This is a genomic window from Streptomyces sp. NBC_00631, from assembly GCF_045206895.1.
Lineage (GTDB): Bacteria > Actinomycetota > Actinomycetes > Streptomycetales > Streptomycetaceae > Streptomyces.
In genome coordinates this window covers 57672-113158 of record NZ_CP107734.1, presented here as the reverse complement: position 1 = coordinate 113158, position 55487 = coordinate 57672, and the positions used below count along the sequence as shown (strand labels likewise).

54 protein-coding genes, 1 tRNA gene and 7 pseudogenes (2 of these 62 cut by a window edge) are annotated in these 55487 nt (G+C 67.7%); 30 read left to right on the top strand and 32 right to left on the bottom strand.

All coding sequences use genetic code 11. From position 1 onward, the window contains the following. From OHB00_RS00565 to OHB00_RS00550, 4 genes are all read left to right on the top strand, one after another. Positions 1-699, top strand: the 3' portion of a protein-coding gene (locus OHB00_RS00565) for a helix-turn-helix transcriptional regulator (RefSeq protein ID WP_406430141.1). It extends 6 nt beyond the left edge of the window; 699 of the gene's 705 nt are visible here — the last part of the coding sequence; its start codon lies off the left edge, out of view; the stop codon is at positions 697-699. A 407-nt stretch (positions 700-1106) separates the two neighbouring features. Continuing rightward, positions 1107-1373: a hypothetical protein gene (locus OHB00_RS00560; protein WP_406430139.1), complete on the top strand. Its 267-nt coding sequence runs from the start codon at positions 1107-1109 to the stop codon at positions 1371-1373. 250 nt (positions 1374-1623) lie between these two features. After that, positions 1624-1902, top strand: coding sequence for a VOC family protein (locus tag OHB00_RS00555; RefSeq protein WP_406430137.1), 279 nt, complete (start codon positions 1624-1626; stop codon positions 1900-1902). Next, positions 1899-2108, top strand: coding sequence for a hypothetical protein (locus OHB00_RS00550; RefSeq protein ID WP_406430135.1), 210 nt, complete (start codon positions 1899-1901; stop codon positions 2106-2108). The genes OHB00_RS00555 and OHB00_RS00550 overlap by 4 nt, the downstream gene beginning before the upstream one ends. A gap of 57 nt (positions 2109-2165) precedes the next feature. On the opposite strand, the gene OHB00_RS00545 is transcribed toward OHB00_RS00550, so the two are convergent. The 4 genes from OHB00_RS00545 to OHB00_RS00530 form a co-directional block, all read right to left on the bottom strand. Continuing rightward, entirely contained in the window at positions 2166-2615 is a 450-nt protein-coding gene (locus OHB00_RS00545; protein WP_406430133.1) for a universal stress protein, read from the bottom strand. A 417-nt stretch (positions 2616-3032) separates the two neighbouring features. Next, positions 3033-4271: an NAD(P)/FAD-dependent oxidoreductase gene (locus tag OHB00_RS00540; protein ID WP_406430131.1), complete on the bottom strand. Its 1239-nt coding sequence runs from the start codon at positions 4269-4271 to the stop codon at positions 3033-3035. A gap of 101 nt (positions 4272-4372) precedes the next feature. After that, positions 4373-4855 (bottom strand): universal stress protein, encoded by a 483-nt coding sequence (locus OHB00_RS00535; RefSeq protein ID WP_406430129.1) that lies wholly within the window; start codon positions 4853-4855, stop codon positions 4373-4375. Between the two features lie 33 nt (positions 4856-4888). Beyond that, a complete protein-coding gene (locus tag OHB00_RS00530) occupies positions 4889-6004 on the bottom strand; it encodes a PP2C family protein-serine/threonine phosphatase (RefSeq protein WP_406430127.1) in 1116 nt (371 codons plus the stop codon). 440 nt (positions 6005-6444) lie between these two features. On the opposite strand from OHB00_RS00530, the gene OHB00_RS00525 reads away from it, so the two are divergent. Beyond that, positions 6445-6966 carry a DUF488 family protein gene (locus tag OHB00_RS00525; RefSeq protein ID WP_406430125.1) on the top strand — a complete coding sequence of 174 codons (522 nt, stop codon included), beginning with the start codon at positions 6445-6447 and terminating at the stop codon, positions 6964-6966. Between the two features lie 124 nt (positions 6967-7090). Here the strand turns inward: OHB00_RS00525 and OHB00_RS00520 are convergent, their stop codons facing one another. Beyond that, positions 7091-7627 (bottom strand): hypothetical protein, encoded by a 537-nt coding sequence (locus OHB00_RS00520; RefSeq protein ID WP_406430123.1) that lies wholly within the window; start codon positions 7625-7627, stop codon positions 7091-7093. A gap of 96 nt (positions 7628-7723) precedes the next feature. Between OHB00_RS00520 and OHB00_RS00515 the strand changes: the two genes are divergently transcribed. Then, positions 7724-9004, top strand: coding sequence for an IS701 family transposase (locus tag OHB00_RS00515; RefSeq protein ID WP_406430121.1), 1281 nt, complete (start codon positions 7724-7726; stop codon positions 9002-9004). Between the two features lie 248 nt (positions 9005-9252). Here OHB00_RS00515 and OHB00_RS00510 read toward each other — a convergent pair whose 3' ends face one another. Then, positions 9253-9528, bottom strand: coding sequence for a hypothetical protein (locus tag OHB00_RS00510; RefSeq protein WP_406430119.1), 276 nt, complete (start codon positions 9526-9528; stop codon positions 9253-9255). Between the two features lie 226 nt (positions 9529-9754). Then, the gene (locus OHB00_RS00505; protein WP_406430117.1) at positions 9755-10474 is read right to left on the bottom strand and encodes an SDR family NAD(P)-dependent oxidoreductase; all 720 of its coding nucleotides are present in this window, start codon (positions 10472-10474) and stop codon (positions 9755-9757) included. Positions 10475-10562: 88 nt separating this feature from the next. Here OHB00_RS00505 and OHB00_RS00500 point away from each other — a divergent pair, with 88 nt between their 5' ends. After that, complete coding sequence (locus tag OHB00_RS00500; protein WP_406430115.1) at positions 10563-11171, top strand: TetR/AcrR family transcriptional regulator; 609 nt, start codon at positions 10563-10565, stop codon at positions 11169-11171. A gap of 670 nt (positions 11172-11841) precedes the next feature. Here the strand turns inward: OHB00_RS00500 and OHB00_RS00495 are convergent. Then, positions 11842-12315: pseudogene (locus OHB00_RS00495) on the bottom strand (IS5 family transposase); the annotation flags it as partial. 106 nt (positions 12316-12421) lie between these two features. On the opposite strand from OHB00_RS00495, the gene OHB00_RS00490 reads away from it, so the two are divergent. From OHB00_RS00490 to OHB00_RS00470, 5 genes and pseudogenes are all read left to right on the top strand, one after another. Beyond that, the gene (locus tag OHB00_RS00490; RefSeq protein ID WP_406445546.1) at positions 12422-12982 is read left to right on the top strand and encodes a winged helix-turn-helix domain-containing protein; all 561 of its coding nucleotides are present in this window, start codon (positions 12422-12424) and stop codon (positions 12980-12982) included. Then, positions 12868-13173: pseudogene (locus OHB00_RS00485) on the top strand (transposase); the annotation flags it as partial. The gene OHB00_RS00490 and the pseudogene OHB00_RS00485, both read left to right, overlap by 115 nt. 15 nt (positions 13174-13188) lie before the next feature. Next, positions 13189-14069: pseudogene (locus OHB00_RS00480) on the top strand (IS3 family transposase); the annotation flags it as partial. 36 nt (positions 14070-14105) lie between these two features. Beyond that, positions 14106-14300, top strand: a pseudogene (locus tag OHB00_RS00475) (IS110 family transposase); the annotation flags it as partial. Between the two features lie 220 nt (positions 14301-14520). Then, positions 14521-14937: a nuclear transport factor 2 family protein gene (locus OHB00_RS00470; protein WP_406430113.1), complete on the top strand. Its 417-nt coding sequence runs from the start codon at positions 14521-14523 to the stop codon at positions 14935-14937. Positions 14938-14958: 21 nt separating this feature from the next. Here OHB00_RS00470 and OHB00_RS00465 read toward each other — a convergent pair whose 3' ends face one another. The 6 genes from OHB00_RS00465 to OHB00_RS00440 form a co-directional block, all read right to left on the bottom strand. Further along, a complete protein-coding gene (locus OHB00_RS00465; RefSeq protein ID WP_406445544.1) occupies positions 14959-15693 on the bottom strand; it encodes a transposase in 735 nt (244 codons plus the stop codon). Next, positions 15690-16031 (bottom strand): hypothetical protein, encoded by a 342-nt coding sequence (locus OHB00_RS00460; RefSeq protein WP_389112469.1) that lies wholly within the window; start codon positions 16029-16031, stop codon positions 15690-15692. Before OHB00_RS00460 ends, OHB00_RS00465 begins: the two co-directional genes overlap by 4 nt. A gap of 53 nt (positions 16032-16084) precedes the next feature. Then, on the bottom strand, positions 16085-17326 hold the full coding sequence (locus OHB00_RS00455) for an IS110 family transposase (RefSeq protein ID WP_406430111.1): 1242 nt from the start codon (positions 17324-17326) through the stop codon (positions 16085-16087). A 493-nt stretch (positions 17327-17819) separates the two neighbouring features. Next, entirely contained in the window at positions 17820-18206 is a 387-nt protein-coding gene (locus OHB00_RS00450) for a VOC family protein (protein WP_406430109.1), read from the bottom strand. A gap of 118 nt (positions 18207-18324) precedes the next feature. Next, positions 18325-18564: a hypothetical protein gene (locus tag OHB00_RS00445; RefSeq protein WP_406430107.1), complete on the bottom strand. Its 240-nt coding sequence runs from the start codon at positions 18562-18564 to the stop codon at positions 18325-18327. Next, the gene (locus OHB00_RS00440) at positions 18561-19703 is read right to left on the bottom strand and encodes an IS4 family transposase (protein WP_406430105.1); all 1143 of its coding nucleotides are present in this window, start codon (positions 19701-19703) and stop codon (positions 18561-18563) included. The genes OHB00_RS00445 and OHB00_RS00440 overlap by 4 nt, the downstream gene beginning before the upstream one ends. A gap of 238 nt (positions 19704-19941) precedes the next feature. Here OHB00_RS00440 and OHB00_RS00435 point away from each other — a divergent pair, with 238 nt between their 5' ends. Together OHB00_RS00435 and OHB00_RS00430 are read left to right on the top strand one after the other, a co-directional pair. Further along, entirely contained in the window at positions 19942-22071 is a 2130-nt protein-coding gene (locus OHB00_RS00435; protein ID WP_406430103.1) for a HEAT repeat domain-containing protein, read from the top strand. A 19-nt stretch (positions 22072-22090) separates the two neighbouring features. Further along, positions 22091-23023 (top strand): DUF6924 domain-containing protein, encoded by a 933-nt coding sequence (locus tag OHB00_RS00430; RefSeq protein ID WP_406430101.1) that lies wholly within the window; start codon positions 22091-22093, stop codon positions 23021-23023. Positions 23024-23723: 700 nt separating this feature from the next. Here OHB00_RS00430 and OHB00_RS00425 read toward each other — a convergent pair. Continuing rightward, positions 23724-24826 (bottom strand): annotated as a pseudogene (locus OHB00_RS00425) (PHP domain-containing protein); the annotation flags it as partial. A 254-nt stretch (positions 24827-25080) separates the two neighbouring features. Here OHB00_RS00425 and OHB00_RS00420 point away from each other — a divergent pair. From OHB00_RS00420 to OHB00_RS00405, 4 genes are all read left to right on the top strand, one after another. Beyond that, a tRNA-Met gene (locus OHB00_RS00420) sits at positions 25081-25157 on the top strand. A gap of 403 nt (positions 25158-25560) precedes the next feature. Beyond that, positions 25561-26220, top strand: a complete 660-nt coding sequence (locus OHB00_RS00415) for a hypothetical protein (protein WP_406430099.1) — start codon at positions 25561-25563, stop codon at positions 26218-26220. Next, positions 26195-26908, top strand: a complete 714-nt coding sequence (locus OHB00_RS00410) for a hypothetical protein (RefSeq protein WP_406430097.1) — start codon at positions 26195-26197, stop codon at positions 26906-26908. The genes OHB00_RS00415 and OHB00_RS00410 overlap by 26 nt, the downstream gene beginning before the upstream one ends. Positions 26909-26941: 33 nt before the next feature. Then, positions 26942-27943, top strand: a complete 1002-nt coding sequence (locus tag OHB00_RS00405; RefSeq protein ID WP_406430095.1) for a hypothetical protein — start codon at positions 26942-26944, stop codon at positions 27941-27943. Between the two features lie 122 nt (positions 27944-28065). Here OHB00_RS00405 and OHB00_RS00400 read toward each other — a convergent pair whose 3' ends face one another. From OHB00_RS00400 to OHB00_RS00385, 4 genes are all read right to left on the bottom strand, one after another. Beyond that, positions 28066-28752, bottom strand: coding sequence for a TetR/AcrR family transcriptional regulator (locus OHB00_RS00400; RefSeq protein ID WP_406430093.1), 687 nt, complete (start codon positions 28750-28752; stop codon positions 28066-28068). A 40-nt stretch (positions 28753-28792) separates the two neighbouring features. Then, positions 28793-29548, bottom strand: coding sequence for an SDR family oxidoreductase (locus OHB00_RS00395; RefSeq protein WP_406430091.1), 756 nt, complete (start codon positions 29546-29548; stop codon positions 28793-28795). A 156-nt stretch (positions 29549-29704) separates the two neighbouring features. Further along, positions 29705-30073 carry an MmcQ/YjbR family DNA-binding protein gene (locus OHB00_RS00390; protein WP_406430089.1) on the bottom strand — a complete coding sequence of 123 codons (369 nt, stop codon included), beginning with the start codon at positions 30071-30073 and terminating at the stop codon, positions 29705-29707. Further along, entirely contained in the window at positions 30070-30465 is a 396-nt protein-coding gene (locus OHB00_RS00385; protein ID WP_406430087.1) for an MmcQ/YjbR family DNA-binding protein, read from the bottom strand. Before OHB00_RS00385 ends, OHB00_RS00390 begins: the two co-directional genes overlap by 4 nt. A gap of 234 nt (positions 30466-30699) precedes the next feature. On the opposite strand from OHB00_RS00385, the gene OHB00_RS00380 reads away from it, so the two are divergent. Further along, positions 30700-31536, top strand: a complete 837-nt coding sequence (locus tag OHB00_RS00380; protein ID WP_406430085.1) for a helix-turn-helix domain-containing protein — start codon at positions 30700-30702, stop codon at positions 31534-31536. Between the two features lie 254 nt (positions 31537-31790). Here OHB00_RS00380 and OHB00_RS00375 read toward each other — a convergent pair whose 3' ends face one another. Further along, positions 31791-32408 carry a TetR family transcriptional regulator gene (locus OHB00_RS00375; RefSeq protein ID WP_406430083.1) on the bottom strand — a complete coding sequence of 206 codons (618 nt, stop codon included), beginning with the start codon at positions 32406-32408 and terminating at the stop codon, positions 31791-31793. 123 nt (positions 32409-32531) lie between these two features. Here OHB00_RS00375 and OHB00_RS00370 point away from each other — a divergent pair, with 123 nt between their 5' ends. Then, positions 32532-33524, top strand: coding sequence for an aldo/keto reductase (locus tag OHB00_RS00370; RefSeq protein WP_406430081.1), 993 nt, complete (start codon positions 32532-32534; stop codon positions 33522-33524). A 45-nt stretch (positions 33525-33569) separates the two neighbouring features. Here OHB00_RS00370 and OHB00_RS00365 read toward each other — a convergent pair whose 3' ends face one another. The 7 genes and pseudogenes from OHB00_RS00365 to OHB00_RS00335 form a co-directional block, all read right to left on the bottom strand. Beyond that, positions 33570-34946, bottom strand: coding sequence for a replication-associated recombination protein A (locus OHB00_RS00365; protein ID WP_406430079.1), 1377 nt, complete (start codon positions 34944-34946; stop codon positions 33570-33572). Between the two features lie 116 nt (positions 34947-35062). After that, complete coding sequence (locus OHB00_RS00360) at positions 35063-35422, bottom strand: cyclophilin-like fold protein (protein ID WP_406430077.1); 360 nt, start codon at positions 35420-35422, stop codon at positions 35063-35065. A gap of 177 nt (positions 35423-35599) precedes the next feature. After that, positions 35600-36622 carry an alcohol dehydrogenase catalytic domain-containing protein gene (locus OHB00_RS00355; protein ID WP_406430075.1) on the bottom strand — a complete coding sequence of 341 codons (1023 nt, stop codon included), beginning with the start codon at positions 36620-36622 and terminating at the stop codon, positions 35600-35602. Positions 36623-36677: 55 nt separating this feature from the next. Further along, a complete protein-coding gene (locus OHB00_RS00350) occupies positions 36678-38114 on the bottom strand; it encodes a carboxylesterase family protein (RefSeq protein ID WP_406430073.1) in 1437 nt (478 codons plus the stop codon). 819 nt (positions 38115-38933) lie between these two features. Next, positions 38934-39146, bottom strand: a pseudogene (locus OHB00_RS00345) (hypothetical protein); the annotation flags it as partial. Positions 39147-39204: 58 nt separating this feature from the next. Further along, positions 39205-39648, bottom strand: coding sequence for a hypothetical protein (locus OHB00_RS00340; RefSeq protein WP_406430071.1), 444 nt, complete (start codon positions 39646-39648; stop codon positions 39205-39207). 64 nt (positions 39649-39712) lie between these two features. Next, positions 39713-40483, bottom strand: a complete 771-nt coding sequence (locus OHB00_RS00335) for a transposase (RefSeq protein ID WP_406430069.1) — start codon at positions 40481-40483, stop codon at positions 39713-39715. Positions 40484-40590: 107 nt separating this feature from the next. Here OHB00_RS00335 and OHB00_RS00330 point away from each other — a divergent pair. After that, positions 40591-41676 (top strand): annotated as a pseudogene (locus OHB00_RS00330) (serine hydrolase domain-containing protein). 158 nt (positions 41677-41834) lie between these two features. Here the strand turns inward: OHB00_RS00330 and OHB00_RS00325 are convergent. After that, positions 41835-42032: a hypothetical protein gene (locus OHB00_RS00325; protein ID WP_406430067.1), complete on the bottom strand. Its 198-nt coding sequence runs from the start codon at positions 42030-42032 to the stop codon at positions 41835-41837. A gap of 123 nt (positions 42033-42155) precedes the next feature. On the opposite strand from OHB00_RS00325, the gene OHB00_RS00320 reads away from it, so the two are divergent. Next, positions 42156-44891, top strand: coding sequence for a tetratricopeptide repeat protein (locus tag OHB00_RS00320; protein ID WP_406430065.1), 2736 nt, complete (start codon positions 42156-42158; stop codon positions 44889-44891). Between the two features lie 622 nt (positions 44892-45513). Here OHB00_RS00320 and OHB00_RS00315 read toward each other — a convergent pair. Beyond that, the gene (locus OHB00_RS00315; RefSeq protein ID WP_406430063.1) at positions 45514-45762 is read right to left on the bottom strand and encodes a hypothetical protein; all 249 of its coding nucleotides are present in this window, start codon (positions 45760-45762) and stop codon (positions 45514-45516) included. Between the two features lie 55 nt (positions 45763-45817). Between OHB00_RS00315 and OHB00_RS00310 the strand changes: the two genes are divergently transcribed. Beyond that, positions 45818-45985, top strand: coding sequence for a hypothetical protein (locus OHB00_RS00310; protein WP_406430061.1), 168 nt, complete (start codon positions 45818-45820; stop codon positions 45983-45985). Between the two features lie 9 nt (positions 45986-45994). Then, complete coding sequence (locus tag OHB00_RS00305) at positions 45995-46237, top strand: MarR family winged helix-turn-helix transcriptional regulator (RefSeq protein WP_406430059.1); 243 nt, start codon at positions 45995-45997, stop codon at positions 46235-46237. Positions 46238-46452: 215 nt separating this feature from the next. Here OHB00_RS00305 and OHB00_RS00300 read toward each other — a convergent pair whose 3' ends face one another. From OHB00_RS00300 to OHB00_RS00290, 3 genes are all read right to left on the bottom strand, one after another. Further along, complete coding sequence (locus OHB00_RS00300; protein WP_406430057.1) at positions 46453-48186, bottom strand: helix-turn-helix domain-containing protein; 1734 nt, start codon at positions 48184-48186, stop codon at positions 46453-46455. Positions 48187-48287: 101 nt separating this feature from the next. Next, on the bottom strand, positions 48288-48716 hold the full coding sequence (locus OHB00_RS00295; protein WP_406430055.1) for a hypothetical protein: 429 nt from the start codon (positions 48714-48716) through the stop codon (positions 48288-48290). 67 nt (positions 48717-48783) lie between these two features. Then, the gene (locus tag OHB00_RS00290) at positions 48784-50022 is read right to left on the bottom strand and encodes an FAD-dependent monooxygenase (RefSeq protein WP_406430053.1); all 1239 of its coding nucleotides are present in this window, start codon (positions 50020-50022) and stop codon (positions 48784-48786) included. Positions 50023-50345: 323 nt separating this feature from the next. On the opposite strand from OHB00_RS00290, the gene OHB00_RS00285 reads away from it, so the two are divergent. The 6 genes from OHB00_RS00285 to OHB00_RS00260 all read left to right on the top strand — a co-directional run. After that, a complete protein-coding gene (locus OHB00_RS00285) occupies positions 50346-51290 on the top strand; it encodes a CocE/NonD family hydrolase (protein ID WP_406430051.1) in 945 nt (314 codons plus the stop codon). Beyond that, positions 51287-52098, top strand: a protein-coding gene (locus OHB00_RS00280) for an IS5 family transposase (protein WP_406430049.1) whose coding sequence is annotated in 2 segments (ribosomal slippage) — positions 51287-51644 and positions 51644-52098 — 813 coding nt in all. Because the reading frame shifts where the segments join, the coding sequence is not laid out codon by codon here. The genes OHB00_RS00285 and OHB00_RS00280 overlap by 4 nt, the downstream gene beginning before the upstream one ends. Before the next feature lie 14 nt (positions 52099-52112). Continuing rightward, the gene (locus OHB00_RS00275) at positions 52113-52604 is read left to right on the top strand and encodes a DUF6086 family protein (protein ID WP_406430047.1); all 492 of its coding nucleotides are present in this window, start codon (positions 52113-52115) and stop codon (positions 52602-52604) included. A 26-nt stretch (positions 52605-52630) separates the two neighbouring features. Beyond that, complete coding sequence (locus OHB00_RS00270; RefSeq protein WP_406430045.1) at positions 52631-53725, top strand: CocE/NonD family hydrolase C-terminal non-catalytic domain-containing protein; 1095 nt, start codon at positions 52631-52633, stop codon at positions 53723-53725. A gap of 50 nt (positions 53726-53775) precedes the next feature. Continuing rightward, positions 53776-54807, top strand: coding sequence for an NADPH:quinone reductase (locus tag OHB00_RS00265; RefSeq protein WP_406430043.1), 1032 nt, complete (start codon positions 53776-53778; stop codon positions 54805-54807). Positions 54808-54897: 90 nt separating this feature from the next. Next, positions 54898-55487, top strand: the 5' portion of a protein-coding gene (locus OHB00_RS00260; protein ID WP_406430041.1) for an alpha/beta hydrolase. The gene runs 367 nt beyond the window's last position; the window shows 590 of its 957 coding nt (coding positions 1-590); the start codon lies at positions 54898-54900; its stop codon lies off the right edge, out of view.

Genomic DNA, 55487 nt, shown 5'->3' with positions numbered 1-55487 from the left:
GAGCAGACGTTGCATGATCCGGCCGGCCCTCCCGCCGTGGGCGAGAGCCGGGCCCATGTACTCGACGTACTGCGCGCCACGCCCGAAGCAGTGGGCGTACGGGAGATCGCCGCACAGACGGGCCTCCACTCCAACACCGCCCGCTTCCACCTCGACACGCTGGTCAAGGAGGGGCTCGCCGAGAGCAGTACCGAGGGGCTCGGCCGCCCGGGCAGGCCCCGCACCGTCTACCGCGCCGTCGCCTCCCGGGTACCGGCAGGCCGCCGCAGCTACCAGCTGCTCGCCCAGATGCTCACCGGCCTCATCACCGAAGCGCTGCCGCAACCCGCGCAGGCCGCGGTCAACGCCGGGGAGGCATGGGGCCGCTACCTCGCCGACACTCCCTCTCCCACCCAGCGCATCGACGCTGAGGAGGCCATCCGGCGGCTGACCCAAGTACTCACGGGCGTCGGCTTCGCCCCCGGCCCCGCCGAGAACCGGCCGGACCCGGTCATCCCGCTGCACCACTGCCCGTTCCGGGAAATCGCAGAGGAGCACCGCGACGTGGTGTGTTCCCTGCACCTGGGCCTCATGCGCGGCGCCCTCAAGGAAGTACGCGCCTCCCTGGGCGTCGACCGGCTGGAGCCGTTCGTCGAGCACTCGCTGTGCCTGGCCCACCTCGCACCCGCAGAACAGCACGGGGCAGACCGCACTGACTGAGCACGTACGACGGCACTGACGGCTTGCCTCCGTTAACCGCGTGCCTCTCCAGGCAGCGGTCACTGGTGACGGCGGACGGCGGATGGCGCCAACGCGTCAGGACTACGGGTTGAACCCGCTTGGTATGAGATGACCCATGCCTGCCGCACCCCGGAGCCTCGTCCATGCGTCGCAGCACAGAGTCCAGGCCATATGCGAACAACCCAACCTCGGGGCGACCATTGGTCAGTGGGAAACCCCGTCCACGACTCGACGCTGAGGCTGTCCGCGCTGGCCACCAGCACGTACAGCAGAGACTCGCCGTCGCCGAAGAGCGCCCCGGTTCATCGGAACGCTCGTTCTGACCACCGCGCTGCGCGCTGCCAGCGCCCTGGGCCTGACACGATCTGCCGTTTCTGCTCAGCACGGTGGTGACCCCAGACCGCACCCGTGCGAAGGCGTTCGGGTACCTGATGCGCTTCGCCGACGGGCAGGTCTTCGCCTTTGTCTACTATGCCGCCTTCCTTGCCATCCATCGCGCCGGCTGGTGGTTGGGCGCGTTGTTCGGCCTGCTTCACGGACTCTTCGCTGTCACGGCGCAGGTGAACACCCTGCTGCCGCTTGTTCACCCCCGTATGGGCAGCCCCCTGACCAGTGCTCCGGACGTGGCCCTGCTCGAATCCCCGGGTTCCTGATGCTCAACTACGGCCCGAGTCCACCGGCCGTCTCTGTCGTGGCCCACATCGCCTACGGGGCTCTGAGCGGCGGATTCGCCTCGCTTTCCGGTTGAGGCACCACGTGAAACCCCCGCCGTGGGAGAGCGCCGTGGCAGGAGGCTTCCTCCGCCGTCGCCGTATCGAGCGGCAGGCGTGGGCGGCCTGTAGCGTACAGAGAAGGTCTTCCCTGCAAAGCCGAGACGCCAGCGGGCAGAACTTGGGGGCCTCCATGGGATCAGACGCAGCCTCGATACCCGGTGCCGGCGAGCCGGCGGACACCGCACGGGCCGAACCGGGGGTGGACCGCGGACCCCTGCTCGCATCGGTAGTGATGTTCGTATCCGACCTGGACCGGTCCGTGGAGTTCTACCGCGAACTGCTGAAGATGAGGGTCACGGTCCGCACCACTACCGCCGCGCTGCTCGTCGGCTCCGACGACACGCAGGTGTACGTGCGACGCATGGGTAGGGCCCCCACGCTCTGGGCGGCATCGGCGTTCAGTACGTGATCTGGACCGCGGACAGCCTTGATGATCTGCACCGGTGTGAGCGGACCCTTAAAGAGCGCTCTGCCCACACCTCGTCCAGGGAGATGGCCGACGGCTTCACTGTCGTCGAGGGACGCGATCCGGACGATGTCCCTCTGGTCATCGCCTACCCCGGACCGAACAAGGCAGCGCGGCGCGAGATCATGACGCGGATCTACACCTGGTGAGCGTCAACCCGGTCACTCTGCCGCGGGAGACATCAGGTCGCCACCCCAGCTGTTTAATCAGGTGCTTGCACCACGGATCACCAGGACGGGACAGGCGGCGTGGGTCACGCAGTGCTGACTGACCGAGCCGAGCAGGACGCCGGCAAATCCGCCGTGGCCGCGGCTGCCGACCACGAGTAGTTCCGCGCCCCGGGAAAAATCCACCAGGACACCGGCGGGGTGCCCCTTCCGGACGTATGAGCGCACCCCGACGTGCCCACCGTGAGGCAGCGCCAACTCAAGTGTTTCGGCGAGCTTTTCCTTGGCGATCTTCTCGAAGTTCCACTCCTCCGGGGGCGTCGGCACCCAGCCGTACGTGGCGGGGAATTCCCATGCGATCACAGCCTCCACGACTGCATTGAAACCCTTGGCGTGCCCCACTGCCCAGCGCAACGCAGCCATCGACGACTCCGACCCATCCACACCGACCACAATCCGCCGGTCGGGCCCGCCTGGCATCTCGCGCATAAAGACCACCTCTCTTTCAAAGATCGACCGCCTACCTGCCGATTATGGACGCCGTCCCGCGCGGAGACGTGGTCCCGTGCGCGCGTTGGGAAATGAGGTGATTATTGAGGTGAGAAGGCGGCGAGGGCTGGGATCGCCATCTTTTCCACCCTCGGCGATGGCTGTCACTGCATCAATTGACCGCCTTCGGGCGCTGGCCCCGGTTGTGCGGCCTGCGGACTCGGGAGCGAGGTCGCGAGATCATCCTGATCCATCATGCCGACTGCCGGATGCTCACGTATCCCACCTACAGCCTCAGGCCCAGGCCGGAAGAATCGTTCCACGATGTCGACATTCACCATGACGCGATGAGCGGGCATGTCTTTGATGTCGCTATGAGACGGCTCAACCTGGTGCAGTGATCACTGGAGCGATACGTCATTTGCTGGTGAGTTGGTCCAGTGGTAGGTCCGGGTCGGCGAGTTGGGCGCGGTCGATCCGGTCGCCGGAGCGGATCATGTTCTGGATCGTCTCGTTGACGTCCCAGATGTTGACGTTCATTCCTGCCAGCACTCGGCCGTCCGCCAGCCAGAACGCGATGAACTCGCGCAGGGACAGGTCGCCGCGTACGACGACGTCGTCGTATCCGCTGGGCTCGGCATAGCCCGCGTACTCCATGCCCAGGTCGTACTGGTCGGTGAAGAAGTACGGGATGCGGTCGTAGATCGCCCGCTCGCCCATCATGGAGCGGGCGGCTGTCCCGGGCTGGTGGAGGGCATTGGCCCAGTGCTCCACGCGGATATGCCTTTCCAGCATGCGGTGATAGGTATTGGCCACGTCGCCAGCGGCGTAGATGTGCGGGTCGGAGCTTCGCAGGGAGGCGTCGACCACGACTCCGTTGTCGATCTGCAGGCCGGAGTCGGTGGCCAGTTGGGTGTTGGGGGTGGCGCCGATGCCGACCACGACGGCGTCCGCGTCGATGCGAGTGCTGTCGGCGAGCAGTACCCCCGCGGCTTTTCCGCCGGCGCCGATTATCTCGGTGACCTGCACGCCGAGCCGCAGGTCCACGCCGTGCTCACGGTGGAGATCGGCGAAGACGGGTGCGATCTCGGGGCCCAGAACGTGCTGCAGCGGAAATGCGTCTGCCTCCAGGACAGTCACCTTCACTCCGGCGTCGCGGGCCGCAGCAGCCACCTCCAGGCCGATCCATCCGGCTCCGACGAAGATCATGTGCGAGGAGGTTTCGAACGTGCGGTGGATGGCTTCGCATTCCCCGACGCGTCGCAGGTAGAGCACACCGTCGAGGTCGGCGCCGGGAACCCGAAGCCGACGGGGGGAGGCGCCGGTGGTCAGCAGCAGCCTGTCGTATCCGATGCGCTCGCCGCTGGAAAGGGTGGCTGTCCGCTGGTGGCGATCGATCGCGGTCACGGTGGTGTCCAGCAGGAGATCTATGTCCTGTTCGGCGTACCACTGCGGCGGGTGGACGAAGATCGTCTCACGGTCTTGTTTGCCCTGCAGATACCCCTTCGACAGAGGTGGCCGCTCATACGGTGGATCCGGCTCGTCCCCGATGAGTACGATCCGGCCGTCGAAACCGTTCCCGCGGAGGGATTCGGCGGCTTTGGCGCCGGCCAGGCTGGCTCCGACGATCACGAATGTGACCTGTGTCAGTTTCATCAGGGGATGCTCCCTGCTCTCGGCTGCTGCAAGGACCGCTCGCAGGCGGCGTTACCAGGCCATTTCGGGATCCGTAGGAGGCTGCAGGTGATGGTCGTGCATCAGGATGGTGTTACTGGCGTCCTGGATGGCACGACCACGACTGGGAGGTGTGCGTGATGCACGACCTCGGTGCTGGTGGATCCCAGGGTTAGGCGTCCCCACGCTCCCGAGCCTCTGCTGCCCACGACCAAGAGGCAGGCATCTGCGCTCGCGTCGAGCAGGACTTGCGAGGGACGGCCTGGCTCCACCTTGATCTCTACCTCGACAGGGGCACCCCCCAACTCCTGCATGGCTTCTTCCACGGCACGGGCAATGGCCTCATACGTGGCGTCGCGTATCTGTGTGTCCAGGTCGTAGGAATCCGGAACGGTCAGCCATCCGAAACTGCTTGCCCTGGAGGCGGTGAAATCGTACGCACAAATGGCTCGCAGGCTGGTATTGCGCAACTGTGCCTCGTGCAGGGCAAAGCGCAAGGCGAGTCCGGAGACGTCTGAGCCATCGGTTCCCACAACGATTGGTGCATGCCCCGTGAACTGCGTCATGGAATTCTTTCCATTTCGGTCGGCACTGTGGGTTCAGGTGACTCTGCGGACCACCAGTGCGGTGATGTCGTCCCGTTGGCTTCCTCCGGTGTAACGGGCCAAGTCGTCGGCCAAGTCGTGGGCTACGTCCCACGGAGACACATCCGCCCAGGCCCAGAGTCGCTCTTCGAGGGGATAGAACCGGCCTGCGCTGTCGCGTGCCTCGGTGACGCCGTCGCTGCAGAGCAGGAGTGTCGCGCTGGGCGGGAAGGCGAACCAGTCGACGGTCCTGGGTTCCGCAGAGAGCTCCGCCAGACCGAGCGGCACGCCTGGTTCGCCGGTGGGAGCGGTGGTGACGGCTCCCCCGTCCAAGAGGTACAGCGGAAGGTGGCCGCAGCTAAGGGCCTGCGTTGCCTCCGATCCATCGACGCCGAGGATGAGAGCGGTTACGAATCGTTCGGGCTCGCCGGTCTGCGCCGCAAAGGCATTGTGGAGGCCGACTGCCGTCTCCAGGGCGTCCGCGACCGCGGTGAGCGTTGGCTCGCGCTGAGCAGTCTCACGAAACGCGCCGAGCACAGCGAAGGCGGCTGCCACCGCGGGCAAGCCCTTGCCCTGAACATCGCCGATGAGCAGACGCGTCCCGTACGGTGAGGCCACTGCCTCATAAATGTCACCGCCCACCAGAAGGTCTTCCTCTACCGGATGGCATACTCCGTCGACGATCACCCGATCAGTGAGCACAGGCAAGGGGCGCAGCATCTGGCGCTGAAGCGCGGCAGCGCCGGATCGCATCCGCTGGGATTCCTCCTCCCGTCTGATCCGCTTATGGCAGGTCAGCACGCACAGCACGCCGAGAACAAAGGCCAGCGCCATCACGATGACCTGGTCGCCGAGTGAGGGAAACGGCCGGTAGGCCAGTACTGCGGTGATAACCAGGATCACCCACACGGCGGCGTAAAGTGTCTCGCGCAGCGTGCCGATGGCAGCCGTCAGAGCGGGCAAGATGATCATGAGGGGGATCAATCTCACCGTGCTGTCACTGATCGCCAGCTCCAGCAGCACGAGGGGGATGGTCAGCGCCACCACGGAGATCAACGCGACGCCGGGCATGTGCTGAAGACGCCCTCGCGCCTTCTTCCGCCCCCCGCGCGTCATGGAAAGCGCGTCCATGAGGTGAGGCCACACCCGCCAACGGGACACCTTTCCACCGTCCCGCCGACATCCTGTCCATGCAAGTTGCACTGTCGGGGCTGCCCTGCCAGAGGCATGACAGTTCACCGCCCCAGCAGGGGATGCCGGGCGTGCTCCGTGATGGGACCGTGGGAAGGAGGGAAGTCGCCGTCGGCCGTGATCCGTACTAACCCGTTCACTCGCTGTCCACGGTCATATCGTCGCGGAACAGGAGTGCCCGCCATGCCGGAGTACCCCAGGGACTGCTTCCGCCGATCGTTCTCGCCCTGGCCACGGGCGTGTGGGAGCTGGCTGCGTCCGGTAAGCGGTGGCCAGAACATCGCAGCCGAGTCCGGACCGGCCGTGCGGAGCCGGAAGCCAGCGCACGCCGTCGGCCACGCATCGGCGTGCTCTGCGGACAGCGTGCCGTGACGTCTCCCGTGACGCTGCTGTCGTTCGGTCACGGCCTTGCCACACGCGAGCCACTGGCCGCCCTGCTTCACAGCGCTGGTGTAGAGGCAGTCGTCGACGTGCGGACCGCGCCGGGCAGCCGGCGCAACCCGGACGTGGGCAGGGAAGCGCTCCGCGAGTGGCTGCTGGCGCAGGGGATCGACTACCGGTGGGAGAAACGACTGGGCGGCTTTCGCAAAGTGGAGCACGACTCGCCCGATGTCTTCTGGGAGAACGACTCCTTCCGGGGGTACGCGGGTTACACCCGCCATCCGGATTTCCTCTCGGCCATGGATGACGTGCTGCGGCAGGCGGCTGCCGTCCGGACGGCCGTCATGTGCGCAGAGACTCTGTGGTGGCGCTGCCATCGGCGGATCATCGCCGACTTTGCCGTCATGGCATTGCATGCCCGCGTACTACACCTGGGACACGACACGCGGCTCACCGAACACCGTCCACCGACAGGCGCACGTCTGCGTAGTGACGGACTCCTCGTTTACGACCGCATGTGATTGCGATAGGCGCACCGAACGCTGCGCTTGGTCACACGGTCCTGCTCATACTGCCTGGCGGCGGTCCTGGGTAGGCGACGCCACTCGGCCGTACGACGAGTACGCCGCCTCCGGCCGAGGCCACTCATACGCTCGCCGGGGCGGCGAACCTGCCCGTGCAGAGGATGATGGTGCCGCCGCAGGCATCGCCCTTGCTCTGCGCCGGCTGAGGCTCCTGTGACGGTGCCCCGGGCACACGCTTCGCCTGGCCGAGCGGGCGGACATCGACAAGGTCGAACCCGTCCTCGTGACGCACGAGATGCTGGACCGTGCCCACACCGGAGTCACGGACGAATCCGACCCATCCCTGCGTCGTCGCATGCCGAAGAAGCCATCCGACGATGTCCATCGTCACCCCAAAGTCGTCCTCATGGACGCACGACCGGACGGTCAGAGCCCACGGTTCGCTGCCGTCGGGGTTCTCCCTGTCCTCGGTCCGGACGAGCAGGGAAACGTCGGCCCCGTCGAACGAATAGCTCGCCGAGTCACCGGCAAAGGCCTGCCAGGGGCCGCCCCACGACTCCCAGTCGGTCGACTTCAGCTCCAACGGCATCTCCTCCTGCCCCAGGAGCCACCTCAACTCCAGAAGCACCGGCTCGGGCAGATCCGGCGGCAGGTCCACCGCCAGGAACAGGTCGTAGTAATCACTCACTTGGCGGACCCTAATAGGACTCCGTTAGGTCTGCGTGTCGACCTTGTTCAGGGGCATGGTGAGTGTGTGGACGCAGATGAAGTGAACCGTGTGCGGGCGACGTTGGCGTTATACGTGGCCGATGTGTTCGCCTCGGTGCCGCGCAAGGACCAGCGGGCCAAGAGCGACTGCTACCTGCGGGGACTGATGCTGGATGGCCGCCGCAAGTCGATCCAGGCCATGGCCGCTCGGCTGCCGGACGGCAACGAGCAGAACCTCCAGCAGTTCGTGAACCAGTCCACGTGGGATCCGGTGCCGGTGCAGCGGCGGATCTGCGAACGCATGCTCCCGCTCATCGCCCCGACGGCCTGGGTGATCGACGACGTGTCGGTGCCCAAGGACGGAAGAATGTCGGTCGCCGTGGCTCCGCAGTACTGCGGAGCCCTGGGCAAACGCGCCAACTGCCAGGTCGCGGTCAGCGTCCACGCCACGACCGACACCGCCTCCTGCCCGCTGCAGTGGCGGCTGTTCGTGCCTCGGGAATGGGAAGCGGACGACGACCGCAGGGCTGCCGCCCGCGTCCCGACCGAGGTCGCACACCGCGAGAAGTGGCGGCTGGCCTTGGACATGCTCGACACGCTGGCCGACTGGGGAATGAGGCCGCCGGTCGTCGTGGCCGACGCCGCCTACGGCACCAACGCACATTTGCGGGGTGCCCTGACGGACCGCGGAATCGACTACGTGCTGGCCGTCCGCGCGGATGTGACCGCCTACCCCTTCGACGCGGAGCCCGAGACGCCGGACCGCAACGGACCCCTCGGCTGCTGGCCCCAGCCTCGTTATCGACAGGCCGCACCATCGCTGGCGGCGCTGACCGCCGGTCTCGAGCCGCAGGCGTTCACCACCATTGCCTGGCGGCAGGGCACACGCGGGGAGTTACGGTCCCGCTTCGCCGCCGTGCGCGTCCGCCCCGCCGGCAAGGCCGTCGAGCGTCCGATCAAGGCCGCTGCATCCTCCGAGCAGGGCTGGTGGGACGGCATCCTGCCCGACTGCTGGCTGCTCGTCGAGTGGCCAGAAGAGGCCGAGGCTCCCACCGATTACTGGCTGTCCAGCCTGCCGGCCAACACCCCGATCGCCGACCTGGTCCGCCTGGCCAAAGTCCGCTGGCGCATCGAACACGACTACCGAGAACTCAAGCACGGCCTGGGCCTGGACCACTTCGAAGGCCGTTCCTGGCCGGGCTGGCACCACCACGTCACGCTCGTGACCGCCGCCCACGCCTTCCTCACCGAACAACGGCTGACCCCAAAAGTCCCCGGACCGGACTCACTCCCTACCAGACCCTCGACGCCCTCCAAGACATCTTGAGGTGCTGGACCGGCATCTGCACCACCTGCCAGCAACCTCTGCCCAGCAGAACACACACAACACCAAGATCAAGACAGACCTAACGGAGTCCTATTAGCCGTGAGCTGGAAAAATCGCGCGGCCAGCCGCGGGGTGAACAAGTGGGTGGCCGCGACGATGAAGCGCCCGGTCGTCAGCGCTCTGCGGGAAGGAACCAGGTGGAGGGGGAATTTGGACATGGAGAATCCTTTCAATCCGGAACGGGCCGGTCAGTTGTTCAGGAGGTGGCGGGTCAGGAATTCGAGCTGGTCCGCAACGACGGCGTCGAACGCCGGCAGGCCGCTCATCCTGGGACGTTTCAGCGCGAGTCGGGGCGGGCGAGGCCCGAAGCGGCGTCGAGGCTGTCGATGGCAGGTTCGGGCCTCGGACACCGCGGCGGCGATCGCGGCGGCGGCCTGCCCGGCTTGTTCGGGTGTGTGGGACGGCATGACCTGTAGGCGCAGTCTGGCGGAGCCGCTTGGCACCACGGGATATTCGACGACCATGGCCTCCACTCCGCGCGGGCGCAGATTACGGTGTGTGAGGCGTGCTACGCGTTCGTTGCCGATGACGGCTGGAACGATCGGACCCGGGCTGCCCAGGCAGGCCAGTCCGTGGTCGGCCAGAGCTTCACGCAGTGCCGGCGCAGCCGTGCTCCTTCCGGGGACATCGCGATCCGCAATGCGGCGTTGTCTGCCGCGGCCTGGGCGCGGGGAAGGGTTTCTATGGGGTTCAGAGCCCGGCGACGACGCGTCGTAGTGTGCCTGGCGCGATGCGCAGCATGGCGGGCATGACTTTCGTCTGACCGGGGAATGCCATGTTCCGCCCCCGCCGAAGAGCTTTCATCGTGACCGCCGCCACCTGTGCGGGAGTCAGTTTCTTCCCCGTGGCTGCGGCGTTCATGGGTGTGTCCGTAGACGGTGGGAGGACCTCGAGGACATGGGTGCCCTGCGGGGCGAGTTGACGGCGCAAGCCATCCGCAAAGCCGTGCAGGCCGGCCTTCACCGCGCCGTGGGTAGGCGCGCGAGTGGGCGAGACCAGAGCGAACCCCGAGGTGATGAATACGATCGCGTCGGGCTCTGGCCATCGCTCGAGCACTTCACCGGTCAAGTGGATGGGGGCGGTGAGGTTCAGCGCCACCTCGGCATCGAGAGTCGCATTGGGGTTCTTGCCGGCAGCATAGTCTCGATCCTCGAACGTGCCGGCGTTGTTGACCAACACGTCCAGACGCCCGAAGCGATCAGCGATTGCTTGCAGCAACGCTGCGCGGTCAGCTGCGTCCGTCACATCGGCCCGCACGGCCAGCGCCTGCGGGTGTGCCTGCGCGAATCGGTCAAGCGCAGTCTGCGAACGTCCGCAGACGACGACAGACGCCCCGAGCTCGACGAAGGATTGCGCGAGGCTCAACCCGATGCCTGAGGTTCCGCCAGTGATGAGTACGGTCTGTGACACGACGCCACCTCTCTGTATAGCGTACCGATTGGTACGAAACACCGTAGCACATCCGTACCGATCGGTACCGAAGGAGTAGGATGAAGAAATGACCTCGCCAACACCGGTCCCTACTGGCAGGCCTCGCGCGTTCGACATCGACGAGGCACTCGATCGTGCAGTCCTGGTGTTCTGGTCAAAGGGTTTCGAGGGTGCCAGCCTTGACGACCTCACCGAGGCGATGGGTATCAGCCGCCCCAGCCTGTACAGGGCGTTCGGCAGCAAAGAAGACCTCTTCTACAAGGCGCTGGAGCGCTACACCGAGGGCTTGACCGCCTACTTCGGCCGAGCTCTGGCAGAGCCCACGAGCGGAGCAGTGGCTACTGCCGTGCTCCACGGGGCGGTCGAGGCGGCAACCATGCCGGGATTGCCCACGGGCTGTCTTGGCGTGCAGGGCGCGTTGGCCACCGGGGATGAGAGCCGCCCGGTCCGAGACGCACTCATCGCATGGCGTGAGGATGGGATAGCCCACTTGACGCGCCGGTTTCAACAGGCGGTGGACGCCGGTGACCTTCCGCCTTCCACAGATCCTCATCTTCTCGCGCTTTACCTGAGAACAGTCGCCAACGGGATCGCCGTCCAGGCCGCGAGTGGTAGTTCCCGCCCTGAGCTGCTGCAAGTCGCGAACCTCGCGTTGGTCAGCTGGCCAAAGCCATAGTCAGCCAGTCAGCCCGGGATCTGCGCACGTACTTCGACTTTCTGTGGTTCGCGCGAGACCGGCGTGACTGGCGCGACGCGTCCATGGATGACCGGGCGGCGTACGAGTGGTGGCGTCATCGCGACGAGCGTGGACCTCGTCTGTAAGAACCCCTAACGAAATGCGGTTCGGTCGAAGACTCCGCTGCCTACGGCGGGTGTGGAGTTGCATGACAGGATCCGGCTGTGACGTGCGATGTGTGTGGCCACGAGATGCGGCAGACACCGGTTGCGGAACCGCGAATGGCGTGGGACTTGCCGGTGAAGGAGCGGTGGTTCTGCTCCTGGTGCTACGCGTGGACCGAGCTGGGACACGATCCCCGTGAGGTTTCACGGCCTCAGTACCAGCCCATGTACGGGCGCTGGGAACGGGCGGAATCACCGGATCTTCCTGAGGACGTGGCCCACGCCTACGACACGGCCTATGCCTACACAGGTTCCGGCGCGACGCTGTGCGGCATAGAACACGAAAGCCTCTCGGTCTCTCCGTACTCGTGGGTGCCGGATCGGAGCAACGCCTGCGGTGCTTGCAAGGAGACCGCGGCCGTCATTGACCAGCGCTGGCCGTTGGAGATGCGTGGTGGAAATCGTGTCAACCCCACGCCTCCCCCCGGTTCCTGCTGGCCCCCTTTCTAGGGCTGCCCGCTCGACGCTCTCAGCCGCCTCCAGCAGATCAATGCGCACGCGAGCCTGAGGAACGCTTCGTGGATGTCGTCGCGGACCTCCCAGCCAATGCGCAGGCGACGGAACCAGTGCAGGTGGACAAACGTACGCTCCACAACCCAACGCTGGGCGCCCAGGCCAGAGCCATGCTCGGTACCGCGGCGGGCGATCAGCGGTTTCACACCGAGGTCCCAGACCAGGCGGCGGTACTTGTCATGGTCGTAGCCGCGGTCGCCCAACACCACGTCTGGTCGGCGCCGAGGCCGACCGCGCTTGCCCCGCACCGGCGGCACGGCCTGGAGGAGTGGGATCAGCTGGGTGACGTCGTTGCGGTTGCCGCCAGTGAGAGTGGCTGCGAGCGGGATGCCGGTAGCGTCGGTGATCAGGTGGTGTTTGCTGCCCGTCCTGCCCCGGTCAACGGGGCTTCGTCCGGTCTTAGCTCCCCCTTTACTGACTTCGGCTCGTCAGGGTGATATTTCCTGAAGTCCCCGCTGGGCCTGGGGTAGTGGCTGTACTCCGTGGTGTGTGAGGTATGCGGACGGGGGCGGGCTGACCCCTGCGGGACGTCAGCGCCGGGAGACGGTACGGATGCAGGCGGCCGAGTTGTTCGAACAGAAGATCAAGCCGCTGGAGGTCGCACGACGCCTGCGGGTGAGCCCGAAGCCGGCTTACCAGTGGCACCAGTTGTGGCGGGACGGCGGCGCGCGGGCGCTGGCTTCCCGTGGCCCGAGCGGATCGCGATGCCGACTGTCCCCGCGCTGTCTAAAGAAGCTGGCCGCGTACCTCGATGAGGGCCCTGCCGCGCACGGCTGGGTGGAGGACCAGGTGTGGACCGCGGCGAGGGTGGCCACTCTGATCGGCAGGAAGTTCCACGTCTCCTACAGCGTCTCCGGCGCGACAAGGCTGATGCACCGGCTCGGCTTCAGCCCGCAGGTCCCCACGCGGCGGGTCGCCGAGCGTGATGAGCAGGCCGTCACCGTCTGGAAGGAGGCGACCTGGGACGAGGTAAAGGAGCCCGGGCGGCCCGCGGAGGCTACATCTGCTTCGAGGACGAGGCAGGCTTCACCCGCCGGCCGCCCAAAGGACGCACCTGGGGCCGACGCGGAGTGACTCCGCAGGTGACGGTGAGCGGAAGACGTTCGGGACGGCTCTCCGTGGCCGGGCTGATCGCCATGCGGCCCGGCTCCCGGACCCGGCTGTGCCACCGTTTGCGCACCCACGCCTCGGGCAAAGGCAGCCGCCGCAGCATGGGAGAACGCGACTTCATCGCGCTGATCGACGGAACTCACCAACTCGTCAAAGGCACATCTGCCGGGAAAAGGATCTACCCGCTCGTGAAAGAGCTGGCCGGGGACGGGGTGCCCGTCACGGTTGCGTGCCGGGTGCTGAAGCTCGCCAGACAGCCCTACTACCGCTGGCTGGGCAAGCCGGTTGCCGATGCCGTGCTGGCGGAGGCATATCGCGCGAACGCGCTGTTCGACGCCCACCGCGACGACCCGGAGTTCGGCTACCGGTTCCTGGCCGATGAAGCCCGTGGTGCCGGGGCCGGGATGGCCGGGCGCACCGCGTGGCGGATCTGCCGGGACAACCGCTGGTGGAGCGTGTTCGGCAAGAAGCGCGGCAAGGGCAGGAAGGCCGGCCCGCCGGTGCACGACGACCTGGTCCGCCGTGACTTCACCGCGGATGCCCCCAACCGCCTGTGGCTCGCCGACATCACCGAACACGCCACCGGCGAAGGGAAGTTGTATCTCTGTGCGATCAAGGACGTCTTCAGCAAGAGGATCGTCGGCTACTCAATCGACGCGCGGATGAAGTCCCGCCTGGCCGTGACCGCCCTGAACAATGCTGTTGCCCGGCGTGAACACGTCGACGGGTGCGTTCTGCACACCGACCGGTTGAACTCGCCCAGTTCCGGTCACGGAAATTCGTCCGGGCACTCGATGGTCACGGGATGGCCGGGTCGATATGAAGAGTCGGGGCCGCAGGCGACAACGCGGCCATGGAATCCTTCTTCAGCCTGCTGCAGAAGAACGTCCTCGACCGCCGGACCTGGGCCACCCGTGAAGAACTACGGATTGCGATCGTGACCTGGATCGAACGGACCTACCACCGACGCCGCCGGCAAGCCTCGCTCGGCCGGCTGACCCCCGTCGAATTCGAAACCGTCATGACCACACCGGCCCTCCAGGCTGCGTGACCGAACCTGTCACCCAAACCTGCAGCAGCCCCGACCATGTACTTGTCGGCGATGGCCAGTCTCAAGTCCTGCCATGCCTCCAAGGCTTACTACCAGCGGAAGCGGAAGGAGGGGAAGGGACACAAACAGGCCCTCATCGCCCTCGCACGCCGACGCGTCAACGTTTTGTGGGCGATGATCCGTGACAGAGAGTGCTACCACGCTTCACTTCCCGTCGCGGCATCAGCTTGACATCAGCATTGGGAAGTCCCGTAAGCCGTGCTTCAGCTGACAGCGACAGGACGCGGGTGGAGAAGTCGGTGGCAGACTGACGGCCGGTAAGGGACGATCACGACGTGCACGGCCATGCTCCTGCCGGACGCGGCCGAACGCTTTGAGCGGTGTGATGCCGTGCTGACGTCGGATCGATGCTCGGCCTGGCGCTTTCCACCCCGGGCCGGAGAGGACGCGTGTGTCGCTCGCTCTTGAAGATCGCTTGGCCATCATCGAACTGGTCTCGTTGCACGGTCACCTCGTTGACGACGGAAGCCTTGACCGGTTGGAGGAGTTGTTCACCGCCGATGTGGTCTACGACCTCACCGACTTCGGCCAGGAGCCGCTGTGCGGGGTGGCGGCCATCCGGGAAGCGGCATGGGCGCTGGGAGCGGCCAATCCTGTCGCCCACCACGTCACCAACGTCGTCGTAACCGCATGGGCAGACGGTCGGGTGCAGGTCCGCTCCAAGGGGTTGGGTATCAAAGCGGACGGCTCCTGCGGTTCCGTCTCCTACGACGACACTGTCGTGCGCACCGCGGACGGCTGGCGGATCAGCTATCGCAGACTCTCGCCACGCCGAACTCCCCTGGGTGGGATGACAAAGCCTGGCTGACCAGGCACGTCCCGCCTGGTCCTAACCGGTCAGGACGACATTGTGCAGGCGGGCGATGCCAAGCATGGCGTGGTGGACACCGTCGCCTTTGAGACGGCAGTCGCGCAGGATCTTCCAGCTCTTCATGCGGGCGGAGACGTGCTCGACGCGGGCTCGGACTTTGCGGTGGGATGTGTTGTGCTCCTCCTTCCAAGGCGGAAGGTCGTCCTGTCCGCGCTCGCGGCGGTGCGGGATGACCAGGCCCGTTCCCCAGTATCCACCGTCGGCGATGACAACGGCCCTCCCGACATTGGCCTTGGCTCCGGACAGTTCCCATGCCTTGCAGTCGTTCCGGTTGCCGGGCAGGGGCCGGCCGACGGCGACGACAAGCCGGGTGTCGGCGTCAATGACGACTTGGTGGTTGGTGGAGTACCGATAGTTCTTCGACTGCTCGGCAACCGTGTGGTCGCGGGTGGGGACCAGAGTGCCGTCCACGATCAGCACGGTCTCCTTGCGGAACCGCTTGCGCTGCCGCAGGGCGAGTAGCGGTCCGAGATGACCGATGATCCGTGCGGCAGCCGATTTGGACACGCCGAACAGTGGGCCGAGCTGCCGCAGCGTCAGGTTCGTCCGCCAATACGTGGTGACCAGCAAGACCCGGTCATGCAGCGGCAGACTCCACGGCCGACCTTTGCAGGCCGAGTCCGCGCCTTCGTGCCGTAGGGCGGTGACCAGCTTGCCGAACTGCCGCGGGCTCAGCCCGGTGAACGGGGCTATCCAGACACCTCAGGGCCCTGACGCGTCAAGTCCTCTTCGGTGAGTGAATGGTTTCCCCAGCGGTTCCAGAGCGTGTGATGCCATTCGCCGGAATCGGTGCCGGGAGGCGTCACCGGCGGCACCGGCCCTGGGCTGGTCTCGATCAGGTGCAGAAGTGACCAGGCGACGCCGTAGCAGTCGTCAGGGCCGAAGCAGGCAGCCAAAGCATGCGCCTCGTCGGGTGTGACAGGCGCGGAGATGGCTTCGAGTTGTTTGACTCGCCGGTCGATCTCCTCCTCGTCGGCATCCCAGTCGGGCAGAGGTCCGTCGGCGACGAAGGTCTGAACTTCGGGTCTCATCCGTGAATGATCGACTGCGTGGGCGACCTGGAGCAAGGCGCGTTTGCCGCAGGTCAGGCAGCAGCCCTCTCCGTCACCGAGGGCGGTGTGGGGAAGGCGGCCAGCTCGTCGAACCGTTCGCCGTGCTGGAGGCAGTGGTAGAGCTGGCCGATCATGCGATTGAAAAGGTTGCGCTGGGCGGCGGCGTGCCACTCTGCGTGGTTGTCGCGTCGTCGTCGGTAGTGGGCTTTGGCGCCAGGTGAGGCGGTGATCGCGGAGAACGCCCAGAGGTAGCCGGCGTGGTTGAGACGGTCGTTCTTCACCCAGCGTCGCGTGATGCTGGACTTCTTGCCGGACGCCCGGGTGATGGGCGAAGCGCCGGCGTATGCCTTCAGGCCGCGGGCGTCGGCGAACCGTCGCCGGTCGTCCCCGATCTCGGCAAGCACTCGGGCGCCGAGCTGGATGCCGAGGCCGGGGAAGCTGAGGATGATCTCAGCGTCCGGGTGCTGAGGGAAAGCCTCCTCGACCGCCTCGGCGAGGTTATCGGCGGCGGTGCAGGCGGCCTCCAGTTGAATCAGGAGTGCGAGCATCTGCTTGCCGAGCGCGTCCTCGACCAGCTGCGGCTGGCGGGCCCAGTCAGCGCGGAAGATCTCGCGGAGCCGCTCGGCCTCGGCTGCGATGCCCCGCTGCCGACCGGACCGCTTCAGGGCTGCCTGCAGCTGCGTGCGGGTAAGTCGAGCGGCCGTGGCTGGTGTCGGGGCCGCCTTCAGGAGCTCGTGGGCCTCGCGTCGGCAGAGGCCGTTCTTCCAGGACTCGACGGCTGCGAGAGCGGCTGGGTAGTACTCGCGCAGCAGGGAGCGGAGCTGGTTGGCGATCTGCTGGCGGTTCCAGGTTGCGTCCTGCTGAGCGCGGGCGAGGACGGCGACGGCGCGGGCAAGGTCACTGTCCTGGGGAAGCGGCCGGTGGGCGTACATGTCAGTCCGCAGCACATTGGCGAGGACCAAGGCGTCGCCAGGATCGGACTTCTTGCGGGAGACGCTGTGCCGGTCGCGGTAGCGAGCGGCGGCCATCGGGTTGATCGCGAACACCTGCCGCTCGCCGGTCCTCAGTACCGAGACGAGCAGACCGCGGGAGGTCTCGCTCGCGACCGGGATCGGGGATTCCTCAGTGTCGCCGTACTCGGCCAGCAGATCGAGCAGGATCTTGTAGCCAGCAGCGTCATCGGTGATGTGCCGCTTGGCCAGTAACTGGCCGCTGTCGTCGACCAGGGCGACGCCGTGTGTGCGTTCCGCCCAGTCGATGCCGCAGTAGATCAAGGTCTTTTCCCTCCCAGCGTTCGGGTGTTTGTACTGGTCACGAGCTCATGCGGGACCACGCAGCGACCTAATCCCAGGACTCGACGCGAGGGTCGGTCCGCCACCTCAGTAGCTGTTCGTGGCACCAGCTCACCGCACGGGCCCCGGTCTGCGCTGGAGCTGAAGGCTCGGGCATCACGAGGGGTCACCATGCGGCGGGCTCGCACCACGTTCACCAACGAGTGATCAAGTGGGCAGTGTTGACGACGATGGCGGTCACGAGAGCATCGGGCACCACCACTCTGGATATAGGGATCAAGTCCCCAGACGGCTCAAGGCGTCGGCCCGACACCCACGTGACCGCCATCGCGACCAACGCGTCTACTGCTCGAACAGGCCAGCGGGTGTATGTCCCTCAGGACTGTCGCTATCACCGGATTAGGACGGCTCCGACGCCGTGATCGCACCAGCCACATGGAGATCATTGCGGATCTGAGCATCCGCCCAGCGGTCATCAGTCCGTTAGAGAGAGGCAGAACTCGTTGCCTTCAGGATCGGCCAGGACGATGTTGTCCGCGTGCCGGTCCTGCACAGTCGCACCCAGAGCAGTCAGACGCTGGATCTCCGACTCAGGGTCCGTAGCAATTAGGTCCACGTGCACGCGATTCTTCGCGCCCTTGGCTTCTGGCACGAGTTGGAACCACAGACGAGGTCCTCCGTCTGTCGGCTCAACGAGCACCGTCGGGTCGTCTTCGGTGCTGGTGATCCCCAGCGAGCGCAGGCGTGCAAGTTCCGCATCGTCGTACGGAGCGACGGCATAGCCATCCAGAGCTGCCGCCCAGAAGCGGGCGGTGGCCGCAGGGCGAGCGCAGTCGAAGACGATGTCATGGAGTCGCGCCATCCATCCATGATCCACGCGTCTGACGGACGATGTCACGCCGTTTTCAGAGCAAGGACGGCTGGGGGCCAGGCGCTCGAAGATCACTTACGGGACAGCCCTTAGCCCCAATGCCGTTGCTTTACGGGTTGGTGGGTTGGGGTCGTTTGATGCTGTCTGCTCGGGTGCCGGTGCGGGTGGGCTGGGGCCAGGTGTGGTGTTGGGCCCGTTTGAGCCGGTAGTTGGACATCTTGCGTTTGACGACGCGGGGCTGGCTGCGCAGGCGTCTGTGCGGCAGGAGTCGTTCCAGCAGGTCGTGCTGGAGCAGGACGAGCGCTCGCACCAGCAGGTCAGGGGAAAAACTGCCCGGCGTGACGGTCACGCTGCGCCGGGCAGAGCGCAAGGTCTCGGTGAAGGAGACTGGTCGGGATCGAGCCCCCGGGTGGCGGCGGTTCTCACCATCAGCTCGCGCAGAGCGTGGTGGACCAGCAGGTGTGCCCAGATCTGCTGGAGGACACCGTCGGGTGTTTTGCTGCTGATCACCACGCGGGCTCCGCGTTGATGGGTCTTGAGCTCGGCGAAAACGGCTTCCGCCTCCCAGCGCTCCTGGTAGAGCGCGGCCAGCTGACGGGCGGGATGGCGGCGGGCATCGAGCAGGCTGGTCACCAGCCGGTAGTCCTCGCCTGCGCGGCCGGTGCCGTTCAGCCGGTAGGCCAGCACCCGCACCGTGACCGGGTCGCTGTGCGCTGGATCGGTGTGAGCGTGGATGCGGGAGAGCCAGGATCCGTCCCGCAGGATCCGGTCAACGGGCAGGACCCGGTTGACCGGCACCCTCCCCAACAGGTCGGCGCCAGCAGCGGTGAAGGCCCGCCACAACGGCACGCCGAGGAACTCACGGTCGGCCAGGACGAGTTGTCCCGGCCCGCAGGAGCGGGGCAGGCGGCCCACCAGGGTGACTTCCCCGGTGCGGCAGCCGGCCAGCTCGGCGTCCAGCACCAGGTGCGTGCCCACTTCAGTCAAGCAGGCCATCCGCACCTGGGGAAAAGAGCTTTTGTCGTGGCCGCGGCTGTTTCCGGGGCGGCCGAAGGCAGCCTCGTTAGCCGGGCTGTCGGCAACGTCCCAGCAGGTCCCGTCCACTGCCAGCAGCCGCAGCCCCCGCCAGAACGCCCCCGGAGTACTCTCGGTGCCCATCGGTTTTGCGGTCGTGGTGAACAGGACCCGCAGCGGCTCCGGACCCAGCCGCTGACGGGCTCTAAACAGCGACGATTTCGCCGGAACGGGCCAGTCGCCCAGCAGGCCCTGGCCCCGCAGGCCCTCGACCAGATGCCGCATCACCTCCAGATACGGCGCCGGCGAGAACAGGGCCAGCCCGAGCACGAAGTACACCATCAGCCGGGCCGGCAGCAGGCGTCTGCGCTGCTCCCCACGACCGCACGCGGCAACTGCACGATCCACCAGACCGGACGGATACACCCAGGTCAGCAGCCCCAGACCTGATAACTCGCCGACATCCGCAGACACCCGAACCACCCCCGGGAACACTGCACAGCAGCGTACGCCCACGAGCTAACGCAACGGCATTGCCCTTAGCCCCGCCCACCGAAACCTCGGACGGCGGCGGACAGCTTGGCGAACTGCTTCTCGCCGGAATTTGATCGTCCCGTTCCCCGAGCTGTCGGAGTGCAATGGGACGGCTCTCGCCTTCAACCGGCCCTACAGGGAACGGCTGTTGTCAGTGGTGCCTGGCATGGTTCGGATCATGTTCGACGGACTTCATGACATCGACTGGGCGTCGATGGAGCACGCGTACGGCTCCGCCGAGGAGGTGCCGGCGCTGCTGAGGGCGCTGCGCTCCCTGGATGCCGGGGAGCGCCGCACGGCCCTCGATCGCTTCTACGGTGCGGTGCACCACCAGGGCGACGTGTATCCGTCCACGGCAGCCGCTCTGCCCTTCCTGTTCGAGCTGGTCGCTGATGGCGCCGCGCCCGGGCGGGCGGCCCTGGTGGCGCTGCTGGTCAGTATCGGCCGGGAGTCCCTGGAGCGGGGCTTCGCGGACGACGGCACCGAGATCGAGTACTACCCGCCGACAGGCTACGGGCAGGCCATCGCCTTCCTGCGCGAGCGGGGAGCGGAGTTCGCCGAACTCGCCCGTGACGCAGACCGGGACGTACGCCTGGCCGCGATTTCCGGCCTCGGGCTCTTCCTTGACGACGCTGACCGGGCTTCTGCAGTACTGCGCGAGCGGCTGGCCGCCGAGCAAGGTGTCGCGGCGCGGCTGCGGATCATGGATGCGGCGGCCACCCTGGCACTGCGCCTGCCAGCGGCCGCGCACGCCGTAGTGGACTGGCTTGCCGGGCTCGCTGCCGACCCCGCCGGGGGTCCGGTGATCCGGCTCGCGGCCCTGATCCAGCGGGCCCGCTGCGCTCCGGATGCGATCGGCGAGGACGTCGTGCCGGCAGCCCTCGGACTGCTGCGCGAGAGCGCCCGCGTCCTGCCTGTGCGGCCCATCGCGCCGGGTCCGAACCGTCCGGTCACATCCGCGGACACCCTTGCGCCCCAGGTTGTCGCCGCCTTCGAGGATCTCGACCGGCGCACACCCGTGTTCGCACCGACCACCATCCTGCTGCGGACGTTTCATGAAGTTCTGGGTGCCCGGGTGCTGGAGCGCACGGCGGTGCTGACCGGGCAGCTGTGCAGCCCCGATCCCGGCTCGCGCCTGGACGCGGTGCGTATGAGCGGGGAGTTGATGCGGACCTGGCGCGGGGACCACACCCGCCTCCTCCTGCTCGTTGCTGACCAGCTCTCCATGGCCGACGAGGAGGTCGCCGCCGAGGCTGCGGCCGTCCTGGAAGCCTGCCACCCGATTGCCGCCCCGGCCCAGGAGGCACTCGCCGCGCGCATCGACGCTCAACGCGCGGCGCGCGGCCCCAACGTGTGGGCCGCACCGGATGCGCTGCTGCGCAGGGGCCACCAAGAGGCCGTCCGGGCCCTGGCACGCTTGGGCGACGCACGCGCGCTGCCGAGTCTGCTGGCCGGCCTGGACAGCGACGTCGACGCTTGGCGGGCGATCCAGGTCGTCGGGCATCTGCCGCAGGCTGCTGGCGAGTTGGTGCCCCGGCTCTGCGACCACCTGCGCCGGATCGACCTCTCCGAGCAGCGGAACGAGATGAGCGCCAACGCGATCCTCTCCGCCCTGGCCACGCTCGGCGACCCGCCCGCGGTCACTGCGGTGGTGGACGCCCTCGGTACCGCCATGCACCATGAGCAGCACGGCATCACGCGATCAGCGCTGAAGGCGCTGGCGGCGTTCGGCCGGGCAGCGGCCGGCGCACGGGACACGATCCGGTCGCTGACCACCGCCAGCGACGCACACGTACGCCCCGCCGCCGTCACCGCCCTGTGGGCCGTGGGCGGTGACCTGGCCGAGGTCATGCCGCTTCTGCTGGGCCTCCTCGACGACCGCATCACCTTCCGCATCGACGACGCGGCGGATCTGCTCGGCGAGATAGGCCCGCCCGCATCCGCCGCCCTGCCGCGCCTGCGCAACCTCCTGACGCACGACTACGAATGGGTGCGGGTGCACTGCGCGGTGGCGCTCTGGGAGATCGGCGGCGAGGCGGAGGCACCGTCCGTCTTGAACGCCCTGCTGCAGTCCATGGCCAAGAACCCCGCGACGGCCAACCACGTCGTCGGCTGCCTGGACCGCATGGGCCCTCTCGCAGCACCGGCACTGCCCCTGCTCCGCGAGCAGCTGGCCCTGCCCCGGCGCGGCGGCAGGTTCCAGAGCATCGACCACGACGAGGCACTCCAGCGGGTCGGCCGCACCGTCATCGCCCGCCTCGCCACACCCGACGACCTCGTTGCCCCCGTCACCGACTACCTCGTCTGACACTGCCGTAAGGAGAGACATGTCCTTTCCCGAGTTTCCGCAGCCCGCGCCCGGCGAAGTGCTGTTGGTCTGCACGTGCTACGAGGACGGCCGGGCGCTGTGGGGCGGGCTCCTCGACGAGATCGCAGCCCGCCGGGAAGACGACGGGCTCGTCCTCGGGGGCAGCGGCGTGCGGCTGCGTATGGTCGAGGACAGCGGGTGGGACCACCTGTATGGGGGAAACATCCCGGCGCTTGTTCCCGGCAGCGGTCCCGTGCCGCCGGTCGTGGTTATGGCGGACATCCCGGTGGTGTACGGCGGGGACGGTCCGCTGCTGGTGGACCTGGCGGCGATACCCGGCCGCGGTGTCCGGATCCCGTCGGCCCGGCTCGGCGAGATCCTCGCCGACCTGCTGGGCGGCGCACTCGCCTTCGACGGCCTGGTGCGCGACATGGACCGGTACGGCATGTACCAGGGCGACGGCGGCCGGCCGGCTTTCCCCACGCCCGCGTCGGCACCGCCGCGCCGGTCCTTCCCGCCTCTTCCTTCCACCGGCGCGGCCCTGCTGGTGCGCACCTGCTTCGACGACGAGGCCGGCTGGCAGGCCCTGCTCGGCGAACTGGGCGGGACAGACGCAGACGGCTGGGTCGGCGCGGACCCGGACTTGGACGAGATCGACGAGGAGCACTTCCCGTTGACGGCGCTGGTCGTCGACCACCCTGCCTTCGAAGGCCTCCAGCCGGGCCAGGTCCCGGCGCTCGTCCCGCCCGACGAGCACACCACACTGGTCGCGCTCGCCGACGCCCGGACCTTTACCGAGCCCGGACGACCTCTGACCGTCGTCGACCTGTACGACACCCCAGGACGACAGGCCGTCCTTCCCTGCCGCGAGATCGGATCCATGGCCTGCAACCTGGAAATCGCCAACATGGACTTCTACGAGTTCGTCACCGAAGACCAAAGATCCCGCTGACATAGTGCGGTTCACGACGGAGACGGAGGATGGCACGCTCTGCACCCGCATCCCCGACCACCGCAAGCCGACGAGCCGGCCGATCCACCCCGGAGGTACACCCACGATGACGCCCGAACCCGAGCCTGCCCAGAACGGCCCCGCCGCGGCCTCAACGGGCCGCCCCGCGTCCCTGACGCGCGCGGTACTGGCCAAGCGTGGCTTCGTCGGCTTCGTGCCGTTCGCCGACCTCCCACACAGCACCGTCCCCACCGGGGAGGGCATCTACGTCGTGCTGCGTCCCTCCGCCTCACCCCCCGCCTTCCTAACACGCAGCCCCGCCGGCCACCGCAAGGGCCACGACCCCACCACGACGACCGCCAACCTCAACAGCGCCTGGGTGCCCGGCGCCACAGTGGTGTACATCGGCAAGGCCGCTGGCCGCCAAGGGCTGAATCAACGGCTGAACGCCTACCGCCGCCAGGGTCAGGGGCGCAACGCCGGGCACAGCGGCGGCGCGTACATCTGGCAGCTGGCCGACTCCGACACGCTCCTGGTCGCCTGGCTAACCGTGGCCGAGCCCCCCGCCGGCCAGGCCGAGGCGGAGCTGATCGCGGAGTTCACCTCGATCCACGGAGCGCTCCCATTCGCCAACCGCAACCGGGGATCCTCGATCGTGCGCGGACCCGCTGGCGTTATCGATGCAGTTGGCCCCACTTCCGGCCAGGAAGTACACCTCGTAGCCGAGCCGGCCGATGACGTCCAGCTCGTAGTCGAGTTGCCGTACGGCGCGCTCGTCTCTGTCCAGGCCGCGGGCGGCCATCCCGGTCTCGCACCGCTGCCGCAGCAGCCGCGCCGCTGAGCCGGACTCCTCGCCGGCGCCCACGACGGCGGGTTCGGGGAAGTGCGGACGGCCGAGGCCGAGATCGGCCGGGGTGAGCGTGCAGGACTGGCCGGTGGCCTCGGTCTCCGCCAGCAGACGCACAGCCCGGCCGCGATCGTCGCCGACGGCCTGGGCGATCCGCTCGGCGGCCGCGGCCATGGCTGTCGGCCCTTTCAGCCACCGCTCGCCGCCGTCCAGGAACCGGCGGTCGACTGGCCGCAGCAGGCGGGCCGCGTCCAGGACGTCGGCCACCCGTTGCTGGTCGGGATCGGCGTAGCGGACCGCGTTGGTCAGTACCGTGCGCACCCCCACCTGGTCGCCCAGGCCCACCGTGCGGGCGGCCAGCCGCAGCGATCCCGGCCCAGTGCCCTGCCGCCCCAGATACACGGCGTCCAGGCGCAGCCGGTCCCCGGCCAGCTCCCGCCACGGCTCAAGCAGCTGCTCGGCAACGTCGGGCCGGCCGGCGGACAGCGCGCAGCGGCTCGGAGGAGGGGCCGAGCAGCACCACCAGGTCCTCGTCGGCGTGGGCGTGCAGGCCAGGACACGACCGGCGCCGCGCCGTCGGCCTCGGCGTGCGCGGCGGACACCAGCCGGCACAGCCGCGCCCACCCGGCCGGGTTCTGCGCGAGCAGGGTGATCCGCAGCGGCGGTTCCACCACGTGCGCGCCGCCGCGCACGGGCGTACGGGGTCGGCCGACCGCCGGGTCCGGCGGCGTGAGCGGGGCGACGGCGACGTCGACCCCGAAGACGGGGCGGATCCCGGCGGTTGCGGCGGCCTTGGCGACGCGTACCGTGCCCGCGACGGTGTCCCGGTCGGTCAGCGCGAGCGTCGTCATCCCTCGCTCGGCAGCACGCTGCACGAGCGCATGCGGGAGGGAGGCGCCGTAACGGGCCGAATAGCCGGAGGCGACGTGCAGATGAGTAAATCCACCGCTCCGCACCTCCTGCCTCTCGCTTGTCCCTCCCCTGACCGGTGTCCCTCCAGGTCTCCACCATAACCGAAAACCGAAAATCTGTTCGAACTCGTCGGGTGATGTCGTCCACGTGTCGCCCGCGGGCGCCAGATCCGTTCTCGTGCCTGCCCCCATGGCCGCAGCGGCGGGCCGGCATGTTGACGTCTGGAGTGCCGTACAACTCCGGCAGTGAGTGATGGTCCGCTTGGACCACTCGTATGCCGTAGGCTGCGGTCTATCGACGCGGGGTGGAGCAGCTCGGTAGCTCGCTGGGCTCATAACCCAGAGGTCGCAGGTTCAAATCCTGTCCCCGCTACCAACTCCGGCCCCCTTGACGCCATGTCGAGGGGCCGGATGCGTTATGCGGCACGGTGAATGACCTCGCCTCGCTCCTTCGTCCACGTTCGCAGAGGCTCATGCTCTCCGCCGGTGTCCTCCAGCAAGATGATCGTCACTCCGTCACGGCTGCCATGTATCCCCAGCCAGCCGCGGAACTTCTCCAACGCCACCTCGTGGTCGGTCCAGGTGCCTTCCACGGCCGGGCCGCTGGGCCTGAACTGCATCGTGACGTGCCATGTCCCCACGGGGCCATCCTGCCCGACCAGGCGCTACGGCGACGACACGCGCGACCGGTCCGGCCGGGACGGCCAACCGGTGGATCTTGCTTCTGCTCCCCGCGCGCCACACTCGGTGCGGAGCGGTCGTACGCTGCGCTGAAGGCCATGGTCCGCGAGGATGTCCCCGTACGCTCGCCCGTCGACGTCGTACGCCCCGTCACCGTGCGGGACCTGCCTGCCGAGGACCACTGGCCGGGCACCCAGACCCGCTATGAGGTCAAGGCCGACGGGTGGCGGGCCGTCGCCGGCGTCCTCGAGGAACACCGTCCCGTCCTGTACTCCCGGCAGGGAGGCGACCTCGGCGCGATGGCCCCGGAGGTCCTGGACGAGCTGCACAATCTGCCGGTCGGAACGGTCCTGGACGGAGAGCTGTGCGCCGTGGTTGGCGACCGCCTCGACTTCACCGCGCTGGCCCGCCGCCGCGGCCGCGACCGCCGGCGCTGGCCACCGATCGTGTACCTGGTCGTCGACTGCCTCGCCATCACCGGCACCGACCTGCGCCCCCGCCCGCTGCAGGAACGCCTGGACCGGCTCGGCGAGGTGTTGCGGCCACCGCCCAGTGTGATCCAGCCGGTGCCCGCCACCACCAGCCGCACGGAGGCCTTGGCCTGGTACGAGGAGCTCCGGCCCCATGGTTGTTTACGCACAACTGCCGTGTCTCATAGGGCATGTTGGAGCGGCCTATCGAACGCATTTGTTGGGTGTTCTGCACTGTGTCCCGTCCGTACCGTCGGTGGGCATGGAGCTAGCGTTCTACTCCAGTGAGGGCTGGGAGTCCTGGGGGTTGTCGGGGAAGCCGACGATTCCCGAGGGGATGGCGTTCCTTGTCGACGATGACCTGCTGTTCGAGGACGGACGGGGGGTACGTGCAACGGCAGTGGCCAACGAGTGGTTGCGGTTGCGGCCGACGGAGAACTGTCCGGCGCCGTCGTCATGGGGGACGTACGCGCGGATCCTGCGGGACTGGATCGCGGCGGCCCAGCTGCACGAGATCGAGGTCTTCGACACCCGGGATCGGCTGAAGGCTCTGCTCAGTACCTATGCGGTGGACCGGGCTACCGGGGACCCCAAGCGGCGGCTGGGGGCGGTTACGTGGAACCAGCACATGAGCGTGCTGGGGATGTTCTACCGGTGGGCGATGGCCGAGCAGCACGCCACAGCGGTGCCGTTCACCTACCAGCAGGCGGTGATGCTCTACGCCGAGACCGCCCGCGAGGTCCTGGTCAATCAGGCCCGGCGTCGGGTTCCGAAGGACCATGTGACGATCAAGTACCTAGAGGACGACTTCGCGGCCACGTTCGTCAACGGTCTAGCGGGGCTGCGGCCGGACGGGAGCGAGGACGAGGGGCCGGGCCGGTTTCGCGGACGGCATCTGGCACGCAACGGCGCGGTGGGCGAGCTCGTGATGTCCTCCGGTACCCGGCTGCAGGAGTTCTCCTACCTGCTGGCCTGAGAGATCCCACCACTTCCGCCGACGCCACGGTTGATGCCGATCGCGTTTCTGCTGCCGGAGAGCATCACCAAGGGCAGCAAGTTCCGCGTCGCCTGGACTTCGTACAGTGCACTGACCCGCGTGCATTCCTACATCTCCTTGGAGCGCATGCTGGCCTGCGAAGGCTCTGTGTGGCGGCCTCCGGGGAGGTGGGGTGCCCCGTTGTTCGTGAGCGAAATGGACAGCCGGGGCGGGCGGGTGAACGGGCGGCGCGCGCAGTGGCGGACGCTGCGGGCCGCCGAGCGCCGCCGTCTGGTGGCTCCCGATGGCGGCTCGATGCTGCTGGCCGTCCGCTCCGACGGCGGCCCTTTCACCGCCTGGTCGACCGTGTTCGAACGGACGGCGCAAAGAGTCCGGAAGCGGTTCGAGACGCGATTTCCGCACGTGCATCCGCACTGCTGCCGGCACACCTTCGCAAACGCGCACGGCTCACGGCCGAAGTCGAACGGGCCGAGCATATCGTTGCCGCGATCGACGCCGCAGCTCAAGGAGGATCGCGTGGGACAGATCAGTAGCGCCGAACGCCGCCGCAACGAAGAGGCCATCCGGGCCGCCATGGACCGACTCCTCAACGGTGGCCTCCCGCCCGGCGGCGGCTGCGACTTGAAGACACTGGCCACCGAAGCCGGCGTAACGCGCACCGCGTTCTACCCGAAGAAGAACCGTGACGGCACCACCCGCCCCGGCCCCTACCAGCACCTCGCCGAAGAGTTCCAGCAGCGCCTTCGTACGCTGCGGGAAGCAGGAGAAGTCGTCGACCCGCGGATCGCGCAGATCGAACGGCTCAAAGTTAAGGTCACAGAGCTCAAGGAACGTCTGTCCCATCGGGACGAGACCGTCGCCGAGCTCACCACGTTCAAGGAACGCGCCGTCTCACGCCTGGCCGCACAGCACGACGAGATCGTTCACCTGCGGGAACAGGCCCCAGCCCTCGGCAACGTCCGCCGCCTGCCCGCCCCGCGCCCCGGAACGGCCCCGTGCGGATCCTGCAGCTGAGCCTGACGTCTACCAGCAGGTCGAGAGGGAACCCGTCGGCGAGGCCCCCTTATTCATTCATCTGGGTTTCAACTACACATGGGCTCCGCCGCCCTGGCAGCGTGAGCTGGTGAGGCCGGGGTTCAGGATCCGGTGCGGTAGCGGCTGAGCATGAGGGCGACGGCTTCGTCCACGATCGCGGCGTCGGTGGGGTCCGGCGGCACGAAGTCGGTGCGTACGAGTTGAGGCCACAGGAGCTGGCTGCAGATCATGCCGAGGAACTGTTCGGCCACTGCGGATACCGGCTGTGTCTGTCCGTCGGCCGAACGGAAGTCGAGGGTGCCGGCCTGTGCTTCGGCGTCCAGGTAGTCGCGGAGGCGGTCGAAGAAGGGTCCGCGGTCGATGGCGAAGCCGGTGCCGACGATGTCGGCGAGTTCCGGCATCTGGGGGAGTTCGGTGATGATGAGGCGGCACAGCGCCGCCGTGCCGGGCCGCGCGACCAGGCAGGCGTAGTCGCGGCCGATGTGGTCCAGACCGTACCGGGGATCGCCCGGCGGGGGCGGTGCGGCGTACTGCACATCCAGCTGCCACTGCTCGGAGGTGACGGCCGCGAACAGCGCAGCCTTGGAGGGGTACCGCTTGAAGAGGGTTCCGGTGGAGACGCGGGCCTCCCTGGCGATCTGGGCCAGGGAGGTCTTGTCGTATCCCCGGGCGAGGAAGAGGTCGCGGGCGGCGCGGATGATGCGCGCGCGGTTCTCCGCCTTGATCTGCGCGTGATACCCGGCTTGGCACGTATCGCCACCGGTTTCCGCTCGGTCCGCCGCCGACATACCCACGCCCCTCGCCCGTCTCCCAGCCGCATCCTCGCTGTCAGAGGACGGTCTGGCCGCCGTCCAGGATAAGGTCCTGGCCCACAGCGAAGGCGGAGACGTCGGAGGCCAGGTACACGACGGCTTCCGCGACCTCCTCGGGCATACCCATGCGGCCCAGCGGGATGCCGGAGCTGATCCCCTCCAGGACCGCCGCCTGCACCGCGGGGTCCTCGATCCCGAGCTTGGAGTACAGCGGGGTGTCCACCGGGCCGGGGCTGACCGCGTTGAACCGGATGCCGTGCGACCTGAGCAGGTCCGCGTTCCACGACCGCATCAGGGAGCCGACGGCCGCCTTCGTCGCGGCGTAGGCGTTCGACTGCCCGTAGCCGCCGTGCGCGCTGTTGGACGCGTTGAGGATGACCGAGGACGGGTTGGACAGCACGGGCACCAGGGCCTGGGTGAGGAAGAAGACGCTCTTGACGTTGATGTCGAAGAGCCGGTCGAAACTGTCCTCCGTGTGATCCTCGAACGGCCGCCAGTCCGAGACACCGGCGTTCAGGAACGCCACATCCAGCTTCCCGAAGTGCTCACGCACCCGCTCCGCCAGGCCGCGCTGCGCGTCGAGGTCGCGTGCATCGGCCTGCACCACCGGCACCTTGTCCCCGAGGATCTGCCGCGCCCTGTCGATGCTGGCAGGGGTGACCCCTGTGACCAGCACATCGGCGCCCTCCGCGATAAAACGCTGCGCGGTCTCCAGACCGATCCCACTCGTGCCGCCGGTGATCAGGGCGCGCTTGCCCGCAAGACGATTCATGTTCATTGTTCCTTGCCGAGTCATTAGGTAAGTCGATGGACTCACCATCTGAAGGTAACTCCCGCACCACTCGCAAGGCAAGTCGATCCACTTACCATCGGGGTCTCCCAGCTGGTCGCCGACCTGGCTCGCCGTTCGCGGGGAAGCTCGCGGTGCTCATCGGGCGCTGGGGCGGTCGCGTCGCGGCAGCCGCTCGGCGACCAGGTCGTAGGAATCCTCGACCGCGTCGGTGATCAGCCGCTCGGTGATGCCGGGCCCCGGCCCCAGTGAGATCCAGTGGCGTTTGTCGAGGTAGCGGCCCGGGGTGATCGAGGCGTAGCCGCGTACGTGTGCGCGGGCGTGTTCGGGTTCGCACTTGACCGTGATGATCTGCTCGTCCGGGTCGTCGGTGACGATCAGGAACACCTTGCCCGCGACCTTGTACACGTCGAGTCCCGGGGTGAAGGGGTAGCCGTGGCTGACGTCGGGGAGGGCCAGGGCCGCCAGGCGGGCTGCGTCCTGGAGCCGGTCGCCGGCCGCGCTCATCGGGCCGCCCGCGCGCCGGTGCCGTAGGTGTGCGGGTCGACGGGCCGCTCGGCCCTGGGCAGGTGGGCGACGACGAGCCGGTAGGAGTCGGTGACGAGTTCCTCGACCAGCTTCTTGTCGACGCCTTCTCCGCTCTCCAGGGTGATCCAGTGCTTCTTGTTCATGTGGTAGCCGGGGGTGATGTGGCTGTACTGCTCCCGCAGGGCGTGGGCCTCGCCGGGGTCCGCCTTGAGGATCACGACGGGACGCCCCGGGACTTCGGTCATCAGCATGAACACCTTGCCGCGTACCTTGTAGACCTCCCAGTCGGGGCCGAAGGGGTGCTCCAGTTGGGCTCCGGGGAGTTCCTCCGCGCAGTCGGCGGCGGTCTTGTGCAGGGTCGATGGGTTCATGGGTGGTGAGCCTTCTCGGGTGGTGACGGACTGTGGCATCGAAGGAGACGGAGGGCGCGCCGCGCGGGCGCGGGGGCACGTCTCATCCTTCCCTCGAAGCCGACCGGAAGGGCGGTAGGCTGCTGACACGTGATGGTCGACAAGCGACACTCCGGGCCGAGCGGCAAGGCCGGAGCGGCTGCGGTTCCGCTGTACGGTTTCCAGCCCCCGGTCGGTACTCCCTACGGCCTTGAGGTGAGTACCATCGAGGACTTCTTCGACCAGCACGACGACTGGCCGTGGAACCCGCCCCGTCCGGGCCGTGCCACCTTCCACTACCTCATCGCCGTCACCGAGGGTGAACTGCGGCACGACGTCGACCACGTCACGCGGACCGTCGCCCCCGGCCAGTGGCTGTGGGTACGTCCCGGGCACGCGCAGTGCTGGCATCCGCCCGGCATGGTCCGCGGCCCGTTCATCCTGTTCGAACCGGACGTGCTGCGGCCCGACCTCGCCCGTCTCCTGGCCCCGCTCACCGCGCACGACGCCCCCGCCGTGCTCAGCCCGCACCCCGACGACACCGCCTGGCTCCAGCAGACGGCACTCCAGCTCCTGGACGAACACCGCGCACTGGGTCGCCGCCCCCTCGACATCCACCACGCCCTGCGGCGCAGCCTGCTCGAATCGCTGCTGCTGCGCCTGGCCAACTCCCCGGGTATCGCCCCCACCGGCACGACCGCGACCACGGCCGGCACCGGCCGCGCCGACCGGTACGGACGCTTCCTGGACGCCTTGGAGCTGCACTTCCGCGAACTGCACCAAGCCGCCGACTACGCCGAACTGCTCGACTGTTCGGTCCGCACCCTCAGCCGTACCGCCCGGGACGCCACCGGCAAGCCGGTACGCGAACTCATCGACGAGCGGCGCCTCCTGGAAGCCCGGCGCCTGCTGGGAGGTGCCGGGTGGGACGCCCGGGCTGTGGCCGTCCACCTCGGCTTCACCGATCCCGCGAACTTCGGCCGCTTCTTCCGCGACCGCACCGGTCTCACCCCGGTCGCCTTCGCTGCCCGCACAGCGAGGACCGACGCGTGACGGAAACGAGGCGGAGCCCCGTGCCCGTGGTGACCCTCATACGTCCCCCACAGCCTCACGATGAGGCCAACTTCAATACCCGAGTGCGGCCAATTGAAGTTGGCGTAAACAGGCAACCGTGACTGCCCACCCGGTATCTGTCTGCCTGGCAGGGAGCGCTGATTCGTCAGCAGGATGTGCCCACTGGCGAGCGGCAAGGGCGGCCGGCGCCGTTCGGGGAATGTTCGGGCAGGGCTGCCGCGGTCCGGGGGACTTCAGCGCGCTCGAGGGAAAAGCTGCTCAACAGCGGTCACCACCGCGGCGCGGCGGGCGGCGGTGGTGGGATCCACGGCGTGTGCGGCGGCGGCCTCGCTGAGTTCGGGCTGCGACGCCCAGGTCATGGCGATCTGATTGACCAGGGCGAGGACGTCGGCCGGATCCCAGGCGGGGTCGAGCTGTCCGGCCTGTTGCACCTGACGGAGCTGGTCGATTTTGCGGGCGATCACCGCCTGGGCGGGATCGTCTGCAACGACTGTGGTGCCCGGCAGTTCGAGGCGGCCCCAGGCGATCAGGCGGTGGTGGTCTGGACGGGCGACAAAGTAGTCGAACAGGCGGCCCGCGTAGCCAGGGAGGTCGCACGGGTCCATCTGGGTGGCCTCGGCGATGACGACGTACTCCCGTGCAGCGACGTCCGCATAGAGCGCGTCTTTGCTGCGGAAGTAGGCGTAGACGCGTTCCTTGCTGGTCCTGGCGAGCTTGGCGATGCGGTCCACGCGGGCGCCGGCGATGCCGTGGCGGGCGAACTCCTCCATGGCAGCGCTGAGAATGCGCTCGCGCGTGGTGTCGCCGGCGGCGGGCGCTGCGGTCTGGCCGGAGTCGCGGGACTGGGGCATGGCCCCAGGATAGAGCACCGAACCGTTTGGTTTGGCAGCTGGGCGATCGTCGCGTAGAGTCAAACGGAACAGTTCGGTTTGACCTGCGCGGGTGAAGCCGCGAACCACTCAGGGAGTGAACTCATGCAGCACCGCAATCTGGGCTCTCAGGGTCTACGCGTCTCGGCACTCGGCCTGGGGACGATGGGCATGTCCATGGCTTACGGCGCCTCGAACGACGACGAGGGCATCGCGACCATCCGCCGCGCCCACGAACTCGGGATCGACTTCTTCGACACCGCGGAGCTGTACGGGGCCGGTACCGGCAGCAACGAGATCCTTCTGGGCAAGGCGGTCAAAGACTTCCGCGACGAGGTGGTCCCTGCCACCAAGTTCGGCTTCGACATGACCGCCCCGGCGATCAGCCCCGCCTTCGACAGCCGCCCGGAAAACATCCGCAAGGTCGCCGAGAACAGCCTGCGCTACCTGCAGAGCGACCACATCGACCTCTTCTACCAGCACATCTCCGACCCCGACGTTCCGGTCGAGGAGGTCGCCGGCGTGGTCGGCGAACTGATCGCCGAAGGCAAGGTGAAGTACTTCGGCCTGAGCAACGTCGGCCCCCAGTACATCCGCCGTGCCCACGCCGTCACCCCGGTCTCCGTGCTCCAGTACGAGTACTCGCTCTTCGAGCGGGAGGTCGAGGAGGAGATCCTTCCCGTCCTGCGGGAACTCGGCATCGGCCTGGTGCCCTACTCCCCGCTCGGCCGCGGCTTCCTCACCGGCCAGGTCAAGCCCGCCAGTGAATACCCCGCGGACGACATGCGCAGCTGGGACGAGCGCTGGCAGGGCGAGAACTACACGTACAACCTGCGCGCCACCGAACAGCTCAAGGATCTGGCCGGCACCAGGGGCATCACCACCGCCCAACTCGCGCTGGCCTGGCTGCTCGCCCAGGGCGAGGACGTCGCGCCCATTCCCGGCACCCGCAGCACCAAGCGCATCGAGGAGAACGCCGGCGCCGCCGACGTCCAGCTCTCCGCCGCCGATCTGGCCCGCATCACTGAGATCCTTCCCCACGGCTCGGCAGGCAGCCGCCTCCCGGCCGCCGTACTGTCCAGCTTCACCACAGACTGACCGCGCCGACACAGGGGATGTGGGCCGTGGGCGGCCGATCCTGGCTCAGCCGGAGTCCGGGTGGCGTCGCTGGGCACGCAGCCGGGCCCAGTGCTTCAGGCGGCGGCCGACCTCTGCCTCATGGCCGTGCTCGGTGGGCCGGTAGTAGGTCTCACGGCCCATGTCCTCGGGGAAGTACTCGGCGCCGGAGAAGCCGTCGGGGGCGTCCGGGTCGTACTGGTAGCCCTTGCCGTAGCCGAGGTTCTTCATCAGCCGGGTGGGCGCGTTGAGGATGTGCGGCGGCGGCATGAGGGAGCCGGTACGCCGGGCGCTTTTACCCGCGGCGCCGAAACCGCGGTAGACGGCGACGGACTTCGGGGCGGTGGCCAGGTAGACGACGGCCTGGGCGAGGGCGAGTTCCCCCTCGGGCGAGCCGAGCCGCTCGTACACGTCCCACGCGGCAAGGGCCTGCTGGACGGCGCTCGGGTCGGCCATGCCGACATCCTCGCCTGCGAAGCGGACCAGCCGGCGGGCGATGAACAGCGGGTCCTCGCCGCCCTCCAGCATCCGCGCCAGCCAGTACAGGGCGGCGTCCGGGTCACAGCCGCGCATCGCCTTGTGCAGCGCGGAGATCAGGTTGTAGTGGCCCTCCTGGGCCTTGTCGTACAGCGGGGCCCGCTGCTGCACCTGCCGGGCCAGCTCGGCCACGTCCAGCGGGGCGGTGCCGGTGGGGAGGGACTGGAGCTGCTCGGCCATGTTGAGCAGGTAGCGGCCGTCCCCGTCGGCCAGGGCGAGCAGGGCCTGGCGGGCCTCGCCGGTCAGCGGCAGCCGGCGCCCGGTCAGCTCCTCGGCGCGGGTCGTGAGGGTCTGCAGAGCCTGCTCGTCGAGGCGTTTGAGGACGAAGACCTGGCTGCGCGAGAGCAGCGCGCCGTTCAGTTCGAAGCTCGGGTTCTCGGTGGTCGCGCCGACCAGGACGACCGTGCCGTCCTCCACATAGGGCAGGAAGCTGTCCTGCTGGGCGCGGTTGAAGCGGTGGATCTCGTCGACGAACAAGAGCGTCCCCCGCCCCCGGGCTCGGCGCTGCTCGGCATCGCGGAACACCCGGCGCAGGTCGGCAACCCCGGAGAAGGTCGCCGACAGCGGGGCGAAGACCAGACCGGCGGCATCGGCGAGGAGCCGGGCGATGGTGGTCTTCCCGCAGCCGGGCGGGCCCCACAGCACCATCGACACCAGATGCTGCCGCTTGACCATCCGCCCGATCGGCGCCTCATCGCCCAGCAGGTGCTCCTGGCCGACCACCTGACCGAGGGTGCGCGGGCGCAGCCGGTCGGCGAGAGGACGTGAGAGGTCTTCGACGGCCGGCACGGTGGTGTCGCTCGCGCCGGTGCTGTCGGGGCCGGGATCGTCGTCGAACAGGGCGAGCGCGGGTTCGCTGTGGTCCATGGGGCTGGGCTTTCTGGCAGGTGATGGTGTCGGGGCGGGCGGTCAGGTGCGCAACGCCGCCGGGACATGGCGCACCCTCCCGTTGGTTGACGATCCAGGTTGTCTCCGGCTGGGTCTCAGTCGACAGCCTCGATGGTGACGTCGACCGTGCCGTCGTACTTCTTCAAGGCATCGGCCCCCGACTCGATTTCGCCGAGGATGATGATGCCGGGGTCGGGGATGGACTCGCCGTCGTGGTCATAGAAGATGGCGATGTCGGGACCGGGTGACCAGTAGGCGATGTTGCCGATCTCGTAGCTGAACCGCGGCTCGCCTCCTGGGGTGAGAGACCGGGGCAGGTGACCGTACTTCTCGCGCCTGAGCAGGTCGTTCATCTGCAGCGTCAGCGGAAGCAGCGAGGCGAAGTCACGTGCCGTCGCGTTGTCACCGAGGGCTGCGTTGAGGACGGTTTCTCCGGCGGTCAGTCGGATTCTCATAAGGGTTCTGCCCCTCTGGGGGTGTCGTTGGAGTGATGGTCAACGGCCGCCACGTAGGCCACATTCATCGGAGTACGAGCTTCAGTTCGGCAAGGACCCCGTGAACGCAACTTCCACACCACCGCGATGGCAAGTCAATCCACTTACCATTACCCTGTCGCGTCCCGCGATCGGGTCTCAGTCGTCCAGGACGACGACGTGCTTGCCCGGCGTGGCGCCGGATTCGAGGTCGGCCTGGGCGTCGCGGACCTGTTCCAGGCCGTGGTAAGCCTTCGCGACCGGGGCGTTGAGACGTCCGGCGGCGATGGCCTGGAGCTGGTGGGCGAGGACGTCGGCCGGGAGGTCGGCGGCCTCACCGCCGTAGGACGTCAGCCGCACCCCGCCCGGGATCATGAACGGGCTGAAGTCGGGGATCGTCCACTGGCCCGCCAGGGCTCCGGTGAAGCAGACCGTGCCGTGGCGGCGGACGGTGCGGAGGGTGTCGGGGAGGACCGAGCAGCCGACCAGTTCCAGGGCGGCGTCGACGCCGCCCGGGATCAGCTCGCGCACCTGGTCGGCGAGGGTGCCGTTGTCGACGAGGGGGTGGTCGACGCCCGCGGCCCGCAGTTCCCCTGACCTCGACTCGCTGCGGGTGGTGGACAGCACGGTGGCTCCGAGGTCCTTCGCGATCGTGGCCGCGCTCAGCCCGACCGTGGAGGTGCCGCCGCGGATCAGCAACGTCTGCCCGGCCTTGAGGTCCAGGCCGCGGGTCAGGGACCCGTAAGCGGTCTGGAACATCTCCGGCAGCGCTCCGACGACATCCCACGGCAGGCTGGTCTCGAACGGGATGACCTGTGCCGCGGGTACGGTCACGTACTGGGCGTAGGCACCGTCGTAGGCGCGGCCCATGCCGCCCATCATCGTGGCCACCTGCTGGCCCGGCCGAAGGCCGCTGGCCTCGTCGGCCTCGTCGACCACGCCGACACCCTCGATGCCGGGAACACGCGGGTAGGTGACCTCCGCGTCCGACTCTCCCTTGCGGGTGGTGACCTCGGATTCGTTGACGCCGAACGCCTTGACCTTGATCCGCACCCAGCCGGGCTTGCGGACGGGCACCGGGACGTCCTTGATCTCCAGTGCCTCCAGGCCGCCGGGCCGGGTGACGACGACGGCCCTCATCGTCGCCGGTGCGGCGTCGCCGGCTGCTGTCGGTTGACTCATGTCGAGTACCTGGCTCCCTGTTGTCCCCTGCGTCGTCCGTATCGCCCGCCGGCCGTCAGGGGCGGTCGATGCCTTCCCACAGGTCGAGGACCTGCTGGTAGTGGGCGGTGCCCTCGAAGGGAGAGTTGCCGACGGTTTCCGAGGTGGGCTTGTCCGTGACCGCGGGCCACAAACGGGAGTGCTCGCCGGTGGCGAAGTCGAGGACGATGTCGCGGATACGGGTGTCCCGCTCGGCCTGTTCTGCGCTGCGGCCCGGCTTTTCCTGGCCGACCAGGGCGTACATCTCGGTGCCGTGCACGGCGGGCGCGCCCTCGGCGGGGCCGATCAGGAGGAGGTGGGCGTTGCCGCCGGCGGCGGCGTGGGCCAGGGCGCCGCGGGCGGCGGGGATCGCGAAGAGGTAGTCCGCCATGACGGCGGCGCGGACCTCGGCCGGGGTACGGCCGCCCTGGTCGTAGGCGTCGACGATCTTCTGCGCGCGGGAGCGGGAGATGCGCCACCCCGCGACCTCGTCGACGACGCGGTCGACGGTGCCCGGGTCGAACCGGTCGAGGTCGTTCGCCACCCACCAGCCCATGTCGTCGCTGGCCATGCTCAGCAGGATGTCGACGTCGCGGTGCGCGCCCGAGGCGAGGACGTCCATGGGGTGGGCGTGCACCACCGCGCCGGGCTGCCCGATGTCCAGGACGACGCCGGTGGCCTTGTTGTCCACCCCGCCGCGGACTCCGAGGTCCGTCGGGGCGACCTTGCGCAGGGCGTCCCGCAGGGAGAGCGGGTCGAGGTCCAGCAGCTTCTCCGGGTTGTCCGCGACGCCGAGTTCGGTGACGAACAGGTGCGCGAGTTCCTCGGCCCACCAGGCCGGGATGGAGCGGGCGGGCCCGCCGGAGAACCCGGCCAGGCGCCGGTACAGGCCGTCGGCGGAAGAGGCGCCGAGCAGTCCGAGGGATGAGTAGGCGCCGCCGCTGTGGCCGTAGACGGTGACGTTGTCGGGGTCGCCGCCGAAGTGGGCGATGTTCCGCTGGACCCAGGTGAGCGCGGCGATGATGTCCTGGAGGAAGAGGTTGCTGGCCTCGGCGAGCTTCCCGCCGTATTGCGAGAGCGAGAGCGGACCCAGGGCGCCAAGCCGGTAGTTGATGGACACGCCCACCACGCGCCCCGTCGCGGCGAGACCGGCGGCATTCGAGGTGATCTGTGTGTTCGCGCCGTACTCGAATCCGCCGCCGTGGATGTACACGGTCACCGGGAGCGCCTTGTCGGCCGGCTGCTCGGGGGCCCACACGTTCAGGTTCAGGCAGTCCTCGCCCATCCCGCTGTCCGCTTCGAGCCAGTCGCCGCTGTCGGGCTGGATCGCGACGACGCCCTTCCGGTCGTACGGGAGGCTCGGATCGAAGTCCGCGACTACGGGGCGGCGGTACCGCTCGGCGGTGGCGTACGGGATTCCCCACCAGGACCGCACCCCTGGTGCAGTCGGAGCCTTGGGCGCGGTCTCGGTCATGGCGTGAGATTCCTTCCGGTGCGGTTCGGGTGTCTGGCGCGGCGTGTCGGCGGCTGATCGCTCGCGGTGACACTCCCCAGCATTCCCTGGACCCCGGTAGATCGCCCGGCGGACAGCGGTCACCCGATGGTCGCCAGGCGACACTTGCCTGATCCCCTCTTCTCCTCGTGGCCCGTCGCCGCCCGGGCAGGCAAGGGCGGCCCGAGGCTCTGCCGTCAGCGGGTCCCGGGCTCGACTCGCTGACTTTCCTACGAAAGCCGGTGCAACTCGGACTCGAGCATGCAAGACGATCACCCTGCCGCATCGGGCAGTGGCCTTCCCGGCCTCACCCAGGAACGCGAGCCGGCTGCAGAAGGCAACAGGTGTCGTGTGACGCGGCGCAGGAGGGCTTCGTTGATCTTCTGAGGTTCGTCCTCGGGAAGTGCCTGTACCCGCACTAGGAAGCAGTGACGGCGGCCAGGGAGGAATCTGCGGCAGGCCATCTGTGGTCGCTGCCGCACAGCCCACCCCACTGCGCTCCTCGTCACCTTCCACCGTCACGGATGCAATAGCCGACCTCCCTGTCGACCCCTACGACGTCATCACGTGCGTCGCCACCATCCACCACCGGCCGTACGCCCAGGCACTCGCCCGCCTGGCCCGCGCCCAATCCGCCACACCACCTGCTCGGTGCCCTCGCCATCCCAGCCAACGCTGCCATGGGCTGGCTGAAGAACGAGGGGCACGTCTCGCCACGGCCCATCCCCATGACGGCCCGTACTCGCTCAGCGGACGTGGCCTTCAACAACATCGTCCGTGCAGGAAAAGAGACACGCCGGGTCACCGCAACCCGATACGAGCCGAAGACCCAGATCCGAGCATGCCCCGCCGGTAGGGGTCGGCGATCTCCTCGGCACGCAGGGGCCGCTCGTTGTCGTAGAAGAAACTCGCCGGTTCTTCCAGGAACTCCAGCCGTCTGCGCAGCACCGCGTGCTGTTCGGCCACGTCGGGCAGGTGGGAGAGGAATGCCAGGACGACGTAGAACCGGGTGAATATCGGAGACCGTCCTTGCGGCCTAAGACCGGCGGCAGCGGTTGAGAGTCGTGAGCCGTCAGGCCGACGGCAGAGCCGCCGGCGACCTGCTCGCCGCCCCGGCAACCGCGCGGTGCAAGGGGACCGCGAACGCAACAACGAACAAGCCGAAGACGGTGATGGGCAACAGCCAGAGCAACTGCGCAGGGTCATCCCTCAGCCAGTGCCGATTGCCCCACCAGTTCGCGCTGACGTCCAACACCATCACGGCACTTGCCAGCCAGATCCCTTCCCGCCGCACAAGCCCCACCAGCACGGCAGCCAACGGATCGAGGATCACCAAGCTGACGAAGAACACCTGCAGAGAGACCTGATGAAACGCTGCATAGGCATAGATGCCGCCACGGACCAGATCTGCGATGTGAGAACCGGTGCCTTCAATGAGGCCGATCAAGTACACCGCGAGAACCCATCTCGCCCACAACGGCTGTGCGCTCCACCGTTCCCGCAGTGCAAACCCCATTGCGTCACCCTAAGGGCTGTCCCGCAAATGATCTACGACGCGCTCGTTGATCTGCCCGTCTTCGTTACCCAGCGAGGGTGAGGTTGTGCAGGCGGGCGATGCCGAGCATGGCGTGGTGGACGCCGTCGCCCTTGAGGCGGCAGTCGCGGAGGATCTTCCAGGTCTTCATGCGGGCGAAGGTGTGCTCGACGCGGGCGCGGACCTTGCGGTGGGAGGTGTTGTGTTCCTCTTTCCAGGCCGGGAGTTGGGTTTGGCCGGGTTCGCGGCGGTGCGGGATGACCAGGCCGGTGCCCCGGTAGCCGCCGTCCGCGATCACCGTGGTCTTGCCGACGGCATGCTTGGCGCCGGACAGCTCCCACGCCTTGCAGTCGTTGCGGTTGCCGGGCAGTGGCCGGCCGACGGCGACGACGAGCCGGGTGTCGGCGTCGATGACGACCTGGTGGTTGGTCGAGTACCTGTAGTTCTTCGACTGCTCGGCGACCTGGTGGTCGCGGGTGGGGACCAGGGTGCCGTCCACGATCAGCACGGCGTCCTTGCCGAACCGCTTGCGTTGTCGGAGGGCAGGCGACGGCCCGAGGTGGTCGATGATGGGGGCGGCCGCGGACTTGGACACCCCGAACAGCGGCGCCAGTTGGCGCAGGGTCAGATTGGTCCGCCAGTAGACGGCGAGCAGCAGCACTCGGTCCTCCAGCGGCAGGCTCCACGGCCGGCCCCTGCGCACCGGATCCGCGCCCTCGCGCCGCAGCGCATTGACCACCTTGTTCAACTGGCGCGGGCTCAGCCCGGTGAACGGAGTTATCCAAGACGGCTCCGACGCCGTGATCACACCAACCATCTCGAGATCATCCCAAGACGACCCCCCAGGTCTGTGGGCCGGTGACCGTCGGGGCTCGTGGGGTAGGAGCATCAGGACGTTCCGCAGACGCGTAGAGGGCGGGGTTGATGGAAAACGTAGGGCAGTGTCTGGACAGGGGCGGGGATGCCGGCGGCCCGTGGTCGGGGGTGGACGCCGCCCGGCTGGCACGTGCCGCGAAGGAACAGGCTGAGCGCACGATACCGGGCGTCCAGGACATGAAGTCCTACCTGGCCGCCCAGGTCGGCGATGTCTCACATCGGGAGGTGCTGGGCCCTCTGCTCGACGGGCAGGGGGCGAGCGGTGTCGTCGTGCGGCGCGGCGTGGTACTCGCTTCCTGGGGAGATCCGGAGCGGACGGAGATGGCCTTCAGCGCCACCAAGAGCGTCCTGTCCCTGGTGGCCGGGCTGGCCTTCGATGACGGACTGCTCCGGCTGGACGAACCCGTGTGCCGTTCAGTCGACCTGCCGCAGTTCGGCGGCCCACACGCGCGGAAGATCACCTGGCGGCATCTGCTGGACCAGTCCAGCCAGTGGGAGGGCGAGTTGTGGTCCAAGCCGACCTCGGTCGACGCCCAGAGCACCCGCGAGGGAACGTAGTCAGCCGGCGGACCGCCCGGAGCGGGCTGGGCCTACGACGATGTCCGAGTGAACCTGACCGCCCTCGCGCTCACCGTCCTGCTCCGTCGGCCCCTGCCGGAGGCGCTGGGCGAGCAGATCATGGAGCCGATCGGGGCCTCGTCCGGATGGTCCTGGCACGGTTACGCCGGCTCCACGGTTGAGATCGACGGCCGCCGCATCGCCGTAGTGTCCGGCGGCGCACACTGGGGCGGCGGACTGTGGATCAATGCTCTCGACCTGGCCCGGATCGGGCAACTCTGCCTTCGAAATGGGCAATGCGGCGGGCGCCGGCTGCTGTCCGCCGCGTGGATCGAGGAGATGTGGCGGCCCTGCCCGGTCAAGCCCAACTACGGGCTCTCCTGGTGGTTGAACGACCACCGCACGGTGTGGTCCAAGGCCCCGTCCACCGGGCGCTGCGCCCGGGGAAATGGCGGCGGCCACCTGCTATGGGTCGATCCGGCACGGGACCTGGTGGTGAGCTCGCGTTGGGGAGCGGAGGTCGAGTCGCTTCTCGCTGAAGTATCCGCTGCGATCGAGCCAATGCCGCCAGCCTGAACACGCCCCTGGCGGCCCCGCCATGCCTCTCGCTCCCTTCGAAGATCATTTACGGGACATCCCTTTAGTCAGTTTCTGACGGCAACCCGCCGCGGTTCAGCGCGGCGGGACTCGCCGAGCGGACAGGCCACTTGGTGGCTTGTGCGCAGGTTGCTAATTCAGGTGACGAGAGCGGCGAGGGCGGCGGTTACGGCGGCGGCGAGGGTGATAACGGCGGCGAACGTGGTGGCCGCCTGTTTGAAAGCAGTGGGGCGAGTGGCGCCGTCCATGCGGGCGAGTTTGGCAGCGCCAGCGCCAGCGAGAACCGCGATCACAACGATCAGGGCGGTGGTGAGCAGTACGACGGCGATCTTCACAGCAGACTCCCTGCGCAAGTTGAGGGGTTGACGTGGTCGAAGGTCGCGGAATCGGTGTGCGCCGGGGTTCGCCGGGACGAAGATGAACACCGGCGAACAACACCGCAGCCAGGGAGCGAGCTCATGCACGAGCAGGACGATCCGATCCCGGCGCTGTCCGAATTGTGTAGAAGGCTGGAGACAGGGCTTGCCCGAGCTCGGCTGAACAAGACCGAACTCGCTCGGAAGACGGGACTGGGGCGAACGACGGTGTCGGAGGCCTTCCAGGACAGCGAACCATTGCCGTCATTGGAGACCCTGGCGGCTCTGGCAAAGGCACTGAAACTCCCGGTGCACGAGTTGCTGGAGCTGCGGCAGACCGCTATGTCTGCTGCGGGCTCACACGCAGTTGCCTCTGGCGAGGGACCGGGCAGACCGATCAGCGAGTGGGAGCCGCACGCTCTGGAAGTCCATCCGGCCGGTCCCTCAGCGCAGCAAGCCGGTTCCGGTTCGCCCGAGCAGAGGGTGCTACCGGGTTACGTGCGCCGAGAGCACGACCAGGTGCTGTGCGATGTGGTACGGCAGGCAGGCGAAGGCCTGAGCCGGATGAAGGTCCTGGTCGGTTCCTCCTCGACGGGGAAGACCCGGGCGTGCTGGGAAGCCGTCCAGCCACTCGCCGGGAAGGGATGGCGGCTGTGGCATCCCTTCGACCCCACCCGTGCCGAAGCCGCGCTGGAAGACCTGCACCGCGTCCGTCCGCGCACAGTGGTATGGCTGAATGAGGCCCAGCACTACTTCGGCGACGGGCCTTCCGGTGAGCGGATTGCGGCCGCCATCCATTCGCTGCTCATCCAGCCGGAGCGCGGGCCGGTGCTGGTACTTGGGACACTGTGGCCGGAGTACGCCGCCGAATACACGGCCCTGCCAGTACCTGGCCGACCGGACCCGCACAGCAGGGTGAGGGAACTCCTCACTGACCACACCCTGACGATTCCCGACGCCTTCGACTCCTCTGCCCTGGCCACGGCTGACGTCCTCGCCGAGGCTGGCGACGGGTTGTTGGCCGGCGCTCTCACCCGTGCTCGGGCTGACGGGCGGGTGACTCAGGATCTGGCTGGAGCGCCGGAACTCCTGCGTCGCTACGAGCACGGAACCCCGGCCTCCAAGGCCGTGCTGGAAGCAGCGATGGATGCACGCCGGCTGGGTGTGGGCCTGCACATTCCCCAGGCCTTTCTGACCGACGCCGCGATCGACTACCTGACCGACAACGAGTACGACCAGCTCGCTCCCGACTGGGCGGAGCAGGTGTTCGCCCAACTCGCCCATCTGGTCCACGGCAAGCAAGCCCCGCTGCGCCGTACTACCCCCCGCCCTCGGCACCACCCGGCTGGGAGCCCACCGCTGGCCACCGCCATTCCCTCGCCGGGGCCGGTGTTCCGGCTCGCCGACTACCTCGAACAGCATGGCCGCAAAAACCGTCGACGCCTGTGCCCGCCCGCCTCTTTCTGGCACGCGGCCCACACCCACCTCACCGACCCTCATGCCCTCAACAACCTTGCCCAAGAAGCCGAAGACCGGCACCGCCTCCAATGGGCCCATTACCTCCGGCACCGCGCCGCCGACCACGGACACCCCGGCGCCTGGGTCCGCTTGACCGAGATTCAGGAGAGATCCGGGGACCGTAAGGGCGCCGAGACCCTGGCGCAGCAGGCCGCCGTCCATGGGTACCCCGGTGCCCTCTACCGCCTGGCACAGATCCGGGAGAAGGCCGGGGACGGCCAGAGCGCCGAATCCTTCTTCCAGCAGGCCGCCGACCGCGGCGACCCCCACGCCTTGTACCGTCTGGCCGATATGCGGGGGAGATCCGGGGCCCGACAGGGCGTGGAAGCCCTCTACCAGCAGGCCGCCGATCGCGGGCACCCCGGCGCCCTCTACCGCCTGACAGAGATCCGGGAGAAGGCCGGGGACCGCCAGGGCGCCGAAACTCTGGCCCAGCAGGCCGCTGATGACGGCGACCCCAGGGCTCTGGCCCGCCTGGCCGATATGCGGGTGAGATCCGGAAACCGCGAAGGCGCCGAAACTCTCTACCAGCAGGCCGCCGACCGCGGGAACCCCGGGGCCCTCTACCACCTGGCACAGATCCGGGAGAAAGCCGGAGACCGCGAAGGTGTGGAAACCCTCTACCAGCAGGCCGCCGAGCGCGGGCACCCCGGTGCCCTCTCCCATCTGGCAGAGATCCGGGAGAAGGCCGGGGACCGCCAGGGCGCCGAAACTCTGGCCCAGCAGGCCGCTGATCGCGGCGATCTCAGGGCTCTGGCCCGCCTGGCCGATATGCGGGTGAGATCCGGAAACCGCGAAGGCGCCGAAACCCTCTACCAGCAGGCCGCAGAGAAAGGCGATTACGACGGCGCCCTAATCCAACTGATCTGGTGGCAGGAAGAGGCCGGGGACCGCAAAGGTGCCGAGACTCTGGCCTGGCAGGCCGCCAACAAATACCCCAGTGCCCTGTACCGCCTGGCCGAGATACGGGCGAAGGCCGGGGGCCTCGAAAGCGCCGAAACCCTCTACCGGCACGCCGCCGACCTCGGCGACCGTGGCGCCCTGGCCCGCCTGACAGAGATCCGGGAGAGGGCCGGGGACCGCGAAGGCGCCGAAAGCCTCTACCGGCAGGCCGCCGACCAAGGCGATCGCGGCGCCCTGTATCTCCTGGCCAGTGAAGAGGCCCTGGACTGGGGCGGCGTCGAAAACCTCCTTCAGCTGGCCAAGAACCACGGCGACCTCGGTACCCACTCCCTCCTGATCCGGATGCGTGAAAGACTCGAAAAGCTGTGGCCGTACGGCCTGGACCCGGACGGTACGCCGACGCCCCCATGGCAATGAACCATGCGCTGGTGTCAATGAGTCCGCCGCCAATCCGCAGGTCTCGGTACCGCTCCTACTCGCCCGCCTGCGTGCTGGGTGTGCCAGCGGACGCCTGCTGGATCGAGTTGTGGACGACCAGCTGTGTAGCGCGGTAACTGGCGGCGGCGAGGACGGCAAGCTCGCGGATGCTGGCCACATCCGCCCTTTACATAAAAATCTGCCGATTTTCGGGCGCGCGCCATAGACCATCGGCGGAAATCCTGCGGTCAGCATTTGATCTTCCCGCAGACTTTTGATCTCTGCCGGATCGGCCCGCCGCGGGGGCGGGCCCGAGGGGGCGGTTAGCCTCGATCGTTCATGAGTCCCCGGCCGCCTGCTGACGGGGACGTTGCGTCTGCGTGGTGGGAGCCTTTCGGGGTTGGGGCAGGCTGAGGGCCCGGCTCTCGTGTCGGGTGGGTGATGGTCTGCAGGGGAGTGTCAGTTGGGTATCGTCATTTAAGTGTCAGTGGCGCAAGCCCGATGACCTGGCGGTTGGCAGTGACGGGTGGCGCTCATCTGCTACTGACATGACTGACGAAGGGCCATGTCGTTCTCGTGCAGACCGCTATAGCGGCTGCTGGGTTTGCGCTGGTCAGAGGCGTCACATCCCCGGAGTGTCGGAGTGCGGCCAGAGCGCTGCGACGCGTTCCTCCATGGAGGAGATGAGGATCCGTTCCGGACGGCCTGCGAAGAGGTAGAAGAGTGATTCCGGGACGTAGCCCGGGCGGCGGAACCAGTTGCGGACCTGTTCGCCGCGTCCCTGATCATCTGCGATCTCACCGAGGACTTGTTCGGTGTCCAACGAACCGGAACCGCTGGATGCCGACCACCTGCACTTCTGATCGTTCATCGACCACGCTGTCGACCGGGCCTCGCGGGAACTCGCCGGCATCGACCCGCTTGCCATGTGGATGGTCCTCACCCTCCACCGCGCGGCCAACATGCTCGTCTACGACCTCGAATCCGCCGTACACAGGCCCTGCGGCTGGTCATGGCCCGGCTTCCGGGCGCTGTTCGCCATCTGGCTGTCGGGCCCGGTCGAGGTGAAGAAGGTCGCGGAGCTGTCGGCATGAGCCGAGCTGGTGAACACGCTGGAACGGGTCGGCCTGGTGAGCAAGGAGCGCGCCTCCTACGACGGGCGCGCGGTCCAGCTCGGCCTCACCGAGGCCGGACTGCATGCGATCACCACTGCCTTCCAGGCACACAACGCACGTGAACAGGAGTGGGCGGGCGCCCTCAGTGAGGACGAGCAGCAGACCCTCATCGAGTTGCTCGGCAAGCTGACCGCGCACTCCGCGCACTTCGACGTCCGGCACCGGACCTGAGGGGTCTGTCCAGGGCAACGCGCCCATGGCAGGCGTCCTGCCTGGCGGGCGGCGACTGCTTCGCCGCCCGAGCCGCCTGTCCGAGCCGACCGGCACGTGCGCCGCGGGCGCTCGAAACCGTCGGCAGGCGGGGCACTCCTTCCGTGCGCCGAGCGAAGGGTTTCGCCGGCGCACACAAGACTGCGAGCGCAAAGCGCTCAGGGGTGAGGGAAGGATCAGCGCTCGGTTGCCGAGGGGTCCGATGCTGCCCGGATGTCGTCAGCTGCCAAGGCGGCACTGAACTGCAAGACGTCTGAAGGACTGGCGAGAGAGAGTCCTGTCAGCTTCTCGATGCGCCGAAGTCGCTGGGAGATCGTGTTCTTGTGCACGAAGAGTTTCTGGGCGGACACATCCGCGCGGCAGTCGTGGGCCAAGTAGGTTCGCAGGGTGAGGATCAGGTCTGTCGAGCGCTCGAGATCGCTCTGGCGCAGTGCACCCAGCACGCGATCACTGAAGCGCGCGACGGCCTTGTGGTCCTCCAGTTGGAGCAGCAGGCCCACCACCCCCAGGTCCTCGATGGTGCGAACCAGCGGAGCCTGGTGGCCGCCGAGTTCAAGTGCGCCTCGTGCCATCCGGAATGCTCTATCCAGGTCTTCCGAACCGCCGGCCGGTGCCACCACCGCGTGCACCTGAGAGCCGATCGCGCCCTGCGTGAGGGTGGCAGCTATGTCCTCCGCGCCGTCATTGATGGGCCAGAGAGCGACCCAGTAGTCGCCGAGCCGGCCGCACACAAGGCGGGGCCGTCGGCTTGAAATGGATCGCATGCGACGTCCGAGCGGCGAGTTGTCGATTTTCGCGGCACTGCCCTCGCCTTGATCCTGGCCGCCTTGATCCTTCATCACGACTACCTGAACCTCATCGACGAGCAGGTTTGCTCGTAGCGCACGCTGCCGGGCCGTGGCGCGCCGCTCGGGGTCGCCGGAACAGAGATCCCCGATCAGATCGTCTCTGAACCGGGCTTCGGCTTCGGCCGCGGTCCGGTCGCGCAGAAGGAGGAGCGCGCAGACGGTCGCGGCGTGCTCCAGTGCGCGGGCCGCCATGTCGGGGTCGAGGGTTGCGCCGAATGCCTCGATTCGTGCAGCTACCTCCCCGTGCAGGAGAACCACTGCCGAGTTCGAGTCCTCCGGCGTCAGGCCTTCGACCGAGCCGGAGCCCGCCTTGGCCAGCACGAAACCCGAGTCGTCGACGATCTTCAGGAATGCGGCGCCCACCATGTGCGCGGACTCCTGTGCGAGGTGGGCGAGATCCGAGTTGCTGAGCGCCACGTCGGTAAGGCGACGATGCAACTCCTGCGATTGCTCGTCCCGCGCCTGTCGGTCGCGTAGTTGCTTGTTGAGATCCTCGAGCTGATGCATTCGGCCGGTTTCTGCCTGGCGGAGCCGCGTGATTTCGAGAGCCGCGCTCGCGAAATCCGTCAGGGCCTCGACCAAGTGGCGAAGCTGGGGATCCGGGGCGATGACCTCTTTGTTGTAACAGTTGAAGGTCCCGACGATCTGGTCGCCCGCTCGCAGCGGCACAGCCAGCAGCGTCCTGTAACCCTGCGCTTTCGCCGGCCCGGACCACTGCGTGAAGTCAGCGTGCTGCGTGATGTCGGATACCCAAACGGAAACTCCGGAGGTATAGGCCCTGCTGGAGGGTGACTGTCTCGCGGTGCTACCGAGCGTCAATGGGTTCCGGGAGTTGATCTGCTCGACGTAGAAGGTGTCCAAACCCGCCCAAGCACGGATGAGCAGCTGAGTTGCCGACTCGTCGGGGAGAAGAACTGCGCAGAAGTCGAAGCCGGTGAGCTGGCGCCCCACCGCGACCAGTCTCTGGTGCAGGTCTTCGGTAGAACTGCCCGCCCCGGCCTGACGGGCCAGCAACTCGAGCGCCGCGATCCACACAGTGGTTGGCGTCACTTCGTGAGTCATCGGCCCGCTCAAGAGGTGCCCTCCCACCTGGCGACTCGCATGTGATGGTCGCCCGTGATCCCGACTCAAGGGTAGAACAGGAGCCGGCCTGGAGGGTGTGCTCATCCAGGCTCGATCGGCAGGGGTGAGTTCTCGCTGTCGAGATGTTCGACAGTCGTGAATACGAGATCGGTTTCACCTGCGTTTTCGATGTCATGGAGCAGAAACTCGCCGCGCGTGAAGGCGAAATGACGTGTTTCGCCTGCTTCGTACTCCACGGCACGGGTCGTTCCGTCGTGCGTGTGCTGAATGCTGCGGCCAGCCGTGACAGCTGTCCAGAAATAGTCGAGCACGTGACGATGAGCGTGCCATCGTTCGCCCGGCGCCAGCCGAATCTCCCAGACCCGGACACGGCGATCTTCGCTCAGCAGACGAGAACCCACATGTCCATCCTGCGCGTGAACACGGAACTCTTCGACCAGCTCATCAGTCCAGCCGGCAAAATCGCTGGCGATCAGTTCGCCGGCCAGAGGCAGATCAAGGCTGCTCACGATGGGCGTTTTCCGATTGTCCCGGGACCTCTCACTCATCATGCTTCCTCTGTCTCTTCTGTCTCGATCAGATGCCGGGCCCGTAGAGACCGAACCGGAGTCCGGGATCCTCCGGGCGCCAGGAGTTGTCGAACTGCGAACGCTCGCCCATGGTCTGGACGCGCGACTCGAGCTGAGCGCTCAGGGCGAGTTGAACCGGCTCCCAGACCTGAAGGGCGCGGTCCAGGCCGCCGCCTGTCTCTTCGATTGCCGCGGCCAGATTCCACGCGTCGGCAGCGGCCTTGGCGGTGCCGGCCGCCGCGTGTGGGCGAGCGGCGCATGCGGCGTCACCGAGTATCGCGACCCGGCCTCGGACCATCTGTGCGGCGCGAATGTCACTGACGACCTGGACGTAGGGAGCGTCGCAGCGCGAGACGACCTCGGCCGCTGCGGGCGGTAGGTTACGAGTCGCGTCGGTCCGCATCCGTTCGACCTCGATGTGCGGAACCCGGTCCGGATGCAAGGACAGAACCCCAGCGGATGCGCCCCCGACGAACTGATCGAGTCGGTGTCCCGCCGGAACGTTGCGATACCAGACGAAGTTCATCAGCCTTTCGGCCCTGCCGTCGTTGACCGGGCTGGGCACGGGATACATCACGATGTGTGAGTCCGGCAGGAGCGCGTAGGTGACGGAGTCCTCGAGGACCGCACTCGTTTCGCTGCTCAACAGGCGCTCCGGCACGAGACCGCGCCACCCGATGTAGCCGGAGTACCGGACGGGTGTGTTCGGCGAGACGTACTGCCGGCCCACCGAGTTCACTCCGTCGGCGAATACCACGAGGTCGCCGGTGGCAGAGCCGCCGTTGTCGAACTCGACGGTCGCGGTCGACGCGTCCTGAACGACCGCCACGGCGCGGTGTCCGCGCCAGTACCGTTCGGCCCCGAAGTCGCGCAGCAGCGCCGCGTGGAGGGTCGCCCACGAGCTGTAGGACCACTGCGCGTACTCGCGGTGGGCCACGTGATTGCCGCTGCCCAGGTACTGGACGAGATGTGTCGAGGTGATGAGGCTCTCCAGCGCCTGCGTACTGCGTTCGGTGAACCAGCGGATCGTGTCCGGCTGCAGCACGATGCCGCCGCCGCGGGCGTCGTCGCGGGTCGATCGCTCGAAGACGTCGACGTCCCAGCCGAGGTCGCGCAGCAGCAGCGCGGTCGTGAGACCGCCGATCGATCCTCCGACGACGACTGCCTGACGGGACTTGGGTTCGCGCATGCGTCGACCTCCCCGGTTGCGCGCGGCATCGGCGCACCTGCTCGATGCCTCGGGCATTCAGTCTCGGAGGGCGGCGTGAGCGGCACTATGTTCGGGGCTACATTGCTGGCGACCGGCAGTGTGGGTGAGCACATGTCGCCGGGCGTTCCCCCGCGGCATTCTGGTCTGACTCGATGTGGCCCGGCCAATCGAGCGAATGGCCTCATAAGGACCCGTTCAGAAGGTCAGGAAAGATGAGCAGACGCACAGGCTCAACGACGAGCAGACGCACAGACTCAACGCCGAGCACTCACCTGGCAACCGACTCGCTGGAATCAGCGGACTGAGGTCCATGGTGAGCGAAATGGTCAATTCGGCTGCCTGCTCCAGCTGAATCCGCTATGGCCCCGGCCGCGCATCGGCGCCTACGCCGCCTCGCGGCGGTGGTTCGCGACCGTGCTGTGCGCCGGCTGATCGCGGCGGTCAACGGCGCAATTCACCCCGGAGATGTGTCGAGCCTGTCGACGGCTGAATTCGTCGAGTCCGCATCGCCCGTTCCCACGAGCTGGAGCCGTCACTGTGGCGATTTCCCGGGGGCAGGCGCAAGACTGGAGGCTGACGTGGATACGCGAGAAGAAGCGGCGAAGACGATGCTTATCGAAAGAGACGTGCCGATCGAAATGGACGATGGCATCGCTCTGCGAGCTGACGTCTTCCGTCCGAACGACGGCCGGGCACATCCGACGCTCATGACCTACGGGCCCTACGGGAAAGGTCTGGCGTTCGCCGACGGGTACCCGACGGCATGGAAAAAGATGACCGAGGAACATCCGGACACAGTGACCGGGTCGACCAACGTCCATCAGTGCTGGGAGGTGGCGGACCCGGAGAAATGGGTTCCCCATGGCTACGCGGTCGTTCGTGTGGACTCTCGTGGTGCCGGCCGGTCGCCCGGCTTTCTGGATCCGTTTTCCGCGCGAGAGACCGAGGACTTTCGCGAATGCATCGAATGGGCGGGCCGGCAGGCGTGGAGCAACGGTAAGGTCGGCCTGAACGGAATCTCCTATTACGGGATGAACCAGTGGCGGGTGGCCGCGCTGAAGCCAGGGCCTCTCGCGGCGATCTGCGTATGGGAGGGCGCCTCCGACTTCTACAGAGAGGCCGCACGCCATGGCGGCATCCTGAGCACGATGCTGCTGAACTGGTACGAGATGCAGGTGCTCTCGGTCCAGCACGGACGGGGGGAAGCGGGACCGAGGAGCGCCGCGACCGGTGAACTGGTCTGCGGCGATCGAACGCTAAGACGTCGTTTCCTTTGGTCTGATCGTTCGTTGAGCGGTGCATGACGAGTCTGATTGAGCGGTTGGTGCCGGATGAGTTATGGACGCTGTTCCGGCGGGTGGTTCCGCCGACGGAGGCCATACGTCCGCAGGGGGGCGGCCGACGGCGGGCGGGCGACCGCGAGTGCCTGGCGGCGATCATCTTCGTAGCCACCTCGGGGTGTACCTGGCGGCAGTTGCCCCCGGTGTTCGGGCCGGCCTGGCCCACGGTCTACCGGCGTTTCGCCCTTTGGAGCCGGGACCGGGTCTGGGCCAGGCTCCACCGAGTCGCCCTCGACGAACTCGGCGCCCGCGGCAAGTTGGACTGGTCCCGGTGCGCGATCGACTCCGTCAGCCTCCGGGCCGCAAAAGGGGGCCACTGACCGGACCGAATCCGACCGACCGCGGCAAGAACGGATCGAAAGTACACCTGCTCACGGACCGGAACGGTCTGCCCCTGTCGTTGGGCATCTCCGGCGCCAACATGCACGACAGCCTCGGCCTGAAGCCACTGGTGCGCGGGATACCCCCGATCCGCTCCCGGCGCGGCCCGCGTCGCCGGCGACCGGCCAAGCTTCACGCCGACAAGGGATACGACTACGACCACCTGCGGCGATGGCTCCGCCAGCGGGGCATCCGCCATCGCATCGCCCGCAAGGGCATCGAATCCTCCCAGCGGCTGGGCCGACACCGCTGGGTCGTCGAGCGGACAGTGTCATGGCTGGCCGGCTGCCGTCGGCTTCACCGCCGCTACGAACGCAAGGCTGAGCACTTCCTGGGCTTCGTCGGCATAGCCGCAGCCCTCATCTGTTACCGGCGTCTGGCCAGGTCATAACAGCGACGACAGCGGTGATCCAGCTGGATACGCTCACCTGTCATGACCAGTCGGAAGGTGCCGCGTTGAGTCAGTACTTCGATATAGGCGACGAGACTGTGTGGAACCCGTCCAACGGAGCTTCCCGTCTGTTCCGACGCCAAGTGTCGGTCTTCGAGGCGGAGCTGGAGCTCTCATCAGGCATTGGACCGATGGAGAACGACGAGTGCCAGATCGACCCGGCCGTCTTCGAGATCTTCGTCAACGCCCTGCTGGTGCGGCACCGAAGAACAAGCCACGCCATAGTGCTTGCGCTCTCCGAGGGGTTCACCGCCACCGTGCTGGTTCTCGCGGAGCGCGCCGGGATCAGGGTGGACTGGGGGCAGTTCCGATCCGCCCCGGATGGCGCACTCGAAGATGCACAGATTTCCGCAGCCGCAGGGATGTCCGCTCCGGCCGAAGGGCATGCCTGGGATGCGGGACTGCGCGAGAAGGCACGGGAGCTCGGGCAGCGCATGCCTCGTTGACCGGAGCAACCGGGTCCGCTGATCGCTTGCCCACCCATGCCTACCACCAAGAGAAACGGCGTCTAAGTGAGTCCGAACTCGCCGCGAACCGGGCCGACCTGCCGAAGCTTCACCGCGACAACGAGTTCATCGACGCCTACCGTGAGCGCCAGGCTGATCTGTCTCACATCGAGGTGCCGCTGTTGTCTGCCGGTAACTGGGGCGGGCAGGGACTGCACCTGCGCGGCAACATCGAAGGTTTTCGCAGGGCGTCTTCGGCGCAGAAATGGCTTGAGATCCATGACGGTGAACATTGGGTGGAGTTTTACACCGACTATGGCGTAGACCTCCAGCGCCGGTTCTTCGATCACTTCCTCAAGGGTGAAGAAAACGGCTGGGATGAACAGCCCCGCATTCAGATGAAGGTTCGGCACGTCGATGGAACGACGGAGATGCGGCACGAAGACGCATGGCCACTTCCCGGGACGGCCTGGACCGATCTGCGGCTGGACATCGATCGAATGCACCCTGATGCCGCCACCGAATCGGTCGTTTCCTTCGACGCCAACGGCGATGGCGTTTCCTGGACCACCGAACCGATGGAGGAGACCACCGAGATCACGGGACCGGTCGCCTGCCGGCTCTTCGTATCCACTACCTCCACGGACGCGGACATCTTCGCCGTGCTGCGTGCCTTCGATCCGGCTGGGAATGAGCACGTGTTTCAAGGCGCTATCGATCCTTTCAGCGCAGTGACGAAGGGGTGGTTGCGAATGTCGCACCGTGAGATCGATGAGCGTGTCAGTACGCCGTATCGGCCGTTCCATTCGCATGAGCGGGCATCCGAGGTCATTCCCTACGAGATCTACCGACTCGATGTCGAACTGTGGCCCACCAGTGTGGTCCTCCCACCGGGCTGGCGCCTCAGTCTGACCCTGCGGGGCTCCGACTGGGTTTACGACGCGGCGCCGGAGACTCGACTCTCCAACTTCAAGAACGCCATGCAGGGTTCGGGACCGTTCCTGCACAACGACCCGTCGGATCGCCCGGCGTCCGTCTTCAGTGGACGCACGTCGATTCATCTGGGGGGCGAACACGCGTCCTTTCTACGCCTCCCGACAATCCCGGCGACAAGGACTTGAACCGTTCCGTCAGTCAGTTCGACCTCTGAAGGTCCACGAGGAAAGGAGTGATGAAGATCAGAGCCGCAGGTTACGCAGCCATGGGAGGCCACGATGTGCTCCGCATGGTCGACCTCCCCATACGCGATCCGGGCGCAGGTGAGGTTCGGGTGAGGATCCACTACTCAGGCGTCAACCCGACCGACTGGAAGACCCGCATCGGCGGCATCCACATGCCGATCCCCGACGGGCAGGTCCAGGTTCCGCACCTGGACGGCTCCGGGATCGTGGACGCCGTCGGCCCGGGGGTCAAGGACCTCGTGCCGGGGGACAGGGTGTGGTTGTGGCTCGTCGCCTTCAAGCGCCTGGAGGGGACCGCGCAGGAGTACGCCACAGTTCCCGTCCGACTGGTCCGCCCGCTGCCCGACACCGCCTCCCTGGAGTCGGGCGCCGCCCTCGGGGTCCCCTTCATCACCGCTCATCACGCGCTGACGCTCCGTGCCGCAGGCCCCACCCAGCTCGGACCGGGGGTGCTCGCAGGGGTCACCGTGCTGGTCGCGGGGGGAGCCGGTGCCGTCGGCAATGCCGCCATCCAGCTGGCGACGTGGGCCGGTGCGACCGTGATCACGACCGTCAGCAGCGAAGCCAAGGCCCGCCTCGCGAAGGCCGCCGGCGCCTCGATGGTGGTGAACTACCGCACGCAGGACGCCGCCGCCGAGATACGGCGACTCGCGCCGGACGGGGTGGATATCGTCGTCGAGGTCTCGCCGTCCACCAACGTCGGCCTGGACCTCGCGGTCCTCGCCCCGCACGGGCTGATCGTCGTCTACGCCAACAACGGTGGCGACGACGTCGTCATGCCGGTCCGAGCCCAGATGGATCTGAGCGTCACCTGGCACTTCGTACTGCTGTACAAGATGACCGACGCCGTTCTCGACAACGCCGTCGCATCCATCGACAGGGCCCTGGCAGCCGGAGTGATCGGCGTGGGCGAAGCCAGAGGGTTGCCCGTCCACCACTATCCGCTGGAGCGCATCGCGGATGCCCACCGGGCAGTGGAGTCCGGAATCATCGGAAAAGTCCTCCTTGACCTGTCCGCATGACGTCCCCACCCGAACCGGGTGGGACCACCCGCCCCACACATCGGCGCTCGCACGAGCGGCCGTCAACCGTCATACCGGAGGTATGAAGACATGAGCCTGAAGAACCAGGATGTGGCCGCGGCCACGTCGATGAAGGAAGACATCGAGTTCCGCGCCGACAGCGGGGTCGTACTGCGTGGCTGGGTGATGACCCCGGTCTCCGAGGGTCCGCATCCCACCATCGTGATGACCCCGGGGTTCTCCTCGTCGATCACCCGCCTCGAAACCGTCGCCGACGCCTTCGTCGCCCGGGGGTTCGGAGTCCTGCTGTACGACCAGCGGACGTGCGGCAGCAGCGACGGGGAGCCGCGCCAGGACGTCGATCCTGTCGCGCAGGACCGGGACATGCAGATGGCCCTGTCCTTCGTGGAGCAGCATCCGGCGCTCGACAGCGACCGCATCGGCCTGTGGGGCTCCAGCTACAGCGGGGCGAACGTGCTCGTCGTGGCCGCCATGGACCGCCGGGTGAAAGCTGTCGTCAGCCAGGTGCCCTTCATCTCCGGCTACGACCAGTTCGTACTGGGAAACGGCGAAGGCGCGCTCGCCGCGATCGACGACAACATGGACAGGGACAGGCAGGGGAGGCTCAAGGGTGAGGAGCCCGGTCGTATCCAGCTGGTGCGGATGCCGACCGACCCGGC

What these genes read in the sequence shown, in the direction of transcription:
- OHB00_RS00555 (WP_406430137.1), top strand. Translation starts at nt 1,624, where the DNA reads ATGGGATCAGACGCAGCCTCGATACCCGGTGCCGGCGAGCCGGCGGAC.
- OHB00_RS00545 (WP_406430133.1), bottom strand. Translation starts at nt 2,615, where the DNA reads ATGCGCGAGATGCCAGGCGGGCCCGACCGGCGGATTGTGGTCGGTGTG.
- OHB00_RS00540 (WP_406430131.1), bottom strand. Translation starts at nt 4,271, where the DNA reads ATGAAACTGACACAGGTCACATTCGTGATCGTCGGAGCCAGCCTGGCC.
- OHB00_RS00535 (WP_406430129.1), bottom strand. Translation starts at nt 4,855, where the DNA reads ATGACGCAGTTCACGGGGCATGCACCAATCGTTGTGGGAACCGATGGC.
- OHB00_RS00530 (WP_406430127.1), bottom strand. Translation starts at nt 6,004, where the DNA reads ATGGACGCGCTTTCCATGACGCGCGGGGGGCGGAAGAAGGCGCGAGGG.
- OHB00_RS00510 (WP_406430119.1), bottom strand. Translation starts at nt 9,528, where the DNA reads ATGGTCGTCGAATATCCCGTGGTGCCAAGCGGCTCCGCCAGACTGCGC.
- OHB00_RS00500 (WP_406430115.1), top strand. Translation starts at nt 10,563, where the DNA reads ATGACCTCGCCAACACCGGTCCCTACTGGCAGGCCTCGCGCGTTCGAC.
- OHB00_RS00460 (WP_389112469.1), bottom strand. Translation starts at nt 16,031, where the DNA reads ATGAGACCCGAAGTTCAGACCTTCGTCGCCGACGGACCTCTGCCCGAC.
- OHB00_RS00450 (WP_406430109.1), bottom strand. Translation starts at nt 18,206, where the DNA reads ATGGCGCGACTCCATGACATCGTCTTCGACTGCGCTCGCCCTGCGGCC.
- OHB00_RS00435 (WP_406430103.1), top strand. Translation starts at nt 19,942, where the DNA reads ATGTTCGACGGACTTCATGACATCGACTGGGCGTCGATGGAGCACGCG.
- OHB00_RS00430 (WP_406430101.1), top strand. Translation starts at nt 22,091, where the DNA reads ATGTCCTTTCCCGAGTTTCCGCAGCCCGCGCCCGGCGAAGTGCTGTTG.
- OHB00_RS00415 (WP_406430099.1), top strand. Translation starts at nt 25,561, where the DNA reads ATGGTCCGCGAGGATGTCCCCGTACGCTCGCCCGTCGACGTCGTACGC.
- OHB00_RS00410 (WP_406430097.1), top strand. Translation starts at nt 26,195, where the DNA reads ATGGAGCTAGCGTTCTACTCCAGTGAGGGCTGGGAGTCCTGGGGGTTG.
- OHB00_RS00405 (WP_406430095.1), top strand. Translation starts at nt 26,942, where the DNA reads ATGCCGATCGCGTTTCTGCTGCCGGAGAGCATCACCAAGGGCAGCAAG.
- OHB00_RS00400 (WP_406430093.1), bottom strand. Translation starts at nt 28,752, where the DNA reads ATGTCGGCGGCGGACCGAGCGGAAACCGGTGGCGATACGTGCCAAGCC.
- OHB00_RS00395 (WP_406430091.1), bottom strand. Translation starts at nt 29,548, where the DNA reads ATGAATCGTCTTGCGGGCAAGCGCGCCCTGATCACCGGCGGCACGAGT.
- OHB00_RS00390 (WP_406430089.1), bottom strand. Translation starts at nt 30,073, where the DNA reads ATGAGCGCGGCCGGCGACCGGCTCCAGGACGCAGCCCGCCTGGCGGCC.
- OHB00_RS00385 (WP_406430087.1), bottom strand. Translation starts at nt 30,465, where the DNA reads ATGAACCCATCGACCCTGCACAAGACCGCCGCCGACTGCGCGGAGGAA.
- OHB00_RS00375 (WP_406430083.1), bottom strand. Translation starts at nt 32,408, where the DNA reads ATGCCCCAGTCCCGCGACTCCGGCCAGACCGCAGCGCCCGCCGCCGGC.
- OHB00_RS00370 (WP_406430081.1), top strand. Translation starts at nt 32,532, where the DNA reads ATGCAGCACCGCAATCTGGGCTCTCAGGGTCTACGCGTCTCGGCACTC.
- OHB00_RS00365 (WP_406430079.1), bottom strand. Translation starts at nt 34,946, where the DNA reads ATGGACCACAGCGAACCCGCGCTCGCCCTGTTCGACGACGATCCCGGC.
- OHB00_RS00360 (WP_406430077.1), bottom strand. Translation starts at nt 35,422, where the DNA reads ATGAGAATCCGACTGACCGCCGGAGAAACCGTCCTCAACGCAGCCCTC.
- OHB00_RS00355 (WP_406430075.1), bottom strand. Translation starts at nt 36,622, where the DNA reads ATGAGTCAACCGACAGCAGCCGGCGACGCCGCACCGGCGACGATGAGG.
- OHB00_RS00350 (WP_406430073.1), bottom strand. Translation starts at nt 38,114, where the DNA reads ATGACCGAGACCGCGCCCAAGGCTCCGACTGCACCAGGGGTGCGGTCC.
- OHB00_RS00340 (WP_406430071.1), bottom strand. Translation starts at nt 39,648, where the DNA reads ATGGGGTTTGCACTGCGGGAACGGTGGAGCGCACAGCCGTTGTGGGCG.
- OHB00_RS00335 (WP_406430069.1), bottom strand. Translation starts at nt 40,483, where the DNA reads ATGGTTGGTGTGATCACGGCGTCGGAGCCGTCTTGGATAACTCCGTTC.
- OHB00_RS00320 (WP_406430065.1), top strand. Translation starts at nt 42,156, where the DNA reads ATGCACGAGCAGGACGATCCGATCCCGGCGCTGTCCGAATTGTGTAGA.
- OHB00_RS00315 (WP_406430063.1), bottom strand. Translation starts at nt 45,762, where the DNA reads ATGAACGATCAGAAGTGCAGGTGGTCGGCATCCAGCGGTTCCGGTTCG.
- OHB00_RS00310 (WP_406430061.1), top strand. Translation starts at nt 45,818, where the DNA reads ATGTGGATGGTCCTCACCCTCCACCGCGCGGCCAACATGCTCGTCTAC.
- OHB00_RS00300 (WP_406430057.1), bottom strand. Translation starts at nt 48,186, where the DNA reads ATGACTCACGAAGTGACGCCAACCACTGTGTGGATCGCGGCGCTCGAG.
- OHB00_RS00290 (WP_406430053.1), bottom strand. Translation starts at nt 50,022, where the DNA reads ATGCCCGAGGCATCGAGCAGGTGCGCCGATGCCGCGCGCAACCGGGGA.
- OHB00_RS00285 (WP_406430051.1), top strand. Translation starts at nt 50,346, where the DNA reads ATGGCCCCGGCCGCGCATCGGCGCCTACGCCGCCTCGCGGCGGTGGTT.
- OHB00_RS00265 (WP_406430043.1), top strand. Translation starts at nt 53,776, where the DNA reads ATGAAGATCAGAGCCGCAGGTTACGCAGCCATGGGAGGCCACGATGTG.